We start from the raw sequence: 56,119 nt of genomic DNA, 5'->3' as shown, positions 1-56,119 counted from the left end.
CGGCTCCGGTGAGGTCCGGGGCCGGTGGCATCTGTCTGCCGACGGTCAGTTGGTGCGGTCGGACCAGCCGGCCGGGAGGTCCTCGGGGGCGACGGAGATGACGGAATCGTCGTCGGCGCCTACGTACTCGAAGAGGGTGATCTTCGCGAACTCGGGGACGACGTAGATCGGGTAGGTGGGCCCCTGGTCGCGGTAGCGGCGCATGGTGTCCAGGTGGTCGTTCTGGAAGCAGACGGTGCGTTCACCGTGTTCCTCGACCCAGTGCGGGAAGAAGATCACACCGTGCAGGCGCCGCTTGCGGGGCATGACGTTGACCGCGACGGAGGTGCCGGTGGGCTCGTTCCAGGAGACCTTGAAGTGGTCGTTGTCCAACTGGACGAGGTCGACCGGCTGGTCCTTGACCCAGCGGCCGCCGACCATTCCGGAGTGGATCCGATAGTCGATCGTGTGGTCGTTCTTCACGTACATCTCGTACTGCCAGCCGTTGGCGTAGGTGTAGATGAAGCGGTGGCCGACGATCTCGGACAGGTCCTGTGGTGGGACGGGCTGCTCGACGGTGGTCTGGAAGGCTCCGTTGCCGGTAGTGGCGGCGTCGTTTGTCATGTGCGACCTCCTTGGCGGTGCTTGTCGGCGTGGCGCGTCCGACCACCTCAGTTTGTCACAAAACTATTTTGCGTCAAAATTATCCGTGCGAGAGAATCAGCCCCATGGACACTGCCACCGAGTTCGGCCGCCTCATCGGCCCGCTGCGCCGGGCAATACTGCGCACACGGCGCACCGCCGGCCTCCCCGATCTGTCCGAAGCCCAGATCGAACTACTTCGGGCACTCGCCGAAGCCGGACCGTTGTCACCTCGCCAGGCAGCCGACCGACTGCGCCTGGCCCCCTCCACGGTCAGCAACCTCCTCCGCACCATGACCGCCGCCGGTCTCGTCGAGCGGGAACCCTCCACGACCGACTTGCGCACCGTCCGCCTCACCGCCTCGCCCACCGCACTGGAGATGCTCCACGCCTACGACCGCACCAGCACAGCCGCCCTGCACCGCGCCCTGGCCGATCTCGCCCCGAACAACCGCGAAGCGATCGAACGCGCCCTCCCCGCCCTCGCCGAGCTGCTCACCGTCCTCGAAACCGAATAGTGCTCCTGGTGCCGGAACTCCCGGGCCGTTAGCTCGATCGGGGCGTGAGCGCGGGCGGAAGGTGCCGGCCGGGCGGGGCGCCGGGATGCCGAACTGGCGGCAACGGCGGTCAGGGATGCCGGAGCAGGCCGGCCCGGTATTCGCCGCGACCGGTTCGAGAGGCGTGTGATCAGGACATCGCCGGGCCGGCACGTCGACCACGGAAAGAGTGCGGCCCAGGCCGCCCTGTGTGCATGCAGGGAGGAGAGCGGGCGCGCCAGGGGCGCCTGCTGCCACCGGCCGGGCTCCAGATCTTCACTGAGAGCCCCGCACGCGTGGCGAGTTCCCCGATCGACCAAGTGACGTCCATCTCATCCCCTTGAATCTCCCGTGCGGTGGAGGCCCTAGCGTATGAAGCATCGGCCCGACGCCACGAGGTACCGGGCCGGTTGCCCGGCTGCGGTGAACGGCCGGAGAGTCCACCGGAGCGGGGCAGGACCGGCCGTACCGGAAGGGCCGGCAGGACCGGGGAGCCGAAGCCCAGCCCCCGATCACGGCCTCTCCTCGCACCGAGCCTCACCCCATGGAGGACCAGCATGACGCTTCCCCCAGGTCAACGCGCCGTCGATGGATTCCCACGCTTCGGCAAGCATCTCCATCACCCGCCGCCACCCGTCCCTGCCGACCCGGTGATCGAGATCGGCGGAGCCCTGACCGAGGCCCTCACGCTGTCCGTGGCCGACCTCGCAGAGCTGCCACGACGAGAACTCGGAGCCGACTTCCATTGTGTCGCCGGATGGTCGGCGACCGGCCTGCTGTGGGAGGGAGCCCCGTTCCGGACCCTCTACCGCACGCGGGTCGAACCGCTGCTCGAGCCGGGCACGTCGATCAGCCATGTCGTCTTTGAAGGCCTCGACGGCTACCGTTCGATCGCGTTGCTGGAGGACGCCTTGGCGGACGACGTGCTGATCGCCGACCGTCTCGACGGGCGGCCGCTCGACAGCGACCATGGCGCTCCGTTGCGGCTGGTCAGCCCCGGCCAGTACGGCTTCGTCAGTACGAAGCACCTCTGCCGCGTCGAGTTCCACACATCCGAACCCCCCGATCCCGACCGGTGGTCGCCCATCGCGTCGCACCGCAGGGCGAGGGTCTGGCACGAGGAACGTCACCGCCACCTTCCCGGCCGTGTGGTGCGGCCGGTCTACCGGGCGCTGATCGGGCCGATCCGCGCACTGAGCGCCCGGGGCAGCCGCGGGGAGCCGCGGGGAGCCGCGGTGAGGGGCGCTGCTTGGACCGGAGCGGACCGGACCGGACCAGGAGCCGTCGGGACCGAGGCGGCCGGTACGGCGAATGGACGCAGCGCACTCCGCGGTCTGCGCGGTATGCGCCTGAATGTCAATGTTTGACGCTCCGTGGTCAGCACCAAGCCGCCACGGAAATCGACGACACCTCCCGAGCACAGCGGGCTGTCCGAACGACCGGAGATCTGAGTCCCGACAAGGCACACCGCAGGGCGGTACAGACACGCAGTCCCCATTCCCGTCGTAACCGCCCGGCTCGGAAGACGGGAGTGTGCGGGCTGCCACGCCGCCCGACGGTTCGGCTGTCCACCCGGAAAGTTCCGGGGAGCCAGTCCTGCGCATCCTGGCTACCGTGCGGATCGATCGGCTCGCCCAATCGTCCCAAGGAGGAGGCATGGCAAGCGAGTCCGGCCGCGCAGGACTGGCGGCCGCAGCACTCGGCGCGGCGTGCGCGGTGCTGGTCGTGCTCCCTTCGGCGGCGCAGACCGCGCCCGCGACCGCCCGATCCCCACGCCGGCATGCCGGCGGCCGTGAAGACGTTCCAGTCGGCGCAGGCCCGGGCGCAGCCGTCTATGCGGGTGACGCCATGAACTCCCGGAGCCTCTCCGTCGGCACCGGCCAGTGCGACGGTCACCTGAAGGCCCGTCGGCGCGACCGCCGGCACCGCTGCCGACCTGGCCGTATGCAGTTTTCAGGCGCATACGGTCCCCTCCACACCCCGCAACCCGCCCCGCACCAGAACACCGGCCCTATACAGGAGTCATCACATGTTACGAGCGATACGCGCCCTCGGCCTCGCCGTCCTCGCGGCGGCCATGTCCATCAGCGCGGTTCCGTCCGCGAGTGCGGATTCCCGTACGGACACGCGCACCCCCGTCGGCGGCGGCACCGGGATCGTCTTCCGGATGAGTCCAAGCCCGGAGACGCCCACGAGCCTGTTCATCTGCACCCTCACCGCGGTAGGCCGCGACAACGCCGGCAATCTGGTGGCGTTGACCAATGCACACTGCTTCATCGACGACAAGGGCAACAAGCTCGTCGGGGAAAAGGTCTACCGGGACGCCTCGCCCGCGGGAACAGCACAGGCCCCGGCGCCGATTCCCAACACCCGCCCCGATCTGGAGACCGGGCCCATCGGCACGGTGACGTACGTCAGCACGCCCAACAACCTTCTCAACAGCGGCCCTAAAGGCCTTGACTACGCGGTGATCCTGCTGGACGAGACCAGAGTCGCTCCCACCAGCACCGTCGGCGAGGTGACCATCTCATCGATCGGAGCCCCGCCCGCCAACGGGGTCCGCATGTGCAAGCAAGGCCACCGCACCGGCCTCACCTGTGGTATCAAACTGGGCACCCACAACATGTGGTTCACCCATCTCATCTGGACCAACGGCGGCGACTCCGGTTCCCCGGTCGTCGTCGGACAGACACTGGTCGGCAACGCTTGGGGCGCCCAGCACAGCTCGCCCATCCTGAGCATCATCGACGAGATGAACGCCAACGGTGGAGTCGGCGCCGGCTTCCACCTTGCGTACTGACCGACTGTCCGCCCCGCCGCCCGTGGGAGCCTCGGGCGGCGGTGTGCGCCGGGCGGATCGCCAGGCGCGGGTCGGTGTCCGGGAACCGCTTCCGGGGCCTGTTTGATGGGCCGGTGACCAGGCACGGAGCAACCTCCGGGCCCAGCTTGCGTCCCAGGCCCCCGGCATCAATCTTCACATGAGCATCTGCCCCGTCTTCCGGCGCAGCGCCAGCCCCTGACCGCTCCAGCGCCGCGACCGGACCCCGGGCTTCTTGGAGGCCCGGGGTCCGGTGCTGCCACGACATCCGGCAGCCGAGCCACGGCCACGGATGTGGCGCAGCCAGCCAGCCGTTGGCGCCGCTCTGCCGCGCGAGGGGTTTCAGGCGGTGGTGCGGTTGCTTTGGCGTGCGGCAAGCGCGGCGTCGGCGCTGGGAAAGGTGGGCAGGAAGGTGTCCATCCCGGTGACGCTGAGCAGGCGGCTCAGCCGGTCGGGGATGGCCGCCAGGGTCAGCGAGCCGTCGGCGTCCTTGGCGCAACGCCATATGCCGACGAGGGCGCCCAGCCCTGAGGAGTCGCAGAAGGTGACGCCCGACAGGTCGGCGACCAGGTCGGGGTGTCGGGCCGCGATGAGTTCCAGGGCGCGGGCCCGCACGGCGGGTGCGGTGGTGACGTCGAATTCGCCGGACAGTGCGATCACGGCCAGCGTGCCGTCGGTGTGCGGGACATCGATGTGGAATGCGTCGGTCATGGGCGTCGGTTCTCCTGCCCGACGGAGACGTCGGTGGTCGGGGCGGCGGCGCTGTGAACGGTGGTGGTGATACCGGCGGGAGCGTCATCGAGGGTGGGGACGGACAGGGCCAGCAGCGCCACGTCGTCGCGTTCACTGTCGGGGAGGGTGTCCAGGAGTGCGACGGTGTCGCCGATCAGGGAGCCGGCACTGACCGGCGCCGGCCGCCGGGCCAGGAAGTCGAGCAGGCCCGTGTCGGCGAGCATGTGGCCATCGGCAGTGCGTGCCTCGGTCAGACCGTCGGTGTACAGCAGTAGTCCCTCGCCGGGTGCCAAGTGCAGGGTGCGCGAGGCGAAGGAGGCCTCGGCGAACGCGCCGACCAGCATCCCGCCCTTGGCGTGGACCGCATCGACCTGCACACCGCCGTCCTCGGCGGGGCTGAGGTGGTAGGCGGGCGGGTGGCCGCCGGTGGCCAGTGTGACCGTGAAACCGCCGTCCTCGGCGGGATCGAGCAGGCCGAAGACGGCGGTGCAGAAGCGGGTACCAACCGCCGCGTCCAGCAGCAGCGCCGTGTTCAGCGCATTCAGCGCGGCCGTCGGGTCCGCGTCGACGAGGGCTGCGGCCCGCAGCGTGTAGCGGGTCAGTGAGGTGACCGAGGCGGCTTCGGCGCCCTTGCCGCACACATCGCCCAGGAAGAACGCCCACCGGTCCCCGCCGACAGGGAAGACGTCGTAGAAGTCGCCGCCCACTTCCTGCGGGGAGGCGGTCTTGTAGTGGCAGGCCAGTTCCAGTCCCGGTACCGCGGGCAACGCGGGAGGCACCAGGGTGCGCTGCAGGGTGGAGGCGAACGCGGCGATGGCCGCCTTGTCCCGCTCCGCGCGCTGCCGGGCCTCTTCCTCCGCCTGGCGCTTCTCCTGCTCGACCTTGCGGCGCTCCTGCTCGGCGCGCACCACGTGCAACGCCGACAGCCGCAGCTCAAGCTGGTCGCGCACCACCGCCGCCAGGTCCGCGAGCGTGGCCGAATCCGCCTCGCTGATCTCGCGGGGGCGGGTGTCGAGGACGTTGACCGTGCCCAGCCGGTACCCGTCGGCGGTGATGATCGGAGCAGCCGCGTAGAACCGCACCCCCATCGGGCCGGCGACCAGCGGGTTGGAACAGGCGACCGGGTCGAGCAGGGTGTCGGGGATGACGGTGGTGTCATCGGTCAGGACCGCCGAGGCGCACAGGCCCGGGTCGCGGCCGATCTCGGTGACGCCTTCCAGGCCGTGTGTGGCTTTGAACCAGATCCGGTCCTCGTCCACGATGGTCACCGTTGCCACCGGCACCTCGAACAGGCGCGCCGCCAGCGCTGCGACTCGGTCGTAGGCGCCGTCCGGAGGCGTGTCGAGAATGTCGTAACGGCGCACCGCCGCCAACCGTGCCGCCTCGGCCGACGCGGCCACAGACCCGCTCGGTGCTATCGCAGGCGGACTCGATTGCTTCGGCATAACCCTCGTCTCGCTCATCCCCGGGAGGCGCCGACCAGACAGTCAGCCCACAGGCACTGTACCGAAATGCCTCAGCGCACCCGACCCGACGATGAGCTGCGCGGAAACAGCCGCAACTCGGCGCGTGGTGCGCCAGCTCATCGACCGCTGCCTCCTGGTCGATCTGAGCGCCACTCCGGACGGAACGCTGCACCACCCTGGTCAGGTGGCGGAGGTCTGCCGGCGTGAGGACCTGGCGGGCCTGGTCGCCGCCGACACCCCACTCGGACCGGAGCAGGCCGCCGCCCGGCTCCGGATGCGACGTGCCGACTTCAACCACATGGTCCGGCTCAGATGGGTCCGCTCCCCGCAGTCGATCGAGGTCCGCTTCGGCACCAGCCGGGCCGGGGCCGTCGACGCCGCGCTCTACACCACGGCGTCCGTCGACACGGTCATCCCCGCCCACCCCGAGGTCGACTGGGAGCAGCTGCGCACGGTGGATAAGGGCTGGTGCTCTCCGCTCGCGGCGCTGCGCCCGGAGCCGGCGCCTGTACCGGCGTAAGCCTCCGAGCCCCTTCCGCCCGCCCGTGCCACGCGCCGTCCAGAAAGGCGGCCCGTGGCGCGGCGGTTTACTGAGCTTAAGGAGGAGCCAGACGGGTGCAGGAGGCGTCTTACTGCGGGATGACGGCCCGTGCCGGCTCGGGCCAGGGCGCGCCCGGCCCTCGGGCTAGATTCGCTGACGCAGAACGTCTCCGGGCCGAATCCCTGTCAAGGGGCTCCATTGGATGACAGAGGACAACAGGTGGCTTTGTCCATGAGAACGGGCTCTGGCTCAACTCCTGTGACACGGTCACGCTGAGCAACAGTCGGGTCCTTTCGTGCCGTACGCAAAGTCGCCCGAAAATGGTCCGTGGACAAGGTGGCTGGGCCGAGAGTTCGGGGCCGTGGAAGAGGTCGTGCTCTGGCTGAAGGAGCTGTTGTTCCCGTTGGTCGCGGACATCGAGGTGCTGTCGACCTGCTACCGGACAGGGAAGCATCCAGCCTGGCGGCCTGGCTCGCCGACCGGCCGGGCATCGAAGTCGTGTGCCGGGACCGGGCGCCGTTCTTCGCCGAGGGAGCCGCCGCCGGCGCCCCGCAGGCCGTCCAGGTCGCGGACAGGTGGCACCTCTTCGATGTCCGGTTCAGCGATGACGGCTGATTAACATCCTGAGCCATGCTCTCGACCTGGCCCCCCAGCCCCGCAGTTGATCCGACACACCGCACGGATGGTGTGATACAGATCCGCAAGACGAGCGTCACCGTATGCCCATAGCAGAACGGGTACGGATCCGTGGGACAGACGATGACGGCCCCGGAGTCCTATCCCTGACCCCGGCCGCAAGGTAGCGGTCAGGGCTTCGCAGGCGCGGTACCTTTGGGCTGCCGGGGCACGGTCTTCTCGCGGTCTAGGTGGCCGTAGACCGTGGAACGGGGTACCCCGAACAGGTCGGCGATCTGCTGAACGGTCTTCTCCCGCGCGTCGTAGAGCTGCTGGGCGAGCGCGGCACGGTCCTCGGTGAGCCTGGGGCACCGGCCGCCCTTGCGCCCGCGCGGCGGCGAGGCGGCGAGGCCGTCCAGCGTGTTCGCCACGATGAGCTCGCGCTGGAGCTCTGCCAGTACCGACAGCATTCCGCACATGGCCCGGCCCTCCACCGTGGAGGTCTCGATGCCCTGCTCAATCACGTACAGCCCGATGCCTCGCTCGCGCAGGTCGGCGCCGAGGGTGACGAGGTGGAGGACGGAGCGGGAGAGGCGGTCGAGCCGGGTGATCTTCAGGGGGCCGCCGGGCCGCAGCAACTGCAGCACGAGGTCGAGCTTCGGACGGGACGCCTTCGCGCCACTCGCAGTGTCGACATGGATATCGTTCCGCTCCACCCCGTGCCGCAGCGGTGCATTGATCACTTGAGGGTGCCTTCGTTTTCCGACACTGATCGCCATCTGCCTATCGTGGGACCGGGTACTCATCCCTGTCGGTGCAGGCGGTCGATCCGGGTGAGCACCTCGTCTATGAGCGGGCGAACCTGGGCCTTCACCCTGTCGCTCCAGACCTCGTCCTGGTAGTGGCAGGTGAGGTACAGCTTCCGTGCGTGTTCCAGGGCGGGGCGGTGTTCCGGAGGGAGGTGGGCAAGGGCCCAGCTGGCGGCTTCGTCCTTGGTCTTGATCTCGCCGGTGGCGAGGGTGGTCCAGATGCGGGCGAGGGTCAGCAGGACGTTGCGGGTGTCGTCGTCCAGTTCAACCAGGAGTTCGGGGATGCCTGCGACACTCGCCCGGACGAGGTCGGCATGCGGTACCGGGTCGAGGAGCTTGGCGGGAGGCGGCCCGGTCAGGGGATGGTTGCCTGACAGAGTTACGGTGAGGACCAGGGCCAGGTCCGGCATGGGGCCGGGCTGCGGCGGCTCGCCAGTCCGGAGTTCGTCGCGCAGCCATTCGCCGTAGAGGAAGTCTCCGGTCGGCGGGAACCGCCAGGGGCGGACCTGGGACTGGACGACGACGGTGAGTTCGATCGGCCGGACAGTGGGAGTGAGGCCGGAGATTGCAAGCAGGCCCTGGGTAAGCGCACGCCGCGTCGGCTCGTCGAGACTGCGCCGGGTGACGGCCAGGACGTCGAGGTCGCTGGCCGGGGCGAGGCCCCCGAGCACGGCGGAGCCGTGGAGGTACGTTCCCAGGAGCTCTGGTCCCACGACGTCGCGGACGAGTCCAACGGTCTGCTCAAGCTGATCCACCACACCAGTGTCGGATACGACCTCAGGCGGCACGGCCACTGCTCAGACCTGCTCGACGGGGGGTTCGGTCCTCGACGGTCGGTGTGCCTCCCGGCTGCGGAGCAGGGTACGGAGGACGGTGTCGGCGTGTGTCCACAGGAGGCTGCCCGCGGCGTCGGGGAGCAGGTGCAGGGTGGCGGTGGGGATGCGGTGGGCCAGGGTGGCGCCGTGGTCGGGTGAGTGGACCGGGCTGGTGTCCTGCTGCCCGTACCAGAGGCCGGCCGGGACGGTGATGCGCTCGACGTCGAAGGGCCAGCGGCCCATGGCCAGCACGGTGTCACGGGCGTAGCCGTCCGGTCCCTGGGCGAAGGCTTCCCGCATCGCGCGCTGCAAGGCGGGCTGGAAGACGGGATCGGTGTAGACGGCGCGGTCCGTCTCGCCGACCGTTGCCGTGATCAGTTCCCAAAGCCGGTCGGGGCTGCCGAACTCGGCGAAGGACGCGGCCGCATGCTCGGGGCCGGAGGCGACCGCGTCCACCATGGCCTTGACCTGCGGTTCCAACAATGAGCTGAGGCAGGGGTGGGCCAGTTCGTCGCTGCCGGAGACCACGGCCACGGCGCTCACGACGCCGTCCGCGGCCAGGGAGAGGGCGAACGGTGCGCCCTGGGAGAAACCCACCGCCATCGGCGCGTCGAGCTTTCGGACCTCCGCGAGGTGGCGGAGGTCGGTTGTCCAGCTCGACAGGGTCCGATCGGGGTCGGGGTCAGAGGCGCCCAGGCCGGGGCGGTCCACGCTGACAAGCCGGATCCCGAGCTCGTCGACCAGATCGCCCGCGAAACCGAGCGAGCGGCTGGTCGCAGCTCCCGGGCACAGCAACACCGCCGTGCCGTCCTCCGGCCCCCACTCGGCCCAGGCCAAGCGCCGGCCGCCGGGAAGCAGCGTCTGACCAATCCGGGCTGGGGCCGTCACACCGTAGTTCATGATCCTCATTTTCCACTCCGCATGACAGGCATGGAAGGACGGATGGGCATGGATGACGGTGTGGAGGCGGGGGCGCCGGATCCGATGTGTCTGCATCCGATGCCGGGCCATCCGCGGGCAGTGTTCCTCAGACCGCTGGTGACCTCGCCGTTCACCGAGGTGGGCGAGTACAGCTACTACGACGACCCGGGCGAGCGGAAGGCCTTCGAGCAGGAGAACGTGCTATACCACTACGGGCCGGAGCGCCTGCTGATCGGCCGGTACTGCGCGTTCGCCGCCGGGGTGCGGTTCATCATGAGCAAGGCCAACCACCGGATGAGCGGCGTGTCTACCTACCCGTTCCCGATCTTCGGCGGCGGGTGGGCCGGGGCGATGGACCTGATCACCGACATTCCCAGCCGTGGCGACACCGTGGTGGGCAACGACGTGTGGATCGGCTACGACAGCATCGTCTTGCCTGGCGTGACGATCGGCGACGGCGCGGTCATCGCCTCCGGTTCGGTCGTCGTCTCCGACATTCCTACCTATGCCATCGCCGGTGGCAACCCCGCCCGGCGTCCCTACCTTCGAGAGGATCACCGGCCGCGCCGTCCTTGGTGAGGAGCCCCTTCAGCAATTCATCTAGTACGACAAACCACCCACCAGCTACCTCGCCGGGCTCCACCTACGTGGATCGATCATCTGGCTTCGGAGCCTCCGCCCCACCACCTGTTCCGAACCTAGAACGTGCCTTAAGGCCAAATTTTGCTTAAAAGGCCTGTTTTGAGCTATTGGATCATTGGGTGCAATATTGGGGTGGTGTGTTGTGCGTAGGTTGTGGGTGTTGGCCGTGGAGCATCTGCGGCCGCGCACTTCGAGAGGTTCCCTCATGCGCTTCATGCGCACCACTGCTCTTCCCCGGACTCTCCTGGTCTCCATGATCGCTGTGGCCGGTATCACCGTCGCCCCTGCCCTGGCTTCGGCGTCGGCCGGTGCCTCCGCCCTCGCCTGCACCGCCGGCACCGCGGGCGTCGCCGGTGCCAACGGCAACTCCTCCCATCCCAACGGCTTTCCCGGCACCACGGGCGGACCCGCGACCGGAACCGGGGACTGCGCCGGCGGCGCCGGGGGTCCCGGCGGCAACGGTGTCCTCGGTGGGGTCGGCGGTGCGGGCGGTAACGGCGGTGCCGGCCTCGGCGGCGGTTCCGGCGGGGCGGGTGCTCTCGGCGGCAGCGCCGGCCCCAACGGCGCCGCGGGCGGCAACGGCGGCAACGGTGCGGTCGGCGGCCTGACCGGTGCCGGCGGCTCTGGCGGAGCAGGCGGGGTTGGCACCCACGGGGGTGCGGGTGGCGTTGGCGGCTCCGGCGGCACCTCCGGTGCCAACGCCGGCATAGGTGGCCGCGGCGGCATCGGCGGCACCGGGGGATCCGACGGTGGTGCGGGCGGTAACGCGGGCAACGGCGGCATCGGCCACGGCGGTGGCGCGGGCGGTAACGGTGGTGGCGGCGGCATCAACAGTTCCAGTAACGGCGGCCAGGGGGGGAGGGCCGGAAACGGCGGCAACGGCAGCTCCGGCGGCGCTTACCCGGGCGGCGCCGCAGGCATCGGCGGGGCGGGGGGCCTGAGCTCCGGAGGCATCATCAACTTCGGCGGCAATGGCGGCGCCGGGGGCAACGGCGGCGCCAAGTCGGGCGCCAGTGCCGATGGCGCTTGCGGTATCGGCGGCGCCGGCGGCAACGCCACCGGGGGCCTCCTCTTCCACGGCGGCGTTGGCGGGACCGGCGGGACCTTCGGCTCCGGCAGCCCTTGCGCGAACGGGGCCAACGGAACACCGTGACCTGCCGTAATCAGTGTCCCCCGCTATCACGCTGCAGCCCCACCTGGCTCACCGCCGCGACCAAAGCCGTCCTCATCTTGGAGAGATACCGCTGAAAATGCTCAGTAGTTCAGAGAAGTCGGAGGCCACGTCCAGGCGGCCGGTGTCCGTGTCGAACTTCACCGCCTGGACGTGACCGGCGAGCTCGGGCGCGGCCGCGGCGAGCATGTCGTCGAACTGGGCGAGGACGCTGCCGCCGACGACCGGGGCGACCAGGCCGCGCTCGGTCACCATCATGCCGATCGCCGCACCGAGCCCGAGCGGCTCGCGCCCGTCCCGCCGTACAACCTGCCGGTGCGCCGCTTCTGCTTCGCTGTACGGGCGCCGTTCTTCTTCGCCGCTTCCCGGGCAGCGACCAGGGCCCGGCGCGCGGTCGACACCACTCGGCTCGGTCATGCGATTACCGCCCGGGTGGCGTCGTCGTTCAGCGGGCGGGCGGCGAGCTCGTGACCTGGATCAAGGACCTCACACGAACCGCTTGATCACGACTCGATACCCGCCCTGGCTGGGTGCCGCCGTCCACGCACCTGCTGCCCAGGCGCGCAGACGTTCTGGGCGCTTCACCAGAGGGCGTCTTCGACGCGATGGGCCCGGGCGAGGTTCTCCGCCGTGTCAGTCGCGGAAGGCCAGTGCCGCGCCGAGGCTGACCAGGACTACCCCGGAGACCCCGGTGATGCCGCGCTCGACACGGCGGCGGCGCAGCAGGGTCTGGATGCGGCCGAGAACAGTGACGACCACGGCATACCAGAGCAGGGCGAGTGCCCAGAAGAGGCCGGCCAGGACGATGTGCTGGGTGAGGGCGGGCATGCCCGGCAGGGCGAACTGCGGGAAGAGGGAGAGGTAGAAGGCGGCCACCTTGGGGTTGAGCAGGTTGCTGACCAGGCCTTGGCGAAAGGCCTTGGCGGTGGGGTGGTTCTGGTGGTCGGCGGGCGCCGACGTCGGCTGTGCTGCCTGTGGTGACGGAAGAAGTCGATCAGGGCGCGTACACCGAGGTAAGCGAGGTAGACGGCGCCGGCGGCGCGGATGGTTGTGTAGAGCATCTGGGAGCTGGTGAGCAGGGCGGTCAGGCCGGCCACCGCGGCGGTTGCCAGGACGGCGTTGCCGAGCATGATGCCGGCGGCGGTGGCTCCCGCGCCGCGGCGGCCGGCTATCACGGCGTTGCGCAGCAGCAATACAAGGTCGGGGCCGGGGACCACGATGATGGCGAGTGATGCGGCTATGAAGCCCATGAGCTGAGTGGCCATAGCACTTCAGGATGCCACCGGTAAAGGCGAGTTACGCCTGCGGGATGTTCATACGCCCGTGGCGCGTATACGTGTTGAGGCATCGCCTGTGGCTGACCTTCGTGGGTTGCGCAGATCACATTCCGTTTCTCCGTGCCGCGATTGTCCTGGTTACCCAGAAGGTATCGGCAGTCGCGTTCGCGGCTATCCGGAAACCGGATACATGTCGGCTGATTTTCAGCACGCGATCAAGCCAAAGGGTCGGTGTAACAAAAATTTCATTGTTGACTCTTCAACAGTCGATCTGTGCATCTTCAAAGCGGTCGTATCCCGCAGGTGCCGCAGTGGAATGTCCTGTCCGCGAGCGTGAGGCGTGGGTTTTGCCATCCGCAGCCGGAACAGGTCTTGCTTGAGGGCCACCAGCGGCCCAGGACCGCCAGCTTCGCCCCATACCAGTAGGTCTTGTAGCCGAGCTGCCGCCGAAGCTCGCCCGGCGCGGCGTCCAAAACGGCGCGGTTGAGCCCCGTCTTCTGCCGCACGCGCTTGCCCGGTGCGTCCTTCGTGCCGCGGGCCGAGCGCGTCATCCCAGCGATGTTCAGGTCCTCCACGGCCACCACCGCGAACCGGGTGACGAGCCGTTTCGTCACCAGATGCAGAGCACTGTCGCGGCGCACCGCCACCTCGTGATGCAGCCGGCCGACCCGCCGCTTCGCCTTCCCCCGGCGGGCCGAACCCTTCTGGGTCCGCGAGAGGGCCCCCTGCGCTTTCACAAGCCGCTTCTCGGCCCGGCGCACGTGCCGTGGATTGGCGAGGTACTGGGATGCCGCGTCGTCGGGGTCGACACCACTCGCTTCCTGCGCGCCCCGGAAGGCCAGCAGACCAGCTCTTTGACCTGTGACTTCGATGTGTCGGAGGCTCAATCAAGGGTAGGGCCGGGTGAGGTATCGGCAGCGCTCACGCAGACCCACATGCCCGTTCGTGATCCGTCGCCGGGGATTTCCGGATCGACGCGATCTACTTCAACGGCCCGTGTGGTGGTGGCAGCTTCATGGGCGGCCCCGATGTCACCGCAGGCCGTACCGTGTACGGCTCCGGCGGCGAAGCGGACGGCAAGGACGACCCCCTGTATCACCACGCCGTGGCGTTCCTGCGGCCCCGGTTGGAACCGGGCCCGCGCCTCCTTCGCCATGGCAGTCCTCGCCCTGGCGGAGTCCGAAGAAGAGAAGAAACGCACGGTGCACTCATTTGAGGGCTGCCGGGCCTGGGGGTCGACGTGCGAACGGCTGCGCGGTACACCACCGGCCTCGTGCCGCGCGCACCTGCACCAGACTGGGCGTCCTGCGGGATGGCATCCGTGTAGTTCCTCTTGAAAGCGCCGGGTAGCGTGGGCGTGTGACGAACAGATGGACGGGGGTGCGCGAGCGCGTGCTCGCGCTGCGTACAGCCCCAAGAATGAGCGAGGTCTTCGGCGCTGTCTGGCTCGACGACCAGGGCCACCGTTTCGAACTCCAACCGCCGCTCACCCCCGGCGAGCTCGAGGAACTGGAGCACGAGATCGGTGTGCGGCTGCCCGAGGAGTACCGCACCTTCCTCGTGGAGGTGGGCGCCGGCGGCGCCGGCCCCGACTACGGCATCTTCCCCCTGCGACCCGGCACCGAGAGCACCAAGGCACGGGCGAAGGACCTGGCCGTGCCGTTCCGCCCCCAGGAGGTCGGCGCCCTCTTCGACGAGCACCAGTACAACGAGCCAGCCGGCGAGAACTTCACCAGTGCCGAGGAGTTCTCCGCCGCCTACCGCGCCTGGGACGCCCGCGACGACGAACTGCGCGAGGAACTTTTCGCCGGCACGCTCTACCTCAGCTGTCAGGGCTGTGGCTACTACACGGTGCTCGCCGTGACCGGCCCGGAGGCGGGCACCGTGTGGGACGACGTCCAGGCCCTGGGCGAAGGCGTGGCCCCCAAGCGTCACGAGGGCGCCGAGCGCTTGACGTTCGCCCAGTGGTATCTGGACTGGCTCGCTTACGCCGAACGCACAGCGTGGAAGGACCCTCAGCAGACGGCGTAATGGCAATCGGTCCGTGAAACCCCCGCAGGAGTATCGTCAACGCCCGGCATCGCACAGACGGCTGAGGCGCGACTGTGCCCAGAGATCGCCCGGGCAGCCGGACAATACATCCTCTCCCCTGAGTCGTACCACCGCCGCCATGACCGCTGCCACGACGCCGGTCGCCGACGAAGGGTGGCGGAGAAGCCCTGCTCGTGATCTGGCCCAGGGCCTGCGTGCCGTCGGCGCCGTCGGCCCGACCGCCGGGCTCGAATCGGCGTGCGTGTCCTGCCGCCCCGGGCCGTAACGAACCCCGTGCGGGACAGCCCGGAGTTTCACTTTCGTGGGCGACGTGGGCCGAGTCCGGCGCAGGCGGGGGGCCTGATTAGGGTGGCGGCTGTGAAATCGAAGATCGTGTCATTGTTCATAGCCGGTTCGGCGTGCCTGCTCGCTGCGGGGTGCGGGAGCGACGAGTCCAGCGGAGGAGGTGCCAGCGCCAAGCCCAAGCCCTCGGTCACCGTGCTGCCGCAGAGGCTGGAGAAACCGCCGGCCATGCCGGACGAGAAGCTGCAGCCGTCTCCGGCCGCTGATGCTCCGTTCAGCGAAAACCTGCAGTACGAGTTGCGCCGCAAGACCCAGGGGTTGGCCGGTGCACCGGGCAAGATCACTGCCGAGTGCCCGGCGGACATCTCCTCCAAGAGCGGAACGAAGGTGACCTGCAAGACCACCTACGAGGGCCTGGAGGTGAAGTGGGACGTGACCATCGGCGACAAGTCCGTCTTCAACACGGTGGAGTACAAGGCGACCCCACACCAGGGCATCCTCACCCGCGACGGCGTCGCCCGCCTGCTCTACGGCAACTACCGCGGCTACATCGACTACGCCCTCTGCAACAACATCCCCAAGGCTGTGCTGGCGCCCCTTGGTACCCAGTCCAAGTACGTCTGCGAGGTGGTCAACAAGGGGAAGAAGCCGTCCGGTTACGGGCAGCCCGTGCGGGCCACCGACTCCGGGCCTCGGTACTACTGACGAGCCGCAGGCCCGAACAACTTCCATTAGGTCACCGGCCAGCCCGACCGGTCCCGTGTCGGGCGCGTGGAATGACGCTGCCCTGCCCGTGCCGAGGCGCGGGCAGGGCAGCGGGCCGTGCGGTGAGGGTCAGTCGCCCCACCCTCCGGCCAGCCCTTCTGTATCCACGGCACCACGTGGCGGACCTCCTACTGCCCGGAAACACGGCTCTCGCCCCTGCCGCCCGGACCGCCGCCGTCAAAGACGCCGACCACCGCGGGGACGCTCAGCGCACGCTGCGTGAGGAACTCGGCTGGGGCACGGTGCGCTACGCCGAGGTGGAAGAGGCCGTTCTCGCGGTGCGGGGCATACCGGCCCCGAACGCTGCGCGACGTGCGCGAACAGATGACGTACGCGCGGCGCAGCGCTGGCCTGTCCACCTGAAGCGCTCAGTCACATCGCCAGCAGCCAGCCAGGCAGCGACTTCCTGTTTCAGGAGCCCAGGTCGATGTAATCGATGTCGTTGATGGCGACTTCCGAGAGTCCGGCAGCGCGGACTCCGCTGTCCTGGAAATATACTTCTTTGAATCCTTCGGCAATGATTTCGCGCAGCCTCTGATCGCTGGCGCCTTCACCGCGAGCGTCGAACAGGCGCTGCGCGAAGGCCGCGGGGAGATGGACGGTCAGGCGGCGGAAGCGGCCGTCGTCGGTGGTGCCGATGGGCGCGGTGTAGCCGAAGCGGGCCCGGGTCTCCACGGTGATGCCGGTGGTGGCGGCCTGCTTGCGCCAGCGTTGGCGGACCTGGGGCTGCCAGCGGGCCCGTACGGCGGTGTCGATCTTCGCGGCGATGTCCTTGGGCGGGTTCTTTCGCGCGCCGCGCCGGTAGCGGTTGACGGAGTCGGCGGTGACGCCGAGTTCTTCGGCGACGGCCTTCGCGGTCTTCATCTGCTTGAGCAGGAAGCCGATCTGGGCCTTGAGCGTCTTGGGTGGTTCCCGGGTGAACGCTTCCTGGTCGGCCCGCTCGATGGCGTCCTCGATCTCCCCCACCGGTCAGCTCCCGTCTGTGAGTGGGCTGTGGTCACGCTGAGGGAGGAGGCGGGCATCGACAGCCGGAGCGAGGTCGACGATCAGGCGCTCGCCCACGCCGGAGACCGTGGTGGCGTCGGGGGTGAGGTAGCCGAGCGCGCGCAGCTCGCCGACCACCTTGCGGAAGGCTTCGCGGCCCTCGGCGGCCAGGCGGTCGTGACGGGTGAGGGCGATCAATTCACTGATGGTGGGGGCCTGTCCGGGGGTGTAGCCGGTGGCGAGTTCGGCCAGGACGCCGCGGGCACGCCAGGTCAGGCGCATGTCCCGCATCGCCCGCGCGAACAGCGCCGGGTCGTGGGCGGGCGGGGCGCTGGGCACGGGCCACCGCGGGGCTGTGGCGTCGGGGGTGTTCATAGGTGTGACTCCTCGGATGCGGTTCGGGCCCGCGCCGGCCTTCCATCGGGACGGCGCTGGGGATCGGCGCTGTGCGGGTGTCGGGGTTTCGGCGTTACTCGCCCTCGTCCAGGACGGCGTCGCCGCCCTTGATGTGGCGGGCGGGGTTGAGGCCCTGCTCCATCAGGTCGACCGCCCACAGCATGGACTGCACGCCTTCCAGCTTCGCCAGGCCGGGCGTGGGTCCGAGGCGGAACCCGCCGGGCTGCGGCTTGCCGGACGCGGCGTAGGGCAGGAAGTCGATCGGGTTGTCGCCGGGGCTCGGGTAGACGACGCAGTCGGACAGCACGGCGAGCGGGAACAGGCCCGTCATCCGGGACATGTTCAGCAGCTTGCGGTGCATGTTGACCCGGGCCTTGCTGATGACGGCGGCGCGGATGTCGGGGCGCCAGGTCGGCCGCTCCAGCGCCGGCCACCTCTCCCCCTGCTGGTAGTGCCTGCCCTGTGGGCGCTCGCGCAGCTTGCCCACGCCGCCCTTCACCGTCGCTTTGACGGCCGAGAGCACGGCGGCCAGGGCCGGGTCGGCCTGCTTGTGGTGCTCCATCGCCGTGAGGAACTGCCGGTCGTCCAGGTCTTTGGTGACGCCGAGGTCGGCGAGGGTGTCGACGTACGCGGTCTTGAGCCGGTCGTGCCAGGGGTCCAGGTACGCGCCGGTCTCGCGACGCAGGTACGCCTCGATCGGGTGGACGTTGTAGCCGAGCTCCTGGGCGTAGGCGACGGTGTGCGTCTGATACCAGGAGGGGCCGTCCGGGCGGGTGCCGTCGGGGGTGAACGGGGACGGCAGACGCGGGTCCAGCTCGATGTGGGACAGGTCGACCAGCCAGGACCCGGGGATCTTGGGGTTGAACTTCGGGGCGTGGAAGTGGTCGGGGGCGGACAGGCCGACCACGAGGCGGGAGGCGGCCGCGAGGAAGGCGGTGTTGAGGTCCAGGCCGACCGCGAAGGGCAGGGTGCACTCCTCATCGGTGAGCGTCTCCACCTGCCGCACCCACTGGTACGCCTCCTCATTGAGGAAACCGCCGGTCCAGCCGGACTGGACGACGACGGGATGCTCCGGGGTGGCTTCCGGCGGCGCCGGGTCCATCGGCTCCGTGCCCAGCGAGCCGGGGTTGTGGCCGGATACCCAGTTCCCGGTGGCCGGGTCCTGCACGGCCTTTGTCGGCGGGCGCAGCGCCGTCATCAACTCCAGGCCCGATACGGCTGTCGATCCGCGCGGGGTGATGACCCGCTGGGCGTACACCCCGAGGACTCGGGCGATATCGGCCGGCTCCATTTCCGCCACGCCGGGCCAGGACCGCTCATCGAGGGCGTCCCACGACAGGATCGCCAGCTGCACGCATTGCCGCTCACGCCCCTGGGCCTTGCGGTAGATGCGGGCCCAGGGCCCGAACCCGCGCTGCGTGAGCTGCCACTTCGCCTTCGTCACCTGCTTGACCACCGGGTGGTCGTCCGGCAGGCGCAGGGAGCGGCGTTGCTCATGGCCCTCCAGGCGCTCCGGCAGCCCGAGTTTCACGGCGGCCGCGGCGGTGAGCACGAGCAGCGGGTCGCTGTCCTTGCCGTAGCGGTTGAGCTTCGGCGCGCCGAGACCGGACTGGCGCAGCGTCCACTCCACCAGCTCCGGGACGGTGGTGGCCGGGCAGTCGAGCACGAGGCCGTCGACGCCGTATGCGGAGCCGTCGCCGTCCAGCACGGCGAGGGGGCCGTGCGGGAAGCGCGGGTCGACGGCGGGCTGCGCGGCCTTCTTCGGGACCTTCTTTACCGCCGGGCGGCGAGACGATGTCGGCGGGGACGCGGGGCGCCGGTCCGGCGCGACTGCGGCAACAGGTGTCTGCACCGGCGCGGCGGTCTCCGTCTCGGACACGGACGGGCCGGTGAACGTCGGCGGCGGCGCCGGGGCCGGCTGCGGCACGGAGGCCGGGGTGGGCGCCAGGGCGGGGAGGCTGTTCGCGGGATACTTCGCCGCCCAGCCGTTCAGCAGCCGCTGGTACGCCTCCAGACGCGGCGACTTCGGCTCGGAGCGGCCGTTCTCGTAGTTCTTGATGCTCTGTGTCGACGTCTTCAAGGCGACCGCGAGGCGGGCCTGAGTGATGCCGGCTGCCTCGCGGAGCCGGGCGCGCTCCGCCGGGGGCGGGAGCTGCGGCTCCTCCTCCAGCAGAGCGTCGATGTTCGCGAACAGCTCTTCCTCGGTTGCCATATCCGTACTACCTCCACCCCGCACACTAGCAGTGCTTTATCTCGTTGTTTACCCCATTCCTTTAACCCGATCGGATGCGTTTGGAGGGGAAGAGAAGGGGTCCGCCTACGCCCCGGCCTTGGTTCGGTCAAAGAGCACCCGGGCGATGTCAGCAGACCGGTGGTCGGCCGGCGCGCGTCAGCCGGGCGACGGTGCGCCAGCTCATGGGCGACCGGCTACCCGGATCCTCGCGTAGGCCCTCGCGGAGGCCGGATAGCGTGGCACGCCAGGCGTCACGGCCGCGCACCCGCCAGGCGGCCAGCAGAGCCCAGGTGGCCAGGTTGAGGGGGATGAGCGCGGCGGGGAGATTACGGCGGGCGAGCCAGACCCGGTTCCGGGCGGTGAGCCGGTAGAACCCGGTGTGACGGGTCGGGTTGGTCGCCGGGTGGTGGACGACGATCTCCGGCCGGTACAGGCCCTTGGCGCCGAGGTTCCACAGCCGCCAGGCGAGATCGATGCCCTCATGAAAGAGGAAGAAGTCGCCCGGCCAGCCGCCGACGAGTTCGAATGCCGAGCGGCGCACCATGACGACGCCTTCGGCCATGACGGTCACGACACCGGGGCGGGCCGTGTCGGCGGCCCGCAGGCGGGGCACCCAGCGGCGCAGCGTGATCCCGGTGTCGGGGTCGGCGATGCGCGGCTGCACGTACGCCAGGGACGGGTCACGGTCCAGCTCGGCGGCGAGCCGGGCCAGCACATCGCGTTCAGGCAGGACAGCGTCGTTGTCGAAGAAGAAGATCAGTTGGCCTTCGACGTTCAGGGCGCCGACGTTGCGGCCCTCGGGGATGCCGAGGTTCTCCGGTAGCGCGACCGTCCGCACGCCGTCGGGAACCCGCTCGGGGACGACGCCGTTTCCGACCACCACCACGTCGAGGTCGACGCCTTCCTGGGCCAGAAGCGATGCCATGGCTTTGGTGAACTCGGCCGGCCGGTCGTTCATGGTCAGGACCACGGCTCCGACAGCGGGGCGGAAGGCTGCAGTGCTCACGAGTGCGGAGTCCTTCGGTAGCGGCAACGTCACCTTGCGGTTGCCTCACCGTAATGCACCTCGCGCGGCGGCTTTGTGCTTCGACGGGCGCTCACCTTGCGGCGGAGAGACGCACGGCATTCGGCCGGGGCCGGTGGGGGTGACGTCCACCTCCAGGGCCAAGCACCCATGGGTGGACCGGGGTTGCGGTAGCGCGGACGCCGGCAGAGGCCGCGCCGCCCCCGTCCGACCACCCGGCGAGCGCCGCGACTGGCCATCCAGGGTCTATAGCGGATCCAGGACTCACTTGTCCACGGTTTCGGCCTTCCCCTCTCCTCCTTGGTGATGCTTCGTCACGCTAGTGGCCCATCGAGTCACTGGACGAGAAGTTCCTGCCGACGACAGGCGGTCCCCCCGGAACGACCCTGCTGTGATCTGAATCACCAAGGAGTGCCTTACGGGGCGCGGCGGACGGATGTCGCGCGGACGCGAGGAGGGGAATTCCCGCCGGTCGGGGCCTTACCGGAAAGTAACTATCCGACTGCGGAGCGAATTGGTCTACGCCTTTAAGTGATGAGGTGATCACGTGTCGTGAAAAAATTGGGGAGCGCGGTACGCGTTCGGGCGTCCTCTTCCGAAATCCTGCGGGTGAGGGCGAACGTCCTCCGGCGCCCTTAGGGGGATGGGGAGTTGGGCGCCGCCCGCAGGACTTGAGGATGACTCGTGACTGTTAACGACGCGCTGCACGCGCTGGTAGTGGCCATCGCGGTGCGAGTTTTCGCTCCGGACGTACGCGCGCTCATACGGCGTGGGCTCGGCGCCGGAGTACGCGTCGGCACCGCCGAACTGCTGGAGGACGCCTCCCGCACCCCACGCACCTTGCCCCTGCCGTCGGCCTCCCGTGACGAGGAGGTCTGATCATGAGCATCCCGTCATCCGGCGAAGCCGACGGAGGCGACACCCAGTTCACCCTGTCCAGCGGCTTCCTCAGCGAACTCAACTCGCTCGAAGGCGTGCAGTACCAGATGCCGTCGGACCTGGAAGCCTTCTACGATCTCTACGCCAAAGCACACCTGCGCTACGCCCACACCATGCTCGGCGACAAGAAGGCCGCCAGATCGGTCGTCCGCCGCGTGTATTCCCACCTGGCGCTCAACTGGGTGGTCGTGCTGAAGGAAGAGAGCCCCGAAGCGTACGCCTTCGCCCTGCTCAAGCAGCGCGTCGAGACGCACCTGCGGTGCACGGGCAGCGTCTCGCAGATGGTGCAGACCGCCAGCTTCCAGCAGGCCGCCCGCGCCACTTTGGAGGCCATGCGAAGCCAGCTGCAGGTCATGGAGTCCTCTCTCGGCCTCTTCACCGCCATCGCCTCGCTCCCCGCGCGGCAGTATGACGTCATCGTGCTGCACTACGTGCTCGGTTACCCCTGCTCCCGCATCGCCAACATCATGGGGATCAAGCCCGACACCGTCCGCTCCCACCGCCGCCTGGCCCGGGAACGCATCGCCACCAAGCTCGGCCTGTCCATGAAGCCGACTGCCGACGAAGACAAGGAGTAACCCCGTGCCACGCAGGATTGACCGAGCCCTGGCCGGAGCCGGCTTGCCCGACCTCTTCAGCGAGGAGGACATGGACGACCTGAAGCAGGAGATCGTCCGCGACGTCACCTCCAGCATGATGTTCGGCGCCCAGCCCGCCCCCGTTGGGCACTTCCCCACCACACATGACCGGGCGAACAAGGAACTCCAGGCACTGGCCGCCCAGTTACTGCACCACGACGACGTCGGCCACCGGCTGACCAAGCTGTGCGACGAGGGCATCGACCCCGACGGCGCCCTGCACTTCGCCTGCCTGCTCAGCCTCGCCAGCGAACCGACGAGCGCCCAGTTCTGGTGGCAGTTCTCCGCCGGCGCCGGCAACGCTCTCGCCGCCTACTGCCTCTACCTGCTCCATCTCGGCCGGGGCGACCTGCGCGACGCCGATCACTGGGCCTACCAGGCCGTCGCCCTCATCGACCATTACCCCAGCCCCATCTTCGAGCGCGTCACCGGCCCGCTGCCGCACTTTCCCAGCGACGCCCTGCGCAAGGTCGTCGGCCGGCTGAAAGCCGACGACGTCGAGGAGTTCGGTTTCGGCCGGGTCCTGCACCCCGACCCCCGCCTCGCAGGCCAGATCGAAGAGCTGGCCGACGCGCTCTGACAGAGCCGCGCACACAGCCGGTTGCCTTGTGGGAGGCGACCGGCTGTCCGGCACCGTGACGAGGCCGACGACGCCTGGCTGCCTTTTGCGCTCCCGGCGCCGGAACCAGCTGCCATGCGTGAGGCGAATCAGGGCCGACTGGCGTTGAGCTGGTACAGGTCCCAGATTCCGTCGTCGAAGTACGGGGAAAGGATGATGTTCAGGTTCGATGTGGGCGCTCCGCTGAGGACTCCGTTGACGAAGCCGGTCTGCGTGCTGGTGCTGTAGCCGTCGAGCCACGGGCCGCCGCTCGACGACCGCTCGTACCTGCAGTCGATCCTGAGCCTGTTCTCCGGCGGCGGTGCGTAGACCCGCGTCTGCCCGAAGCACTCGGCCGGGGTGTCGTCGAACAGATACGACCACACGGTCCGCGAGGCGACCATAGGTTGGTTGACCTCGAAGCCGTTCTCCCCCACCGCGCTCCCGGCCTGCTTCCCCTCCGCGTTCGGCTCCAGAGTGAGGAATCCGAAGTCGTTGCGGTCGTCCCCGTCCCGGCCCCACGCCCGGTTGACCGATGGCTTCTTCCCTTTGAACTCACCGTACGGGGCGGGCCGGCCCTTTTGGTAGGCGGGGACGAAGCGGAAGTCCGTGTAGTAGGCCCCGCCGCCGCCCGGGCTCAGGCAGTGCCCGGAGGTGACGACGAGATTGTGGAACTGGCTCGGGACCGTCGCGGCGACGCATCGGGCGCCGGGCCCGGCCGGCGTCGTCACGTAGAGGCGTCCGATCGTACGGTTCGGTCCCGCCGACCAGTCGGCGAACCGGTGGGCCGGCGGTGCGTCCGACCGGCCCTTCGCGGGTGTGGATTTCGGCTGCCCGTCAGGCGGAACATGGGGAATCGGCGCCGCCGAACCGAACTCGTCCAGCCGGTCACCGGGGAGCGCGTGCTGGGCAGCGGATACGGGTGCCATGGACAATGCCGCGACGGCGACCACGCATGCGGCAACCTTGGTGATGAGTCGTCTCATACGGCCAGTGTGTTGACGGGTGTGGCTCCTGACGGGCTCATGCCGTCCGAAACCACCCTTTGCGGGCCGATGCCGACAAATGCACAGATCAGGCGTTCGATGTTACATACGGATGAGTGATCCCCTGCGGCATTTATCAAGAAAATCTTTGAATAGTCGGATCCTGGTGCCCCGAGGAGAGTCACACCTCGGTTGTCCGGCTAGACAGGGGGTCTCATGCACGTTCTTCAGCGCGCCCGGCGCACGGCCTTGACCGTGAGCGCGGCGCTCATCCTGTTCACAGGGCTGTCCACCAGCGCCCAGGCAGCGGCAGGCGAGTTGTCCTACCGGTCGACGGACGGGGAGGAATTCTCGCTCACCGACCCGGACAACGGCGAGTGCTTCCTTCTCCTGGGCGGGGCGGACCGTGTGTCCAACATGACGGATACCAGGGCGACCCTGTACACGGACCAGGGGTGTGAGGAGAACCCGACCTCACTGGCGTCCCATGCCTCCAGGGACTTCCAGCCCCCTGTCCCCCACAGCATCCGGTTCGGCTAGCTTCCGCGCACCGCATGGGCCTCGCCGTTGAGGGCCCGGTGTGGTCGGAAACAGATCTCGCGCGGGAAGGGGACGGATGGGGGCGGGGATGGAGCTGGAGCGCTGGCTCGAGCGGGGCGCCGTGGCGTTCCGGGAGTGGGCCCGGACGTACGAGGAATTTTCGGGCCACCCCGCGACGGCGGTGGACGAGGCGGCGTTCGAGGTGGCCTTCGAGGAGCTGGCCGCCCGGCTGCGCGGCAGCTACCCCTTCTTTCATCCCTGCTATGCCGGGCAGATGCTCAAGCCACCGCACCCCGTCGCGGTCGCCGGCTATGTGGCCGCCATGTTGGTCAACTCCAACAACCACGCCCTGGACGGCGGTCCGGCGACCTCCGCCATGGAGGAGGAGGTGCTCGGACAACTCGCGGCCATGGCCGGATTCGCCGACCATCTCGGGCATCTGACCAGCAGCGGTACACAGGCTAACCTCGAGGCGCTGTTCGTCGCCCGTGAGAGCCGGCCGGGCACGGGCGTGGCCGTCAGCAGTGACGCCCACTACACGCACACCCGGATGTGCCACCTCCTGGGCATCCCCGTGCACATAGTGCCGGTGGACGACCGGGGGCGCATGGACGTGGGCGAACTGGAACGACTGCTGTCCGCCGGGGACGTCGGGACGGTCGTCGCCACCACGGGGACGACGGCGCTCGGGGCCGTCGACCCGCTGCACCACATCGTCCCGCTGGCGCGCCGGTACGGGGCGCGCGTCCACGCCGACGCCGCTTACGGCGGGTTCTTCAGATTGCTCGCCGACGGTGACGCGCGGCCGTTGGCCGCGGAGACCGGTGCCGCCCTGCGGGCGCTCGCCCGGTGCGATTCGGTGGCGATCGACCCGCAAAAGCACGGCCTGCAGCCCTACGGCTGCGGGGCGGTACTGTTCCGGGATCCCGACGTCGCCCGGTTCTTCCGGCATGACTCGCCCTACACCTACTACACCTCCCACCGGCCGCATCTGGGGGAAATCAGCCTTGAGTGCTCCCGCTCGGGTGCGGCCGCCGCCGCCCTGTGGCTGACGCTCAGACTGCTGCCGCTCACCCGTGAGGGGCTCGGCGAAGTGCTCGTCGCGGGGCGGCGCGCGGCCGTTCGCTGGGCCCGGCTGATCGGCGCCTCCCCGTATCTGGAGCTGTACCAGCCTCCCGAACTCGACATCGTGACGTACCACCCGACGTCTTCGGCGGACGCGCCGCACCGGCTGTCCCACATCGCCGCGAGGAGCGACGAAGTGCTGCGCCGGGGGATGAACTCCAAGGAGGAGCCGGTCTTCCTCAGCGTCGCCCGGATTCCCGCGGCGGAGTTCACCGCGCGGCACGCGGATGCCGTCGTGGACAGCGACCACACCAAGGTCCTGCGCAGCGTGCTGATGAAACCGGAGAGCGAACCGTATCTGGAGCACCTGCATCACCGGGTGGAAAAGCTGGCCAGGGCGGCATGCGTCGGCGCGCGGGAGGACGGCCCGTGAGCGGGGAGCGGAGAGGCGGGACCCCGTCGGGGACAACGCCGTCGGCGCCGCTGTACTTGGCCTCGTCCCGGGACGCGACCGCAGTGCACACGCCCCCGGCCACGCGGTCACCCGGGGAGTGGCCGTGGGAGAGCTGAGCGCACACACGAGCGTCGCCGCCGACGCCGTGGGGGACATCGAAGGCATCGACGCGGACACCGGTCTGCGCCTGCTGGCCGAGCTGGTCGACGAGGCCGTATGGCTCGACCACTGCCCGTTCCTGAGCGCGTCGTTCCGGCCTGTGCCCGACTGGTTGCGGTTCGAACCGGTGTCCGCCTGGCAACCGCTGCCGCTCCCCCCGCCCGGCCACCGGCCGCCTCCATCCGGCCCGCGTCGCGTCTGTGTGTCCTTCGCCCCCGAGCACGGGGACAACGCTCGCACCTGGGCCCGGACGCACGGTTACCGGTTGCTCGCCCCGGAGCCCGCCATCACGGCCCGGGCGGCCGACAAGATCAGCGTCACCGGGCTGTTCGCCGAGGCCGGCGTCCCCGTGCCACCGTTCCTGGTGATCCCCGCCACGGGCCGGGCGCCGGCCGGGAGTTACTGGGACGGCCGGTGGTCCCGGGCGGTCGCCCAGCGCAGGGAGAACAACCTCATCGGTCGCGGTACGGTGCCCGTCGCCGGGTTGCCGGGGCTGCGGGCCCGTCTGGAGGCGTGGCCGGACGAACCCGTGAAGCTCAGCCGGTTCGCCCCCGGCGTCTCCTTGACGGTCAGTGCGTGCGCCGGCCCGGACCGGACCGTCGTCTCGGCGGTCTCCCACCAGCTGGTCGGGCTCCCCGAGACGGCTGCCTCCTGGGGTGCGCACTGCGGCAACCAACTCGTCGGCCCGGACGATCTCCCTGCCGGGATGTACGCACAGGCGCGCTCGGCCGCACGCCGCGTCGGTGACGTCCTGCGGGCGCGCGGCTTCCGCGGCGTCTTCGGGCTGGACCTCGTGGAAGACAACGGCCGACTGCTGGCCATTGAAGTCAACCCGCGCTTCCAGACGGTGGTCTCCCTCGTCCAGGCAGTCGAACGGGCGGCAGGGTTACTGCCCTCGCTGGGGCTGCACATCCTGTCCTTCCTCCTGCCCGCCCTGCCCCCTGTGGTGACCAGACCCTTCCCGCCGGTGCAACGTCCCAGCCAGCTCGTCGTGCACGCCGACATCACCGTGCACCGCGCGCCAGCCACCGGGCGTTATCGCCGGGACGGTGCGAAGGTGGCCGGGCCGCTCCCCGGCCCGGCCGACGTCACCGGGCTGGCCGCCGGCGAGGCGCTGTGGTGGCCCATCGCCCGCCCGGGGCCTGTCACCACCGGGCAGGAGGTCGCGCTCGTCCAGTTCCCCGGACCGGTCGCCGACCTGGAACCGCGCCCGCGCCCACGGCCCGGTGCCCTGGCCTGGATCGCCTTCTTCCGCCGGGAGACGGTGGGCGGTCCGCCGCCACTGCGGCTGGACGAACGGCTGATGCGCGAGGCCGGTCATCACGCCGTCGAACTCGTCATCGAGCGGATGACCTCGCCCGGCTCCCGGCCGCCTCTGCACGTTCCTTCGCCCGGCGCCCTCCGTGCCGTGCTCGACGAGCCGCTCCCCGAGCACGGCACGCACGACGTGCCCGCTCTCCTCGACCACGTGACCCGGCAGGCCCTCGCCCAGGCGACCCGTCTCGACCACCCCCGGTGTTTCGCCTTCGTACCGTCGACCGGCAATTTCCCGGCCGTCCTCGCCGACGCCCTCGCCTCCGCCCACCTGTCCGTGCCCGGGGCCTGGCTCGTGGGCGCGGGGCCCACTCAGCTCGAACTGACCACCCTCGGCTGGCTGAAGACCTTCCTCGGCCTGCCGGACGGCCATGGGGGTCTCTTCGTCAGCGGCGGGTCCGCGGCGAACCTCACCTGTCTGGCCGTCGCCCGCGACCACCACCTCGACGGACGGCTGCGCGACGCCCGCCTCTACTGCTCCTCCCAGGCCCACCCCTCCGTCGCGCAGGCGGTCCACCTGCTGGGGTTCACCCGCGAACAGCTCGTCGTCCTGCCCGTCGGCGACCGGCTGCGCCTGGAGGCCGACGCCGTGGCCGACCGCGTCCGCCACGACCGGCACGCCGGGCTGCGGCCCTTCGCCGTCGTCGCCACGCTCGGCACGACCGGTACCGGGACCGTCGATCCGCTCGACGACCTCGCGGACCTGTGCGAGGCCGAGGGCCTGTGGCTGCACATCGACGGTGCCCATGGCGCGGCCGCCGCGGGCACCCCCCGTGGGCATCATTTGCGAGGCGCACTCGGCAGGGCCGACTCCCTCACCGTCGACCCGCACAAGTGGCTCTTCCAGCCTTACGAGATCGGCTGTGCGCTGCTGCGGCGGCCGGAACTGCTTCCCGCCACCTTCGGCATGGCACGCCACGCACTGGACGACGGCTACCTCCAGCCGGCCCACGCGCCCCATCCCGACGGTGCCACGGACGGGGAGATCAACCTCTCCGACTATGGACCCCAGCAGAGCCGCGGCCTGCGCGCACTGAAACTCTGGCTGTCCCTGAAGACCTTCGGCGCCCAGGCGTTCCGGCAGGCCATCGAACAGGGCATGGAACTGGCCGAGTACGCCGCCGCGCTCATCGACGCCCACCCGGACCTGACGCTGGTCACACCACCGAGCCTCGCCGTCATGACGTTCCGCCACCACCCGCACGACACACCTGTGGGCTGGGATGCCGATGCCGCCCAGAGCCGCATCAGCCGGAAGGTGTGCACAGACGGCCGGGCGATGCTCCTCACGACCACCGTGCGCGGCGCCACCGTGCTGCGCATGTGCACCATCAACCCGCTCAGCACCCGCGCGGATGTGGCGCACGTCCTGGACCTGGTCGCCCGGTACGGCCGCGAGGATGCGCGGGCGTCAGACGATCAGCAGCGTTGACGGTCCGGTGATCCGCTCGACACCGCCCTTCGACGCGCATTCCAGCGGGTTCAGCACGGCCTGAATACCCGGCGAGGCCACCGTCCGGCCCTTGAACCTGCCCTCCACCACCCGGCCCACCACCAGGACGACCGCCTGGCCGGCGACCTGCTGGACGGTGCCCGCCTGGTACACGACCTTCGTCTTCTCCCCGGTGTTCCACGTGATGCGCTCCACCGTGGTCGCGTCGGAGAAGAAACAGCCGTTCCGTCCACCGCCGCTGATCGAGGATCTTCCCCACTTCAGCGCCGGATCCGTGGACAGACAGCTGTACTCGCCGCTTCCGTCGATCCGGGTGCGCCGCGCGGCCAACGACAGGCCGGGTGAGAACGAGACGGTGTTGCTTCCCGTGCAACTCACGACAGCGTCGGACGAATGCGCCGACGCCGCCGGTACGGCGGTCCCCAGCACGGTCAGCGTGACCGACGCGGCAACGCCTGCGAAGCGCCGGATCCTTGAAGGCTTCTCTGACATGGTCGCCCACCCCCTCCTTCTGCGTTCCCCTGCACCAACAGCCTCATCTTCCCGGCTCGGGGCCTGTGTGTTGGGCGGTGTGGGACAGAACGCGGGGGCCAATCGCAGCGCGACGTGCACGGCAGGCGCGAGTCGCCGTCGACGCGCCCCGCGGTCGGTCGTTCAACGCACGCGTAGGATCCGACCCATCAGGACCCGGCCCGTTCCAGCATCCGACCGACTTCGTTCCTGGAGACGACATGAGCAGCGCCCTTCTCGTGATGGACATCCAACAGGCCATCGTGGACATCGTCGACGCCGACTCCGGATATCTGCGGCGCCTGCGCAGGGCGATCGACGGGGCCCGGGAGGCGGACATCCCCGTGATCTATGTGGTCATCGCGTTACGCCCCGGATTCCCGGAAGTCGGCACGCGCAACAGGGCTCTCGCCGCCATCGCACGGGCCGGCCTCTTCGTCGAGGGCGCCCCGGGCACCGGGATCCACCCCGAGGTCGCGCCCCGGCCGGGCGACGTGGTGGTCACCAAGAGGCGGGCGAGCGCGTTCTCGGGCAGTGACCTCGACGTGGTGCTCAAAGCGCGCGGTATCGACAGCCTCGTTCTCACCGGCATCGCCACCAGCGCTGTGGTGCTGTCCACCCTGTGTCAGGCGAACGACCTGGACTTCGGCCTCACCGTCCTCTCCGACGCCTGCCTGGACACCGACCCGGAGCTGCACCGGGTCCTCGTCGAGCGGCTGTTCCCGCAGTGGGCGGACGTCGTCACCGTCGGCGACTGGCTCGAGACGACCGCATCGCGATAGCGGCAGACTGCAGAGTCGGCAACACACCGGCAGCCGGCTCCAGTGGGCCTGCCGGCCCTGGCCGGGGGGCCGTTCCTCCGGCCCGGGAGCCAGGTCCGATTGTCAGTGGTGGGTGAGACGGTAGGAGCATCACTTCGGAAGAGGGGGAGCTTTCATGTCCGGAAGCCAGAACTACATCAATCACGTTGCCCTTGTGCTGGACGCCAGTTCGTCCATGTCGCACCTGAATCGCAAGGTCGTCGAGGTCGCCGATCAGCAGATCGCCTACCTGGCCCGCCGGTCGCAGGAACTCGACCAGGAGACCCGGGTCACGGTCTACGTCTTCGCGAACGAGGTGGAATGCGTCATCTACGACAAGGACGTGCTGCGGATGCCGTCCCTGCAGCAGCTGTACCGGGTCGGTGGAATGACGGCTCTGCTGGCGGCCACCCTGAGGTCGCAGCGCGAACTGGCGCAGACGGCCCAGCTCTACGGTGACCACAGCTTCCTGACGTTCGTCCTGACCGACGGGCAGGAGAACGCGAGCCATCGCTGCCCGGATGCCCCTGACAGCGACCCGCGCGCACTGGTACGGGCCGTGTCCGAGATGATCGAGACGCAGCAGGACAACTGGACGCTGGCCGTCATGGTTCCGGACCAGATGGGCAAGCGCGAGGCCATGCAGTGCGGCTTCCCCAAGGACAACATCGCCATCTGGGACGCCACGAGCACGCAAGGGCTGGAGGAGGCGGGACACGTCATCCAGCAGGCCACCGAGAAGTTCATGGTGGGCCGCTCCCAGGGCATCCGAGGATCACGCGCGGTGTTCTCGACCGGTGCGGACACGGTCAACAAAGACACCATCGAGGCCGTCGGCCTGATCCCGGCGGATCCGTCCTCGTACCAGCTGATCCCGGTGACCCGCGCCGCAGCGATCCGGGACTGGGTCGTCGAATGCGGGCACACCTATCGGACCGGTGGCGCGTTCTACCAGCTGAGCAAGTCGGAGAAGATCCAGGCGCGGAAGCAGATCGCCGTGCTGGAGAAGAAGACGGACCGGGTGTACACCGGGCCCGAGGCCCGAGCGCTCCTCGGCCTGCCGGATGTGGAAGCCCGCGTCACACCGGACCACAACGACGACTTCACCATCTTCGTGCAGAGCACCAGTGTGAACCGCAAGCTCGTGCCCAACACACGGCTCCTGCTCATGGCGTGACCGTCCTGGCCGGCGCCTTATGGCGTTGTTCTCGCCCCCGCCGCTCGCGTGAGTGCGGCGACCGTCTCCCGCGCATCGTCGGCGTGAAACCGAAGCGTACGGGCGGATCCTCGCGCGCCAAGCGGTCGGACGAGCTTCACCGGATGCGTCAGTTCTACCGTCACCGTGGTCTGGCCGCCCACCGCGAGGTCGAGCACCCCGTCCGCGCTCAGTCGCACCAGCCCTCCGTCGGGGCAGCGTCGCTCGACCCGGGCGGTGGCGATGGCCGCGGCCGGCACCCCCAGGTCGAACAGCACGCCGTACCGGATGCGCAGCGAGCCGTCGGGTCCCACGAGGTGAGGCCGGACCACGCAGGCCGCGTGCAGGGCGAGGACCAGCACCACTGTGTACCCGTCCGCGACGAGCAGGATCGTATGAAGGAGCGGCCACGTGATCACCAGAGCCAGCACCACCGTTTCGATGACGGAGACGCAGAGCAGCGCGTACATCGTGGCCGTCTGGGGTGCGGTGTACGCGATGGCCAGATGGCCGTCGGGGACCTGGCGGCGGCGTAGCACCCACAGCCCGAGGCTGTGCAGGGCCCGCAGTTCGTGCGCGACGAGCCGGCGCGCGGCCACCGGGACCAGGTGGTGCAGTGCGGCCCGTGCCATGCGCGGACTCATGACGGCCTCTGGTTCGTCCTGGCGGTGAGGTGCTGTATCACCTGGCGTACGACCTCGGCCTGGGCGGGCGGGTAGTCGGCGAGCAGGGCCTGTCCGAAGCCCGGCACCACGGGGCCCGTGGCCGGGATCGCCGCCAGTACCTCGTCCGGTACGGCGGCGGCCAGGTCATCGGCCAGCGGCACGATGCGCGGATCGTCCGCTGCGGCTTTGTCCAGATCGTCGAGCCGTTCGTACAGGCGAAGCATCGCGGGGTCCTCGGTCAGCGGCCGCAGAGCCGCATACACCGCGTCCCCGTTGGTGGTCGCGTCCAGCAGCGTCAGGTGTTCGCGGTCCTTGGCGGCGGCGGGTGATGCGGTGGCGGGGGCGGCCTCCAGGAGTTCCACGAGCGTGCGGGAGAGCGGCGCGTCCGGCGTGAGCGGGCCCTTCAGCAGATCTGCCAGCACCCTGCGGCGCTGTCGGATCTCGTGCTCCTGGCGGGCGAGGTCGGCGTCCAGTTCGCCGAGCACTTCGGCCAGTTCGCGCCCGGCGTCGTCCGCGAGGACGTCCCGTACCTCGTCCAGGGTGAGCCCGAGTTCCGTGAGGCGCCGGATCCGGGCCAGTACCACCGCGTCCCGAAGGCTGTAGGCGCGGTATCCGTTGGCCTGCCGTGACGGCTCGGGCAGGAGACCGATGTGGTGGTAGTGCCGCACGGCTCGGGACGTGACTCCCACGAGCGCGGCGATCTCTCCTCTTCGCATGCGGCCAGTAGAAACCCTGCCGTCGCGGCAAGGTCAAGCGTGGCCGTTCTCTCGGCTCGGGCGGGGAGTCCACGAAGCGTGTCGCTGTCCCTCTGGCACCAGATCGAAGGAGGTCGGCGCGGGGGCCGGCGCCCAGATCCGGCTGGAGGCTTGTTCGGGGTAGGGCACGGTCGTCGATGTCGCGTCCAGGACGCGGGTGAGCTGCCGGCCGGGGTGATGGGCGGCCCAGCCGGGGTCGCCGGTGGTGGCGAATCGGAGCCAGGCCTGCTGGAGTTCGCCGGATACGGCGAGGGCTTCCGGGCTGGGCGGGTCGCCGAAGAGTTCCCTGCCGGTGGGGCTGTCGAGCGTGCCGAAGGCCAGGGGGACGTCGAGGCTGTGGCAGGCCCCCAGAATTCCTCCGGAGGCCGGTGACGGCAGTCGCAGTTCGAAGAGGAACGAGGTTCCGCCGGCCAGTGCGTTCGCCCGGGCCAGCTGCTGTGAGGGCATCCGGAACAGTGAGTCGGAGTACACCGTCTCCAGCAGCTCTTCCGGGCTTGCCTGCGGGTAGGCGGCGCGGTAGGCGGAAGCGCCGTGCGGTGCGGGGGCGAACAGGTCCAGGGCGGTGCGGGCCTCTCGTTCGGTGAACGTGCCCAGTCGGCCGGTCATGACGCTGAACAGGCGGAATTCATCGCGCGTGTGGCCGACGAGGAGGTCGATGCCGCTCGTACGGCCACTGGTCAGCGCGGGCCAAGGCGTCTCGGTGAGGACTTCGCCGTCGACGACGGGGCACAGGGCGACACCGGTCTGGGAGAGACGGCCCCACCTCGCGTGGTGGCGGGGAAGGTCGGCGCCGAGGGCGGCCACCTCTTCGGCCAGCCGCCATGGGTCGATGTCACGGAGGCCCTCGGCGGTGGGCGGTCTGCCGCAGCGGTCCGCGAGCGTGGCGGCGACGTCTTCGGCCAGTGCGCGGGTGCAGTGCCAGCCCGGCACCGAGTGCGTGATGGCCCGTCGGAACAGGTCGCGTGCCGGTTTCATCGTCAGCAGGGCGGCGACCGACCCGGCACCGGCGGACTGTCCGGCCAGGGTGATCCGGTCGGGGTCTCCGCCGAAGGCGGCGATGTGACGTCGCACCCAGCGCAGGGCCGCGATCTGGTCGAGGAATCCGCGGTTGGGCGGAGCGCCGTCGAGGAGGGCGAATCCCTCCGCGCCTACGCGGTAGTTGACGCTCACCACGACCAGTCCGCCCCCGGCCAACGCCGTCGGGTCGTACACCGGGTCACTGGAGGCGCCGGCGATGTAAGCGCCTCCGTGGATCCACACCAGGACCGGCAGCCCGGCCGCGCCCGGATCCGGAGTGCAGACGTTGAGCGTCAGCCAATTGGTGCCCTTGGCCGGACTCGCGAGAACGGGTACGGACTGCGGCGCCGGGGGACCGAACGTTGCCGCCTGCCTCGTTCCGTCCCATGGCCGGGGCGGGACGGGTGCGGCGAAGCGCAGTTCGCCTACGGGTGGTTGGGCGTAGGGGATGCCGCGGAACACCGCGTGCCCGTGCCACCAGCGGCCCTCGACCGCACCCACCGCGGTACGGACCCTTGGCTGTCGCAGCATGTCGCTTCCTTTCTCCCGTCGGACCCCCAGCGTTACCATCCACGTGTAATATGTCAATCGTAATGTCACACGTCCCCGGAGACCGACGATGCCCAAGCAGGTGGATCACCGCGAACGCCGGGAAGCCATCGCCCGTGCGCTCTGGCGGGTCGTCGAGCAGCGCGGTTTCACGCATGTGACCATGCGTGAGGTCGCACAGGAGGCGGGCGTCACGCACGGCGCCCTGCAGCACTACTTCACCTCCCGGCAGGCGATGCTGACCTTCGCCATGGACTTCGCCTCCGAGCAGGCTTCCCTGCGCGTCGGCCTCGGCCTCCGGAAACTGGGCGACCGGCCGCACCCGCGCGAGGTACTGCGGTTGATGCTCACCGAGATGCTTCCCTTGCACGCCGATGCCCGCGCGACCAGCCGGATGAGCGCCGCCTACGTGCTGGAGGCACTGCACGACGAGGAAATCCACGCGCGGGCGCACGGCGGCCTCGCCCAAGGGCGCGCTCTGGTCGAGCAGTTGGTCCGTCAGGCGATCGCCGACGGGTACATCGACCGCGACCGGGACCCGGTGATCGAGAGCAACCTGCTCCTCGCCCTCACCGGCTTCACCACCTTCATCGAGCTGAACGTCATCGAGGCTCAGGACGTGCTCAACGCCATCGATGCTTATCTGGACAGACTGTTCACCGCGAATGGTCAGAACGACTGAGAAGGGATAGGCCAGGGGTGGACGACAGGGGTATCGATCCCGGCAGTGCGACCGTCGGGTCACTCGCCGGGTTACCGAGCCCGGCCGCGGCCGGTGCCGGGGAGTTGTTACGCGAGCTGCGACGTCGACGGGGCATGACGCTGGCCGAGCTGGCTCGCCAGGCGTTCTACAGCAAGGGCTATCTGAGCAAGGTCGAGAACGGCGAGAAGCCGCTGACCATGGAGCTGGCCCGAGTCTGCGACCAGGTGCTGGCTGCCGAAGGCGCCTTGGAGCGGCTGGTGCCGTCGGCGACCTGGGGTCGCAAACGCACGACACGGGAGGAGGCCTGTCCGTATCCGGGCCTCTCGCCGTACGGGGCCGGGGACGCGCGGTGGTTCTTCGGGCGGAGCGAGGCCACCGCGGACCTGATCGCGCAACTGACCGAGCGCCTCGGATCACCGGGGCCCCTGCTGGTCATGGCCCCGTCGGGAGCGGGGAAATCCTCCCTGCTCAGAGCAGGGTTGATACCGGCTCTCGCGCACGGAGTGCTGCCTGTCCCCGGTTCACGGGACTGGCCGGTGGCGCTGTTCACCCCGGGCGACCATCCTCTCGACGAGCTTCTGACGCGTATCACGCTGGCCACCGGAACGTCCCGCCGCCTGCTGGACAAGGCGCAGGAGGAGGGCGCGGCCGCTCTCGCCGCAGCGGTGCGTGCCGCCATGGACGGCCTCCGGCGGCCCGCCGGCCACCCGGACGCGGAGGTCGACGGCGCCGCGGGCGGCCCGGGCGCCGGTGAGGCCGCTGCCGTGATCGTCGTGGTGGATCAGTTCGAAGAGACCTTCATGCTCTGTCAGGACGAGGACGAACAAGCAGCCTTCGTGGAGGCCTTGACGGCCCTGACGGTGCGGCCGGAGGGGGACGCGGACCGCATTCCTCCCGCGCTGGTCGTCCTCGGGGTCCGGGCCGACTTCTACGATCGTTGCCTGGCGTTCCCTGGACTGGCCGCGTCCCTGCGTCGCGGCCATGTCACCTTGGGGCCCTTGGGTGATACCCAATTGCGTGCCGCCATCACCGGGCCGGCCGGCAAGGCCGGCCTGAAAGTGGAACCGGGGCTGGTGGAAATTCTGCTGCGCGACGTCGGGCTCGTACCCGGTCGCGCGGCGCGAGGCGGTGCACCCCGCGACGGAGCGCTTCCCCTGCTGTCGCATGCCCTGCTCGGCACCTGGCAGCATCGTGAGAACGCCACCTTGACCGTCGAGGGCTACCGGCTGACCGGCGGCATCTGCGGTGCGGTGACCGCCACGGCCGAGCGCGTCTACGCTTCCCTCTCCACGCGGCGGCAAGTAGTGGCGCGGGAGCTGCTGTTGCGGCTGATCCAGGTCGGTGCGGACAGGGAGACGAGCCGGCCGGGAAGGCACAGCGATCTGCTGGAGGCCGGTGCCTTCGAGGCCGGCGATCCGGAGGCGGTCATCGAGGCGTTCACCCGGGCCCGCTTGCTTACCGTGGACGCCGACCACGTCGAACTGGCCCATGAAGCGTTGCTGCATGCCTGGCCCCGCCTACGCCAGTGGATCGATGACGACCGGACCAGTCTGTGCATCCGCCAGACCCTCACCGAGACCGCCGCCACGTGGGAGAACGAGGGGCATGACACGAGCCTGCTCTATCGTGGCACCCGTCTGGCCGCGGCCCTCGATGCGGTGACGAGCCTCGGCGAGAGAGCCGCTCTCCCCCCGGCGGCGCAGGCGTTCCTCAGCGCCAGCACCGGACTGGAGAGAGCCGAGAAGCTGAGAGAGAAGCGGCGTCTGCGGCGCCTGCGCATACTGACCTCCGGTCTGGCCGGTCTGCTCGTGCTGTCCCTCACGGCTGGTGCCATCGCCTTTCAGCAAAGTGGCGCGGCGCAGGAGCAACGCCGTATCGCCGTTTCCCGGGAACTCGCCGCCCGGGCCGACGTGATGCTGCGCGACCGGCCGGAGACCGCGATGCTCCTCGCGCTCGGTGCCTACCGGCGTTCCCCCACGGTGGAGGCCCGCAGCAGTCTGCTCAGCACCTACGCCCAATTTCCCGGCAGTCAGCTCACCAGTCATACGGATGACGCGTGGGGCCTGGCGTTCAGCCCCGACGGCCGCCGCGTGGCCACGGTGAGCGACGACCACACGGCGAAAATCTGGGACACCGCCTCACGCCGGCTTCTCGCGACCCTGACCGGGCACACCGACAGAGTCGCCGGCGTTGCCTTCTCGCCCCATGGGCGCACGCTCGCCACTGCCGGCAAGGACGGAACGGTCAAGCTGTGGGACGTGGACACCCACCGTCTCATCACCACGCTTACCCGTCACTCCAGCAGTGTCAACAATCTGGTTTTCAGCCCTGACGGGCGAAACCTGGCGGCGGTGAGCGATGACGGCACCGTGCGGGTGTGGGACGTCGACACCCACCGGCAGACGGCCCTGCTCACCGACGGCACCAGCTCCGTCTCGGGCATCGCCTACGCACCGGACGGGCGCACGCTGGCAGCCACTTACCGCGACCGGAAGATCCGGCTCTGGGACATGGTGTCCCATCAGGAAAGCGCCGTCCTCGAAGGTCACACCGAATCGGTGGTATCGGTGGCCTTTTCCCCCGACGGGCGCACCCTCGCCTCCGGAAGCCAGGACAGAACCGCACGGCTGTGGGACGTACGGTCCCACCGCTCGATCGCCACCTTCACCGGATATGGCGATGTGGTCATGTCGGTGGCCTTCTCTCCCGATGGCCGCACGGTCGCGGCCGCCAGTCATGACGGCACCGCACGCCTGTGGGAAACGTCCACGCACCGGCCCGTCAGCACGCTCAGTGGGGCAGGCATGCTGACCGGAGTGGCCTTCAGCCCCGACGGGCAGACCATAGCCACCACGGCGATGTCGGGTGAACGCGGCACTCCCCCGCCCTTGCAGCTGTGGGATGCGGCCACCTTCAAGAAATCGGGCACGCTCACAGGCAGCGAGGGAAACGCGACCGCCGTGGCGCTCTCCCCCGACCGGCGCACTCTGGCCTCCGGCGATTCCCACGGCGGGATCATCATTTGGGACACCGTTGCCCGGAGTGTCGTCACCCGCCTCACCGGCCATTCCGACGCCATCACCAGCCTGGTCTTCTCACCCGACGGCCGCACCCTCGCCTCCGCGAGCAATGACCGGAGCGCCCGCCTCTGGGATATGAGGAACCATCGGGAAACGGCCGTCCTCACCGGCCATACCCGAGAACTTCGCGCCGCCGCTTTCAGCCCAGACGGCCGCATGCTGGCAACTGCCGGCAGCGACCGCAGCACCCGCCTGTGGGATGTGCGTTCGCATCGTGCGATCGCCGTTCTCGGCGGTGAACCCTACGGCGTGGCCTCGGTGGCGTTCTCACCGGACGGACGCACCCTCGCCACCGGCAATTATGACGCGACCGTCCGGCTCTGGGATCTCCGCTCCCGCACGGTGACGAGCACTCTGCCCCGCAACGGTCAGTCCTGCAGGGCTTACTCTCTCGCGTTCAGCCCTGACGGCCGCACACTGGCTGCCGCGATGTGCGACATCATTCTGTGGGATACCCAGACCAAGCGGCGCATCACCCGACTTACCGGCCACACGGAAAACGTGAGTCAACTGACGTACGCTCCCGACGGGCACACTCTGGCCACCGCGGGATATGACCGCACCATTCGCTTGTGGGACACCCGAAGCCACCGGGCCGTGGCCACGCTGACGGGAACGGGCGGTTACGTCACCGGACTGGCCTTCTCGCCGGCAGGCCATACCCTCGCCAGCGTCAATACGGACCGCACCGTCCGGTTATGGGAACTCGATCCGGAAACCATCGCGGACCACATCTGCACTCTCAGCACGACGCACCAATGGAAACGGACCATCCCCCGTCTGCCCACGGGAACTCCCTGCCCCTGACATTCCTTCGCTACCCCTTTGGCCTCCGGGGAGCCCTTGCGCCCGCGAGTCTGAGGCAGTTGCTCACTACGACGCGTTGGTGAAGGAACGGCGGTAGGTACGGGGCGGCACGCCGCGGCGGCGCACGAACTGTTCGCGGAGAACGGCCGCGCTTCCGTAGCCGACCCGGTGGGCGATCTCCTCGATCGGCAAATCCGTGGTTTCCAGGAGTTCCTCGGCACTGCTCAAGCGCAGTGCCCGGAGCCAGGCATGCGGGGTGGTGCCGGTCGCGGCGGCGAAGCGGCGGGCGAAGGACCGTTTGCTCATCACGGCGCGTCGGGCCAGTTCCGCGACGGGAAGCGCTTCGTGGAGATGCTCGCGGGCCCAGGCGAGTACCTCGGCGAGTCGCTCGTCCTGGCAGTCCTCGGGGACGGGGGAGGTCAGGTACTGGGCCTGACCGCCGTCCCGGTGGGACGGCAGCACCATGTCGCGGGCCACGGCGTTGGCCATCGCGGCCCCGTACTCCCGCCGCAACAGGTGCAGACACAGGTCAAAACCCGCGGCGGCTCCCGCACCGGTGACGATCCGCCCTTCGTCGATGTAGAGGGCGTCGGGGTCCACGACGACGTCCGGGTAGCGGCGGGCCAGCAGCTCCGCGAACCGCCAGTGGGTGGTGGCCCGTCGGCCGGCGAGCAGCCCGGCGGCGGCGAGTGCGAACGTACCGACGCAGTGGGCCGCGACCAATGAGCCGCCCTCATGCGCGGCCGCCAGCGCCTCCAGCACGGCGGGGCCCGGCGGTGTACGGAAGCCGGCCCATGGCAGCGCGATCACCAAATCGGCGGCAGCCAACCGGTCCAGGCCGTGCTCGACCATGAGCGGCACACCGAGGTCGGTGGGAACCGGCCCGGGCCGGTCGGTACAGAGCGCGAAGTCGAAGCCGGGCAGACCCTCCCCGTGCGGACCGAACACCTCGGCGACGATGCCGACGGCGAGCATGCCGGCACCCGGGGGAACGTACGCGGCGACGGTCACGAAGGGTGGCATCGCAGCAGTGTCGCACGGGTGGCACGAATCCTGCGATGAGAGGCAGTAGCGCCACTCGTCGGCGGTCGCGTCGGCACGGAACGATGGGGGCATGACAGACGCACCGCTCGGCCGCAGCGCCAAGTACACGATCCTCACCACCGGTTACGTCGGCTCCACCGGTCCCGGAGTCGCCGCCACCGTCTCCTACGTCACCGATGGCGACCGGCACGTGATCTTCGACCCCGGCATGGTGGCGAGCCGCGACCACATCCTCGGCCCCCTCGCGGAGTTGGGGCTCGGCCCCGACGACATCACCGACGTGGTGCTCAGCCACCACCATCCGGACAACACCATGAACGTGGGCCTGTTCGGACGGGCCAGGGTCCACGACCACAAGGTGGAATACCTGGGCGACCAGTGGAGGAACCGGGACGCGGAGGGTTACGCCCTCACCCCGTCGCTTCGGCTGATCCGCACCCCGGGACACAGCCTCGAGGACATCACGTTGCTGGCCGGCACGGACACGGGTGTGGTGGCGTTCGCCGGTGACCTGTGGTGGCACTCGGACGGCCCCGCGGACGACCCCGTGGCCCCGGATCGCGAGAGACTGCGCGCCTCCCGGCTCCGCGTCCTGGCCGCCGCGGACCTGATCGTTCCCGGACATGGCGGCCCCTTCGAGGCGGATGCCACCGTGCCACGCTGATGGACACTTCGGGATGATGTGACTTGTCAGGTCGAAGCCACGTGCGGCCGGTGTTCGGCCAGCCAGATTTCGGCGTATGCGACGGCGTCGGCCAGGGGGAACAACCGGGCCTCGGCCGCGCCCACTGTGGCCCGCACCACTGGGCGTTCCTTCTCGAAAGCCGCTCCCAGGTCGTCGAAGCGGTCTGAGGTGATGGCGGTGTCGCGGACGGTCGTCCAGCGGCGGCCCTGCGGGGTCGTGACCGCGAAGGAGTTGTCGACCTGCGGCGCGGCAATCCGGTACTCGGCCAGGTGGAACGCCGTGCAGGACTCGAAGCCCGCGCCCAGGAGAAGGACCCTCGCTCCGGCTTCCTCCAGCCGGGCGAGCGGGCTGCGCTCGCCGAGTCGGCAGTCCAGCGCGTGGCCGTCCGTGATCGCGGCGGCGCGCGGGCCGACGGCTGCGAAGGAGGTCTGCGGATGAGAACTGCGTACGGCTCCGGGCCAGTTGCGGACGGTCTCCGGAATGGTCCCGACGCCGTAGGTGGGTGTGGTGCGGGAGTCGTAAGGTGGGAGGGACGCGCGGATGTCCGCCCACCACGACTCGGGCACGGGTGGGTTGTTCCACTCGGCGGGGTCCGAGTTGTCTCCGGAGTGCGCGGGCACCACCAGCGTGCCGTTCTCGCCAAGGGCATCGAGCAGTGCCAGGACGACGGCGCCGGGGCCACCGCAGACCCAGCCGAGGGAGCTGAGAGAAGAGTGCACGAGGAGGGTCTCACCAGCGCGTAGGCCGATGTCTCGCAGTTCGGAGGCGAGCGAATCGCGCGTGCACATCGGGCCGGTAGGGGGCGTCATCGACATAACCGTCGAGTGTGCACGGGCTGAGCGTCGCGTACCAGTGGTTTTCACCGCGCCGGACAGTGGAGTCCGGCGGTCGAGTCGCCGGGTTCTCGTCACGGAACTGGGCGAATGATGGCTACCTCTTCCGGAGATCACCGTCATCCGGTGACAAGTCCCGTTCCACGGCAGCGGTCCGGCCCTTGAGCCGGTAGCTGTGCCGTTAAGGCGTGGGCGGAGACGCCGGTACCCGCGGTGACGGCAGGGCTCCGCTGAGGACGCGTCGGATGAGCCTCAGCCGAACTTGACGTACGTCGGGAACGGGGCCGCGTACTCGTCGGATTGCCGGGAACCGAGGAACCTGCTGGAGGATGTGCAGCTGCTGTTCGTGTACAGGTGGGCATCCGTGTCGGTGTCGTTGGTCGCCTGGCGGACGCCACCCGGGGTGGCAAGGCACGGGCCGGTCGGCGTCGAGCCGAGGAAGGTCTCGGCTCCCGTGTCGGCACGAGTGTGAAGAACGTCCCTTCCGCCGCCCGGGCGGATGTGGCCGTACCGGTCACCGCCATCAGCGCCGCCGCGGCGGTGAGCGCGGCAACCCTTACCGAACGCCTCAGTGCGTGCATGGTCGGATCCCCTTCCCCCAAAGGGCCGCTGGCCCGGAGAAAGCCGCCACCAGCCGAACAAGCGTCTCCCGTTACCCCCTGAAGGGGAATCACCCACAAGAGGGGCGTTGCCTCTGGCTGGATCTGCGCGACGGACTCTTCGCCAGCGCGGCGGCGGAGCGCATGTGGAGCAGCCGCGTAGCCGAGGCGGATGACCGCACCGCGCTCGGCGAGCCCGGGTCCGTCGGCGCCGGGGGCGGCGCGCCGGGCCGGGCCGCGCGGCACACTTCGGACAGGCGTGCCGCCCGACACCGTCACCGTCCGATCCGTCGGCCGGGTGCCACTGAATCATGGACCCGACCGGTGCGCGGCGGAGTGGGCCACACCCCTGTTCCGAGAGGTCAGGGGCGGACGGAAGCCACCAGCTCACCGGTCGTCACCACTCGGGCGAAACCCCCGCCGTGCAGGGAGACGGCGCTCGCCCGGGCCAGTTCGTCGGCTGTCAGGCGCCAGCCGTTCGGGCCGGTCAGATCGAAAGTGTGGGTGGCGTCGAGGGCGACCACCATGTCGTAGCCGAGGTTTCCGCCCATGCGGGCGGTGGTCTCCACGCACATGTTGGTCTGGATGCCGGTCAGGACGACCTGGGTGATGCCCGCCGCCTTGAACCAGTCGTCAAGGTCGGGGGTGCCGTAGAACGCCGAGTTCACGGACTTGGTGACCAGCAGCTCCGGCCCGCCGCCCTTGCCACGCCGTTCCTCGACGTACTCCTTGAAGCCGTTGCCCTCATACCCGGTCCGCAGGGGCGAGCCGGGCTTGCTGGAATCGTGGCGTACGAAGACGACCGGCCGGTCCGTGTCCTGCCAGGCCGCGATCAGCGCAGCGATGTTCTCGTCGGCGGCCGGGTTGTTGCGCGGGCCCCAGAACTCCGAGTCGTCGAAGCCCTTCTGCACGTCCACCACTACCAGCGCCGCGTTCTGTGTGATCTCCATGCCCACGATCCTGCCGCCGGGCCGAGCCGGTTCACAGCAGGCAGAAAGACAGCGTTCGATGGTTTACTGCCATCGTGACGCAACCAGCCCCCACCCACCGCATCGCCCTGCTCGCCTTCCCCGGCATCCGGGCCTTCGACGTCTCGGTGATCACCGAGGTATGGGGAGCGGACCGCACTGACCGCGGGGTGCCCGCCTTCGAGCTGCGCCGGGTGGCCGCGGGCCCCGAGCCGGTACCGATGCGCGGCGGGCTCGCGCTCACACCGGACCGCACTCTCGCCTGGCTGCCCCGTGCCGAGCTGATCCTGGTGCCGGGTCTGGACGACCACGACACCCCGGCACCCGATCCGGTCCTCGCGGCACTGCGCCGCGCCCACGCCCGGGGCACCACCATCGCCGCGCTGTGCGGCGGGGCGTTCACTCTCGCCCAGGCGGGCCTGCTGGACGGCCGCCGGGCACTGACCCACTGGGCCCTGGCCGACCTGCTGCGGACCCGGCACCCACGGGTGCGGGTCGAGCCGGACGCCCTGTTCGTCGAGGACAGCAACCTGTGGACGGCCGCCGGCACCGCTGCCGGTATCGACCTGTGTCTGCACCTGGTGCGCACCACGCACGGCGCGGAAGTGGCCGCGACCATCGCCCGGTCCATGGTCACCGCACCGTTCCGGACCGGCACCCAGGCCCAGTTCATCGAACAACCGACGCCGCACGCCGCACGCGACGCGGACGCACTGGCCCAGGTCCGCGCCTTCGCCCTGGCCCATCTCCACGAACCGCTCACCGTATCCGCGCTCGCCGCCCGCGCCGGGATGTCACCGCGCTCCTTCGCCCGGCACTTCACGGCCGCCACCGGAACCACCCCACTGCGCTGGCTTGTGGACCACCGCATCGCGAAAGCCCAGAAACTCCTCGAACGCACCGACCTGCCCATGCCCGAGATCGCCCGTCGGTCGGGCTTCGGCAGCGAGGTCACCATGCGTCAGCACTTCGCAGCCCGCCTGGCGACCAGCCCACGCGCCTACCGCACCTCGTTCGCCGAACAACCGCCCTCCGGACAAAGACGTTCATCGCGGGCCGGCCATGACGCCCACCCTTCGGCAGCCGATCGTTGATCCGGCTCGCGCGAGGGACCGTTGGTGAGGGGCGCGTGACATCGGAAACGCAACTCTCCTCGGCAGCGACGGCGCCCATGCCGCTCCCCCGCCCCGCCCTACCGTGCCCGGGATCGCTGGGCATGTCTGTCGGCGCCCGGCTTTTAATGTCAGTGCCTGCTGGCAGGATCATCGGCATGACACCGTTGCTTCTCACCGACATCGAACGAGCCGTTCGCGGCAGTTGGAGTGCCGAGACATGCACGCCTGAGTTCCGGTCGCGCTGGACCGAGAACAATCCGGCCCGGGACCAGTGCGGGGTGACCGCCATGGTGCTCAACGACCTGCTGGGGGGCGAGTTGATCCGGGGAGAAGTCCACGTCGGCGGTGAGCGGGTGGACTACCACTGGTGGAACCGTCTGGGCATGGGCATCGAGATCGACCTCACCCGCGAGCAGTTCGGGCCGGAGGAGATCGTCACCGGGGGCATCGTGATTCCTCGCCCGCCCGTGACCGAGTGGTGCAGGCTCCGTGAGGAGTATGAACTTCTCCGTGAGCGTGTGTTGGACAAGCTCAATGGCCGGCACGCTACCCGACCGATGCCCGTCGGCTGCCGCCGGTCGGAAAACCGGTGGCACGTCCGGTCGCCCCGTGGTGAAGATCGCGGCATGACCAGCTTCCTGGAAACCGACCGGCTCATCCTGCGTGCGTTGACAGCGGCCGACACCGACTACCTGCTCGCCCTGGACAACGACCCCGAGGTCATGCGCTTCATCAACGGTGGCCGTCCCACCACACGCGAGGCGATCGAGACGCGGACCCTGCCGCGACTCCAGCACGACTACCCGTGCTGGGGAACCCGCGGATACTGGGCCGCGCAGGAGAAGACCACCGACGCCTTCCTGGGCTGGTTCGAGTTCCGGCCGCTGGAGGAGCACAGTCCCGCCGTGGTGGAACTCGGCTACCGGTTGAACCAGGCGGCCTGGGGAAACGGCTACGCCACCGAAGGCTCCCGGGCCCTGATCCACAAGGGGTTCACGGACCTGGAGGTCGAGCGGGTCACGGCGAACACGATGGCCGTCAACACTCGTTCCCGCCGCGTGATGGAGAAGTCGGGCCTGTCCTTCGTCCAGCACTTCACCGGGGACTGGCCGGAGGCCATCGAAGGCTCCGAGCACGGTGAGGTCGAATACGAACTCAACCGGACCGAGTGGGAACAGCGACGCTAGACGTCAACCACCTTTCTCCCGGCAGTGCCGTCGCCTCCTGGCTGCCCCCGCTCACCCGATTACCCGATGTAGTGGTGTGCTACGGGGGCCGTACCGCCTCTGCCGCCCTGGCCGCCGTACCCACCGATGCCGCCGTTCCCTCCAATTGCTGACCCTCCGGCACATTCCTCCTTTGCTTCACTCTTTACGCCTCGTTCTGGGCTTCTACTTCTCTCCCGGAGAGCGTCGGAGGGTCAGATAGAGGCCGAGCCGTCCGTGGCGCCGCGGCTGAGCAGGTGGTGCACCATCTGTGCCTGCCCGAACCTGGCCGCGGCGGACGACATCGAAGTGTCCTCGCCACGCCGCCATATCCAGCGCCGTACGCCCTCCGGCGTCCGGCGCATCCACCACAGCACCCTGCTGCAGAAGTCGCGTTACCGAGTTCACGCCGCCAGCAGCCGCGGAGGTTTGGTACTCTCCCCGAATGTTCATCGTGATGTTCATCTGACGGTCCTGGGTCACTCCCGCCCAGGTTCTGATCCGTTGAGGGTGCGGTCCCGCACGCCTCCGGACTTCGGCAACTGTCAGCCTTCGGCGGCCGCGCCATAACGCCGGTCGCACATCACCGGAGACCCTTCGTGCTCGCGATACTTCTGCTTCCTGGTGCGCTTCGCACCTTCCTCCCCGCCCTGATCGGGCGGTCCGCTCTGGCAATGGGGGGTCTCGCGCTCCTTCTCGCCGTCCGGCAAAGTACGGGGTCGTACACACAAGCCGGCTTCGCCACAGCGGTGTTCGGAATCGCGAACGTCATCGCCGCCCCCTGGCGTGCCCGGGCCGTCGACCGGTTCGGGCAGCGCCTCGCGCTCACCGTCATGGCGGCGGCCCAAGCTGCGGGTTACATCACTCTCGCACTCCTTACGGACGCGGCCAAGGCCACGGCCACGGGCACGGGCACGGGCACGGGCACGGGCACGGGCATCTGGATTTTCGTGCTCAGTGCGTTGGCTGGCCTGACATCACCACCCCTGGGCGCGGCGATGCGCACGATCTGGGCATCACTCACGACGGCCGGCGACCAGCGGACGAAGGCATTCAGCCTCGACGCCGTGTGTGAGGAACTCCTCTTCGTCGGCGGCCCTGTGGTCATAACGGCGATCATCACGGTCACTTCTCCCAGTACCGGGCTCTGGGTCACCGCGGCAGCGGTCATGCTCGGCACGGCGGCCATGGCGTCCAGCGCGTTGTCGGGTGCCCTGCGCGGTACGCGCGAGAGCGTCGCACGAGCGGATCGTCCGCTCGGCCAGCCGGGTTTCGCACGGGTGTTGTTCGTCCTCTTGGGCGTCGGCGGCATACTCGGCGTCGCCGAGATCGCCGCGCCGGCAGCAGCCGCGCAACGCGATGCCGCCGCGCTTTCGGGCTGGCTCCTGGCGGCCTTCGCCGGGGGAAGTGCTCTTGGAGGATTCGTCTACGGCCAGCTGAAGCTCACGTCGGGGCTCGGGCCGCGGCTGTTCGCCCTGTGCGTCGCGATGGCGCTGGCCGCGGTTCTCGTGTCCCAGCTGCACACACTCGGGCTCTTCGCCGCCGGTCTCGTCGTCGTCGGTCTTTTCGTCTCTCCGTCCCTCATCACCGGGTACCTCATCGCCGACACCATCGTTCCGGAATCGAGCCGGACGGAAGGGTCGACATGGATCAACACTTCCGTCAACCTCGGCGCATCCCTGGCGTCCGCGGCAGCGGGAATCGTCATCGACCATTCCGGTGCGTGGTTCGCTCTCCTCCTGGGAGGAGTGGTCGCTCTCTCGCTCGTCCCGGCCGTGCCCTTCGCGCGGCTACGCGAGGCCGAGGCACCGACGCTCCCCGGCCCCACAGGCGAGCCGACCTCGCCGTCACCCTCTGCCGACCCTCAGGGCGACCTAAGGGAAACCGCCTAGGTGTATTGATCAGCAGCCCTTTCCGGCTGCCTCGCTCTCCCTTTCAGCCCCGGGCGCGCAAGTCCTGAAACACGTCTACGGTGTGCGCCCGCGCACCTCCGTGACCCGCGTGTGTTCCTGTGCGCTTCTTGCTCCTGACCGTCAAAACGGCCTTGATGGGATACGCCCAGCGTCTTTCCCTCAGAACGTCCCGCATCTCTCGGAGGTCAGATGACGGCGTCAGCAGCCGCAGAGGTCGCCCAGCAGCAACGTGCCCGGGAACGCAACCTGGTCGACCTGGTGGACGCCGCGGGCACCTCGATCGGGCAGACGACGGTCGAGGATGCCCACGCGAGGCCCGGCCGGCTCCACCGGGCCTTCTCCATCTTCCTGGTCGACTCCTCAGGCGGCATCCTCCTGCAGCGCCGCGCCACGACGAAGATCCGCTTCCCGGGCATCTGGGGACCGTCGTGCTGCGGGCACGCCCTGCCGGGCGAGGACGTCGTGCTGACTGCGCGGCGCCGTGTCCGCGAGGAACTCGGCGTCCACCCGGAGGAGGCGGACCATGCGGGGCCTTGCACCTATTGGGTTCCCGACCCCGCGTCCGCTCAGGTCGACACCGAGTTCAACCACGTTCTGGTCGGCCGCATCCCCACCGACCCGGTGCCCGATCCCGGCGAGATCGGCGCATGGCGCTGGGTCACTCCGGGCGAGCTGGACCGTCTCACCGCGGTCCCGGGCGAGGGCTACGGTGCCTGGCTCGGTCCGACCTGGGCCGTGGCCCGTACCCACCCGCGGTTCGCGGAGCTGATCTGACCCAGATGCCGCCCGCTGCCCCTGCCTGCCGGAGGAGGTCTTCACCACCGGCGACGACCGCGGCGTCCTGACGACCGAGCACGGCAGGCGGGACGCCGCCATCCTCGCCGGGCTCCACCGCATCGGGAATGAGCAGGTCGCTCTCTTCCTCGACTAGGCCGTGTCCGGCGGATCATGTGGGCGGACGCTGCGGCCCGTGGCGTCCGCACCACCGCTGCGCGGCGGTGTCCTCAATCGCCGGACGGGCTGGTATTTAGCCCGCTGGGGGAGCTTGACGACGCGCCCGCAGGGCGCTCGCCGCCGCAGGCGGCAAAGACGGCCGGTAGCCGAAGATCCGCCGGACACGCCCTAGGCCGATGCGCCCCGCATCCACCTTCATGCACCGTGTGTACCCCCGGAAGACACTCATCACCGTGCGCCCGTCGGGGGCCTTGCCGGTCACAGTCTGGTCGCGGTGACGTGTCGTGGGGTCTGTGTGAGTGAGACTGCCTCTTCGGACCTACGACCGCTGAGTTGTCTGCTCATCGCGTCGTTCGCACGTGGGGAACGTCCCCCCCTCCGTGCCTGCGGGAGGCCGGAGACGAGATGGCAAGGAGCGTGCACACCGTGGACCAGGAGAACGTGAGCGCCACACTGACGGTCGCCGTGCCCGCCGCCAAGGTGTTCGCGGTGCTGGCGGACCCGACGGCCCATTCCGCGATCGACGGCACCGGCTGGGTCCAGGAAGCTGTCGACCGGGCGCCCCTGACCGAGGTGGGGCAGATTTTCCGGATGGACATGTATCACGCCGACCATCCGAACGGTGACTACCAGGTGGCCAACAAGGTCCAGGTACTGGACCCGCCGCACGCCATCGGCTGGCTGACAGGGCAGGAGAAGAGCGACGGCCGGTTGGAGTTCGGCGGCTGGTTCTGGCGTTACGACCTCACGCCACTCGGGCCGTCCGAGACTGAGGTGACGCTCACCTACGACTGGTCGGCGGTGCCGCAGTCCATCCGTGAGTATCTCCGGTTCCCGCCGTTCGGTCCCGGGCATCTCGGCGACTCGCTGCACCACTTGGCCGGGCTCGTCGCCGGTAGGTAATGTCGTCCGACCTGGATGACCATCAGTACCGGAGCCACCGGTTGCGGGCGGTACCGGTCGACGCCCGCTTCGCCCTGAGCAACGCCCAGTGAGCCCCCGGCCGAACCGCTGCCGTCGGTCCGCGACGTGAAAGGCCTGACCCCGGTGGACGATGGACAGCAACACCGAGGAGCAGATGTGACGTCCGTCAACGAGGTCGACTTCCTGGCCGACCGCGCGCACGCCGGTCAGGTCGACAAGATCGGCGTGCCGTACATCGAGCATGTCCGCGCCGTGGCCGCCGGGCTCGAACCCTTCGGTGACGAACTCGTCATGGCTGGTCTCCTGCACGACATCATCGAGGACACCGACTGGACCGCGGAGCAGTTGCGGGCCGTCGGTATCCCCGTACGGGTCGTGGAGATCGTGGAGACGGTGACCAATCAGCCGGGCACCTCCTACGCGGAGAAGATGCGACGCATCACGGGCGACGCCCAGGCGACGCTCGTGAAGATCGCCGACAACGCTCACAACTCCCACCCCGACAGGTCTGCCCAGCTGCCGCCCGTCCGACAGCGAGACCTCGCCGACAAGTACCGAGCCGCGCGCGCCGTGCTCTGGCCCGCCGCGCGTAAGGCGGACATCGAAGCCATCGTCCGCATCGTCAACCCCTCGCTGCTTTCAGAGCTGGACGCATGCCCATGACCGGAGGATTGGCTCAGCCGGTTCCCACTGGTCGTCGGCCGCCGACGGGACTCCCCCGGACACCCGTTAGCTCACAATAAAGCCTGATATCCGATTTTCCACCTTATTCATCCGTTCGAGTAATTACGCATCAAATCGCTTCTGAATTAACCCTCAAATGGGGGACTCTTCGCTGGGGTGCCGGAACTTCGAGAGTCGGCGCCACGCGGGGAAAGGGGACCTCTCCCATGTTCACACTCGCACGCTCGGGCAAGCTCGGCATGGCGGTCGGCATGGCAGTCGTGCTGGTCACGGGCCTGTCCACCAACGCGCAGGCCGCCACAGGAGCGATCCGGTACTTCCGCGACAGCCAGGAGTTCCGGATCAACAACCCGCAGGACAACGTCTGTTTCAACCTGCAGGTCCGGCCGGATTTGATCGCCAACGAAACGAACAAGACGGTGAGCGTCTACTTCGAAGCGAACTGCGTCAACTTGATCACGAACCTGGCCCCTGGCCGCGCGGTGTCTCATGTGGGAGGCCCTCGCTCGGTGCGGGTCATCGGCTGAGCGAGCGACAAGAGACCGTTTCCCGGCGCACCGCCGACCAGTAGCCGTCCAGCGGGTGCGGTGGCCGGGGACCGGCGGGCACCTTGATGCGGGGATTCACGCCTGCGCGTGGCCTCTGCCGGGAAGCATGACACTGCCCGGCGAAGAGGGAAGGCCATCATGGTGATGCTCACGGTACGGACCGGACTCGCCGCGATAGTGGCGGCAGTCACGATGACCGCGGCGATCGGGCTGACAGTGCCGGCGAAGGCGGACGATGCGCCCGCCGCGCCTGCGGGTCACAGACTCACCCAGGCCGCCTTGGACTCCGCCGTCAAGGGCGGCGTTCCGGGCGCGTTCGGACAGGCGCATGACGCGCACGGCATCTGGTACGGATCCAGCGGAGTCGCCGACCTCACCACACGACGCCGTCCCCTGCCCCCGGACCGATTCCGGGCCGGCAGCATCTCCAAGACACTCATCGCCACCGTGGTCCTCCAGTTGGAGGCCGAGGGCAAGCTCGACATCGACGACACAGTGGAGAAGTGGCTGCCGGGCGTGGTCCGGGGTCACGGTCACGACGGTGGCAAGATCACCCTCCGTCGGCTGCTCAACCACACCAGCGGCGTGTACGACTACACCGAGGATCCGGCGCTGCACCTGCTCGGGAAGGACTTCCTGGCGCACCGCTACGACACCTGGGCCCCCGAGCAGTTGGTGGGTGTCGCCATGAAGCACCGGCCCAACTTCGAGCCGGGTGCCGGCTGGAGTTACGGGACCACCGCCTTCACCCTCGCCGCGATGATCATCGAGCGGGTCACGGGGCGTTCCTACGCCTCCGAGGCCAAGCGGCGGATCTTCACACCACTCGGACTGCACGCGAGCACTTTCCCCGGTACGTACCCCAGGATCCCGGCCCCCAGTGGGCGGATGTACACCGTCTTCCCGGACGACCCGGGGCAACGAGTGCATGACATCACCGAGTTCAACCCTTCCTGGGCCTGGTCCGCGGGCGAACTCATCTCCAGCCCCTCCGACCTCAACCGCTTCTTCACCGCGCTCCTGGGCGGGAAGTTGCTCCCCCGGGCCCAGCTCGAGGAGATGACCGCCTCGGTTCCTGCGCCGAACTTCCCGGCGGGCCAGGAAGCCGGCCTGGGCATTTTCCGCCTCACCCTGCCCTGCGGCACGGAACTCTGGGGCCATACGGGGTTCCTCCCCGGTTCACAGAGCGTCGTCTACACCACACGGGACGGACGGCACGGCCTGGCGTACAACTTCAACACCGACTGGGCGGGCGAGACGGACGCCGCCGCGTATGTACTACTCGCGGAGTACTGCGGCACGACACCGCCATCGGTGCCGGCAGCGCCACGAGCGAACAGCCCCAGCCCGTCATAAGTTCACGGCGCCTGCCCGCGCGGGGGAAGACCCGCGCGGCAGTGCAGTCCCTGGAACTTCGGCGGGACGTCGATCATTCTCAACGGCGGTGCGTGCGAGAGCGGCAACGGCCGTGATTATGTCGGTGAGTTCACCGATTGGGGGTTGCCATGAACGACCGGGCGAGTTCGTACGTCCTGCTGTAGCCGTACGCCCAGCTCGGTACGCTGGAGAAGGACCGGTTCGCGATGACGTTGCCGTGTGAAGCGTCCGGTGCGGCCCCTCAGGCCCCTCAGCCCGCGCCCAGGCGGCGGGCGGTCAGGAGGAGTCGGGCGACGACACTCTCGTAGGTGGCTTGTGGCATGAAGGCAGGGGCCCGCAGGGGGACGAGGCGTTGTGCGGCGATCGTCTGCGCTTCGGTGTAGGCGAGGATTCCGTCCCGCCCGTGCCGGCGGCCCACGCCTGATTCGCCCATGCCGCCCATGGGGGCGTCCACGGAGGAGTAGGCCGCCGCGTACGGTTCGTTGATGTTGACCGTTCCGGCCCGGATCCGCGTGCCGAGGCAGCGGGCGCGGGCGGTGTCGCGGGTCCAGATGCCGGCGTTGAGCCCGAAGCTCCCGGTGTTGGCCTGCCGCACGGCGTCCTCGTCGTCGTGGAACGGGTGTACGGCCGCCACGGGGCCGAAGATCTCATGCGTGTGGAGCGTCATGGCGGCGGTCACGCCGGTCAGGACGGTGGGTTCGTAGAAGTACGGGCCCAGGTCCGGGCGGGGGCGGCCGCCGGTGTGGAGGCGGGCGCCCTTGGCGACGGCGTCGCGGACGTGACGGTCGACGGCCCGGAGCCGGGTGCGGGACACCAGGGAGCCCATGTCCGCCCGGTGGTCGAAGGACGCTCCCAGTCGCAGGGCGCGCACTCTGCTCGTGAACACGCGCAGGAACGCGTCGTGGAGGCTGTGGTGGACGAGCACGCGCTCGGCCGACATGCACAGCTGCCCCGCGCTGGTGAAGCAGCCCCGGACCGCGCCGTCGGCGGCCGCGCGGAGGTCCGCGTCGTCCAGCACGATGAGGGAGTTCTTCCCGCCGAGTTCCAGGGTGCAGCCGATGAGGTGGCGGCCCGCGAGGGACGCGACGGACCGGCCGACCGTGGGGGAGCCGGTGAAGCACACGTGGTCGCTGCGGGTGACGACCATCGGCCCGACCCGCTCGCCGGGGCCGCTGACGAGCTGGAAGAGACCGGAGGGCAGGCCCGCCCGTTCCATCAGGTCGCGTGCCCACACGGCGGTGAACGCACCGAGGAAGTCCGGCTTGCAGACGACGGCGTTACCGGCCAGCAGGGCGGGCACGGCGTCACAGACGGCGAAGGTGAGCGGGTAGTTCCAGGGGCTGATGATGCCGATGACGCCGCGGGGATGGCGGTATTCGACCGCGTGGGTGAGGCCGGGGAGCGCGCCGCGGCGGCGGCGCGGCTTCAGCAGGGCGGGGGCGTGCCGGCCGTAGTGGCGTGCGGTCAGGGCGACGTCGACGACCTCCTCGAAGGCGTCACGCCGTGCCTTGCCTGTTTCCCGCTGGATGAGGTCCATGGCCTCGTGTCTGTGGTGCAGGACGAGGTCGTGCAGCCGCAGGAAGACCTTGGCCCGCTCGTGCACGGGCCGTTGTGACCATACGCGCTGGGCGGCGTGGGCCCGGTCGAAGACGCGGGTCACGTCGCCGGGACCGCAGTGGGGCACCTGGCCCAGGGGGCGGCCGGTGAAGGGGGCGATCGTGGTCGTGTGCTCGTCCGGGCTGCCCTCGATATCCGCCCGGCCCAGAGGCACGGGGGACTCGGAGCACCGGCCCCCGCCCCCCGAGTGGTGTGTTGGCACGGCTGGGGCGGGTCAGTGTGTGTGCCGCGGGCGTCCGTCGTGGTGTTCCACGATGACGCAGTGGGTGTGGGACAGGATCTCGATGGTGCTGCCGCAGGCGTTGCTGTGGTCGCTGGCGTTGGTAGAGCCGATGTTGGACAGCAGACCGCCGAAGCCGCCCCCGCCACCGGAGTGGGAGTGGTGTGTGTCGCCCCCGGCGCAGGTGCGGGAACTCAGCAGCTGCAGCCTGCCGGAGCAGCTGTTCGCGTGGGAGGTGGCGGACCGTGAACCGATGTTGGACAGGAGACCGCCCAGGGGCAGTCCACCGCCGTCCGGGCCGGTGCCGGCGGTCGCCGGGCCGGCCATGGCGAATGTGGCCGCCACCACGGCGGCGGCCACGGATGCCGCCTTGCCGAACCTACGCATCTTCTCTCCTTCGCCTGGTCCGCCATCGGTGCAAAGCGGAAGCTCTCATGAGGTGATAGCACCAACGGACGATCGGCTGAGCGGATGTGGCGGATCAGGGAAGAGCACCCGAACCGGTTGCCCGGTGGGAACGGCCGCCGCATCGACCCCTCGTGTGGGTGACCGCGCCCTTCCCGGCAGGCACCCGGGACACGATCATGCGACGGTATGGACATCAGCCCCGGCTTCCCCGCCCGCTACGCCCGTGCCCGGCACCTCGCCACGCTCGACGGCGCCCGAGACCACGCGGTGATCTACCGGATCAGCACGGGGCTGGAGTTCCCCTGGGACTACCAGCGGTCACTCGAACTCGCGCTGGTGCGCATGTTCGCCGTGCCGGAGGTCGCCGGGCTCATCGACGCCACCGGGCACTTCGCCCGTGACGGACAGCGGCGCTACGACGACACGCTCGCTCTGCTGGCCGCCCTCGCCAAGTTCGGGTACGACTCCCCCGAGGGGAAGGTCGCGCTGCGCACGATCAACCGGGCCCACCGTTGGTACGCCATCCGCAACGACCACATGATCTACACGCTGTCGGCTCTCGTCTGCGAACCGGTCAGATGGATCGGCCGCTACGGCTGGCGTCCGCTCCTCGAACAGGAGAAGACCGCCGCTTTCTGCTTCTACCGCGAGATCGGCAAGCGCATGAACGTCAAGGACATCCCCGAGGACTACGCGGCTCTGGAGCGCTACAACCGGGAGTACGAGCGGTCCCGCTTCACCTGCACGGAGACCGGCCGCAAGGTTGCCGACTACGTGCTGGGCATCGCTTCCTCCTGGGTGCCCGCGCCGATGCGGCCGATCGCCCGGAAGGGCGTCGTCAGCCTCATGGACGAGCCACTGCGCGAAGCCTTCGCCTGCCCCGAGCCGACGTTCCTGCGGCCCCTCGTCGAGCGGGTGTTGCGCCTGCGGGCCATGTGCCTGCGGCTGTGCCCGCCCCGGCGTGATTCGTACTACGACGCCCCTCCCCGGCTGCGGAGTTATCCCGGTACCCACCACCAGTACACCGTCGCCGACTTCGGCGTCACCGAGCCCAGCGCCGTGGAGGAGCGATGGCTCAGGAAGCGGTGACCGGTCAGGCGACGCGTGCCCTGTTCACCGTGTAGCGGGCGACGGCCCGGATGAAGAGGGCCGCCCGGGTGCGGGGCATGTCCCGGCGCAGGGCGGCCCAGGCGGCGTCGAGGAGCTGCTCGGATTCCTCGACGCACGCCTCCAGCGCACCGCACCGCCGGAGCACGGCGACGTCGTCCCGCAGTGCTTCCTCCGTCGGCCGGCCCGTGCGCAGGCGCTGCCACATCGCCTCCATCCGCTCGCGGGGCAGCAGGGAGACGGCGTGGGCCAGTGGCATGGTGACCTTGCCGTTGCGGAGGTCCTCGGCGACCGCCTTGGTGGGGGCTCCCCCGTGCGTCACCCCTCGGAGGTCCAGCACGTCGTCGGTGATCTGGTAGGCGGTGCCGATCGCCTCGCCGAAGCGGCCCAGGGCCTGGTGCAGGCCGGCGGGTGCGCGCGTGAGGAGGGCTCCCACCTCGAACGCGGCGCGCACGGGAATACCGGACTTGAGCCGGTGTGCCAGCCGGACCCGTTCCAGGAGGAGGCCCGCGTCACCGGTCGCGACGGCGGCGCCCATCTCCGCGTCCAGCCCGGCGATGTCGAGCCCCTGCCCGGCGTGCGCCGAGCGCAGGGCCCGCAGATAGGCGTCCTGGACGGCGGTCCGCAGGGGTGGGTCGTCGGGCAGCACGGTGTGCAGGGCGCGATGGAAGGCGAAGTAGGCGGCGGTGCCGGCGTTGAGGGCGACCGGCATGCCGAACGCCAGATGCGCGGCCTGACTGCCCCGGCGGAGCGCCGCGTCGTCCTCGATGTCGTCGACGATCAGAGAGCCGGTGTGCATGAGTTCACCCGCCGCCAGCAGCGGGCCGAAGCGCCGGCTGTCACCGCCCAGGGCGTCGATCACCTTGGCGAGCAGGTAGGGGCGCCATCGCTGCCCGCCGCCGTCGACGAGGTGGCGTACGGGCCGCACGAGTGCCGCGTGCAACCGGGGAGCGACGTGGTCGAGGAGGGCGGGGGCGAGGAGGAGGTCTTC

General features: G+C 69.5%; 52 protein-coding genes and 4 pseudogenes (1 of these 56 running past the window's edge). 30 read left to right on the top strand and 26 right to left on the bottom strand.

Annotation, left to right across the window (positions count from 1 at the left end; genetic code table 11):
• Window positions 1–45: 45 nt before the first annotated feature.
• Entirely contained in the window at window positions 46–603 is a 558-nt protein-coding gene (locus ACZ6MA_RS28220; protein WP_469437026.1) for a phenolic acid decarboxylase, read from the bottom strand.
• Window positions 604–707: 104 nt separating this feature from the next.
• Here ACZ6MA_RS28220 and ACZ6MA_RS28215 point away from each other — a divergent pair, with 104 nt between their 5' ends.
• From ACZ6MA_RS28215 to ACZ6MA_RS28205, 3 genes are all read left to right on the top strand, one after another.
• Entirely contained in the window at window positions 708–1,139 is a 432-nt protein-coding gene (locus ACZ6MA_RS28215; RefSeq protein ID WP_469437024.1) for a MarR family winged helix-turn-helix transcriptional regulator, read from the top strand.
• A 575-nt stretch (window positions 1,140–1,714) separates the two neighbouring features.
• Window positions 1,715–2,524 carry a molybdopterin-dependent oxidoreductase gene (locus ACZ6MA_RS28210; protein WP_469437023.1) on the top strand — a complete coding sequence of 270 codons (810 nt, stop codon included), beginning with the start codon at window positions 1,715–1,717 and terminating at the stop codon, window positions 2,522–2,524.
• A 662-nt stretch (window positions 2,525–3,186) separates the two neighbouring features.
• Window positions 3,187–3,957 (top strand): chymotrypsin family serine protease, encoded by a 771-nt coding sequence (locus ACZ6MA_RS28205; RefSeq protein ID WP_469437021.1) that lies wholly within the window; start codon window positions 3,187–3,189, stop codon window positions 3,955–3,957.
• A 360-nt stretch (window positions 3,958–4,317) separates the two neighbouring features.
• Here ACZ6MA_RS28205 and ACZ6MA_RS28200 read toward each other — a convergent pair whose 3' ends face one another.
• Both ACZ6MA_RS28200 and ACZ6MA_RS28195 read right to left on the bottom strand, forming a co-directional pair.
• Window positions 4,318–4,686, bottom strand: a complete 369-nt coding sequence (locus tag ACZ6MA_RS28200; RefSeq protein WP_469437019.1) for an STAS domain-containing protein — start codon at window positions 4,684–4,686, stop codon at window positions 4,318–4,320.
• Complete coding sequence (locus ACZ6MA_RS28195) at window positions 4,683–6,071, bottom strand: PP2C family protein-serine/threonine phosphatase (RefSeq protein WP_469437017.1); 1,389 nt, start codon at window positions 6,069–6,071, stop codon at window positions 4,683–4,685. Before ACZ6MA_RS28195 ends, ACZ6MA_RS28200 begins: the two co-directional genes overlap by 4 nt.
• Before the next feature lie 205 nt (window positions 6,072–6,276).
• Here ACZ6MA_RS28195 and ACZ6MA_RS28190 point away from each other — a divergent pair, with 205 nt between their 5' ends.
• Both ACZ6MA_RS28190 and ACZ6MA_RS28185 read left to right on the top strand, forming a co-directional pair.
• Window positions 6,277–6,693: a hypothetical protein gene (locus tag ACZ6MA_RS28190; RefSeq protein WP_469437016.1), complete on the top strand. Its 417-nt coding sequence runs from the start codon at window positions 6,277–6,279 to the stop codon at window positions 6,691–6,693.
• Between the two features lie 438 nt (window positions 6,694–7,131).
• Window positions 7,132–7,299: pseudogene (locus ACZ6MA_RS28185) on the top strand (transposase); the annotation flags it as partial.
• Window positions 7,300–7,520: 221 nt separating this feature from the next.
• Here ACZ6MA_RS28185 and ACZ6MA_RS28180 read toward each other — a convergent pair.
• From ACZ6MA_RS28180 to ACZ6MA_RS28170, 3 genes are read right to left on the bottom strand one after another with little or no spacing between them, the layout of a single operon-like run.
• Complete coding sequence (locus ACZ6MA_RS28180) at window positions 7,521–8,072, bottom strand: recombinase family protein (RefSeq protein WP_469437014.1); 552 nt, start codon at window positions 8,070–8,072, stop codon at window positions 7,521–7,523.
• Between the two features lie 59 nt (window positions 8,073–8,131).
• Window positions 8,132–8,893, bottom strand: a complete 762-nt coding sequence (locus ACZ6MA_RS28175) for an aminoglycoside adenylyltransferase family protein (RefSeq protein WP_469437012.1) — start codon at window positions 8,891–8,893, stop codon at window positions 8,132–8,134.
• 42 nt (window positions 8,894–8,935) lie between these two features.
• Window positions 8,936–9,853 (bottom strand): alpha/beta fold hydrolase, encoded by a 918-nt coding sequence (locus ACZ6MA_RS28170; protein ID WP_469437011.1) that lies wholly within the window; start codon window positions 9,851–9,853, stop codon window positions 8,936–8,938.
• Window positions 9,854–9,901: 48 nt separating this feature from the next.
• Between ACZ6MA_RS28170 and ACZ6MA_RS28165 the strand changes: the two genes are divergently transcribed.
• Both ACZ6MA_RS28165 and ACZ6MA_RS28160 read left to right on the top strand, forming a co-directional pair.
• Window positions 9,902–10,453, top strand: coding sequence for a CatB-related O-acetyltransferase (locus ACZ6MA_RS28165; RefSeq protein ID WP_469437010.1), 552 nt, complete (start codon window positions 9,902–9,904; stop codon window positions 10,451–10,453).
• Between the two features lie 325 nt (window positions 10,454–10,778).
• A complete protein-coding gene (locus tag ACZ6MA_RS28160) occupies window positions 10,779–11,669 on the top strand; it encodes a hypothetical protein (RefSeq protein ID WP_469437009.1) in 891 nt (296 codons plus the stop codon).
• A gap of 72 nt (window positions 11,670–11,741) precedes the next feature.
• On the opposite strand, the gene ACZ6MA_RS28155 is transcribed toward ACZ6MA_RS28160, so the two are convergent.
• From ACZ6MA_RS28155 to ACZ6MA_RS28140, 4 genes and pseudogenes are all read right to left on the bottom strand, one after another.
• Window positions 11,742–12,104: a hypothetical protein gene (locus tag ACZ6MA_RS28155; protein ID WP_469437008.1), complete on the bottom strand. Its 363-nt coding sequence runs from the start codon at window positions 12,102–12,104 to the stop codon at window positions 11,742–11,744.
• A gap of 216 nt (window positions 12,105–12,320) precedes the next feature.
• Window positions 12,321–12,635, bottom strand: a pseudogene (locus ACZ6MA_RS28150) (LysE family translocator); the annotation flags it as partial.
• Between the two features lie 89 nt (window positions 12,636–12,724).
• Window positions 12,725–12,937 (bottom strand): annotated as a pseudogene (locus tag ACZ6MA_RS28145) (LysE family transporter); the annotation flags it as partial.
• 308 nt (window positions 12,938–13,245) lie between these two features.
• The gene (locus ACZ6MA_RS28140) at window positions 13,246–13,851 is read right to left on the bottom strand and encodes an RNA-guided endonuclease InsQ/TnpB family protein (RefSeq protein ID WP_469437006.1); all 606 of its coding nucleotides are present in this window, start codon (window positions 13,849–13,851) and stop codon (window positions 13,246–13,248) included.
• Between the two features lie 472 nt (window positions 13,852–14,323).
• Between ACZ6MA_RS28140 and ACZ6MA_RS28135 the strand changes: the two genes are divergently transcribed.
• Window positions 14,324–14,995, top strand: coding sequence for an SMI1/KNR4 family protein (locus tag ACZ6MA_RS28135; protein WP_469437005.1), 672 nt, complete (start codon window positions 14,324–14,326; stop codon window positions 14,993–14,995).
• A gap of 378 nt (window positions 14,996–15,373) precedes the next feature.
• On the top strand, window positions 15,374–16,003 hold the full coding sequence (locus ACZ6MA_RS28130; protein ID WP_469437003.1) for a hypothetical protein: 630 nt from the start codon (window positions 15,374–15,376) through the stop codon (window positions 16,001–16,003).
• 471 nt (window positions 16,004–16,474) lie between these two features.
• On the opposite strand, the gene tpg is transcribed toward ACZ6MA_RS28130, so the two are convergent.
• The 4 genes from tpg to ACZ6MA_RS28110 all read right to left on the bottom strand — a co-directional run bounded on the left by tpg (window position 16,475) and on the right by ACZ6MA_RS28110 (window position 20,682).
• The gene (gene tpg, locus ACZ6MA_RS28125) at window positions 16,475–17,029 is read right to left on the bottom strand and encodes a telomere-protecting terminal protein Tpg (protein WP_469437001.1); all 555 of its coding nucleotides are present in this window, start codon (window positions 17,027–17,029) and stop codon (window positions 16,475–16,477) included.
• A 3-nt stretch (window positions 17,030–17,032) separates the two neighbouring features.
• The gene (locus ACZ6MA_RS28120; protein WP_469437000.1) at window positions 17,033–17,422 is read right to left on the bottom strand and encodes a hypothetical protein; all 390 of its coding nucleotides are present in this window, start codon (window positions 17,420–17,422) and stop codon (window positions 17,033–17,035) included.
• Window positions 17,423–17,516: 94 nt separating this feature from the next.
• On the bottom strand, window positions 17,517–19,655 hold the full coding sequence (tap, locus tag ACZ6MA_RS28115; protein WP_469436999.1) for a telomere-associated protein Tap: 2,139 nt from the start codon (window positions 19,653–19,655) through the stop codon (window positions 17,517–17,519).
• Between the two features lie 148 nt (window positions 19,656–19,803).
• Window positions 19,804–20,682 carry a glycosyltransferase family 2 protein gene (locus ACZ6MA_RS28110; protein WP_469436998.1) on the bottom strand — a complete coding sequence of 293 codons (879 nt, stop codon included), beginning with the start codon at window positions 20,680–20,682 and terminating at the stop codon, window positions 19,804–19,806.
• Window positions 20,683–21,384: 702 nt separating this feature from the next.
• On the opposite strand from ACZ6MA_RS28110, the gene ACZ6MA_RS28105 reads away from it, so the two are divergent.
• From ACZ6MA_RS28105 to ACZ6MA_RS28095, 3 genes are read left to right on the top strand one after another with little or no spacing between them, the layout of a single operon-like run.
• Window positions 21,385–21,579, top strand: coding sequence for a hypothetical protein (locus ACZ6MA_RS28105; RefSeq protein ID WP_469436996.1), 195 nt, complete (start codon window positions 21,385–21,387; stop codon window positions 21,577–21,579).
• Between the two features lie 2 nt (window positions 21,580–21,581).
• The gene (locus ACZ6MA_RS28100; RefSeq protein ID WP_469436994.1) at window positions 21,582–22,217 is read left to right on the top strand and encodes an RNA polymerase sigma factor; all 636 of its coding nucleotides are present in this window, start codon (window positions 21,582–21,584) and stop codon (window positions 22,215–22,217) included.
• 4 nt (window positions 22,218–22,221) lie between these two features.
• Window positions 22,222–22,857 (top strand): hypothetical protein, encoded by a 636-nt coding sequence (locus tag ACZ6MA_RS28095; protein WP_469436993.1) that lies wholly within the window; start codon window positions 22,222–22,224, stop codon window positions 22,855–22,857.
• A gap of 128 nt (window positions 22,858–22,985) precedes the next feature.
• Here ACZ6MA_RS28095 and ACZ6MA_RS28090 read toward each other — a convergent pair whose 3' ends face one another.
• Complete coding sequence (locus tag ACZ6MA_RS28090; RefSeq protein WP_469436992.1) at window positions 22,986–23,861, bottom strand: trypsin-like serine peptidase; 876 nt, start codon at window positions 23,859–23,861, stop codon at window positions 22,986–22,988.
• A gap of 216 nt (window positions 23,862–24,077) precedes the next feature.
• Here ACZ6MA_RS28090 and ACZ6MA_RS28085 point away from each other — a divergent pair, with 216 nt between their 5' ends.
• From ACZ6MA_RS28085 to ACZ6MA_RS28075, 3 genes are all read left to right on the top strand, one after another.
• Complete coding sequence (locus ACZ6MA_RS28085) at window positions 24,078–24,401, top strand: hypothetical protein (protein WP_469436990.1); 324 nt, start codon at window positions 24,078–24,080, stop codon at window positions 24,399–24,401.
• A 76-nt stretch (window positions 24,402–24,477) separates the two neighbouring features.
• Entirely contained in the window at window positions 24,478–25,899 is a 1,422-nt protein-coding gene (locus tag ACZ6MA_RS28080; protein ID WP_469436988.1) for a pyridoxal phosphate-dependent decarboxylase family protein, read from the top strand.
• Between the two features lie 124 nt (window positions 25,900–26,023).
• Window positions 26,024–28,825, top strand: a complete 2,802-nt coding sequence (locus tag ACZ6MA_RS28075; RefSeq protein ID WP_469436986.1) for a pyridoxal-dependent decarboxylase — start codon at window positions 26,024–26,026, stop codon at window positions 28,823–28,825.
• Here the strand turns inward: ACZ6MA_RS28075 and ACZ6MA_RS28070 are convergent.
• Entirely contained in the window at window positions 28,805–29,224 is a 420-nt protein-coding gene (locus ACZ6MA_RS28070; protein WP_469436984.1) for a hypothetical protein, read from the bottom strand. The two genes, ACZ6MA_RS28075 and ACZ6MA_RS28070, sit on opposite strands and share 21 nt — an antisense overlap.
• A gap of 353 nt (window positions 29,225–29,577) precedes the next feature.
• On the opposite strand from ACZ6MA_RS28070, the gene ACZ6MA_RS28065 reads away from it, so the two are divergent.
• The gene (locus ACZ6MA_RS28065; protein WP_469436983.1) at window positions 29,578–30,138 is read left to right on the top strand and encodes a cysteine hydrolase family protein; all 561 of its coding nucleotides are present in this window, start codon (window positions 29,578–29,580) and stop codon (window positions 30,136–30,138) included.
• 154 nt (window positions 30,139–30,292) lie between these two features.
• A complete protein-coding gene (locus ACZ6MA_RS28060; protein WP_469436981.1) occupies window positions 30,293–31,333 on the top strand; it encodes a vWA domain-containing protein in 1,041 nt (346 codons plus the stop codon).
• Window positions 31,334–31,350: 17 nt separating this feature from the next.
• Here the strand turns inward: ACZ6MA_RS28060 and ACZ6MA_RS28055 are convergent, their stop codons facing one another.
• Genes ACZ6MA_RS28055 through ACZ6MA_RS28045 form a run of 3 tightly spaced genes read right to left on the bottom strand, consistent with a single transcriptional unit; the run spans window position 31,351 to window position 34,319 of the window.
• Window positions 31,351–31,983, bottom strand: a complete 633-nt coding sequence (locus ACZ6MA_RS28055; RefSeq protein ID WP_469436979.1) for a hypothetical protein — start codon at window positions 31,981–31,983, stop codon at window positions 31,351–31,353.
• 8 nt (window positions 31,984–31,991) lie between these two features.
• Window positions 31,992–32,732: a MerR family transcriptional regulator gene (locus ACZ6MA_RS28050; protein ID WP_469436977.1), complete on the bottom strand. Its 741-nt coding sequence runs from the start codon at window positions 32,730–32,732 to the stop codon at window positions 31,992–31,994.
• Window positions 32,733–32,765: 33 nt separating this feature from the next.
• Window positions 32,766–34,319 carry a carboxylesterase/lipase family protein gene (locus ACZ6MA_RS28045; protein WP_469436975.1) on the bottom strand — a complete coding sequence of 518 codons (1,554 nt, stop codon included), beginning with the start codon at window positions 34,317–34,319 and terminating at the stop codon, window positions 32,766–32,768.
• 88 nt (window positions 34,320–34,407) lie between these two features.
• Between ACZ6MA_RS28045 and ACZ6MA_RS28040 the strand changes: the two genes are divergently transcribed.
• Both ACZ6MA_RS28040 and ACZ6MA_RS28035 read left to right on the top strand, forming a co-directional pair.
• Window positions 34,408–35,019: a TetR/AcrR family transcriptional regulator gene (locus ACZ6MA_RS28040; protein ID WP_469436973.1), complete on the top strand. Its 612-nt coding sequence runs from the start codon at window positions 34,408–34,410 to the stop codon at window positions 35,017–35,019.
• A gap of 17 nt (window positions 35,020–35,036) precedes the next feature.
• Complete coding sequence (locus ACZ6MA_RS28035; RefSeq protein WP_469436972.1) at window positions 35,037–38,927, top strand: nSTAND1 domain-containing NTPase; 3,891 nt, start codon at window positions 35,037–35,039, stop codon at window positions 38,925–38,927.
• Window positions 38,928–38,993: 66 nt separating this feature from the next.
• Here ACZ6MA_RS28035 and ACZ6MA_RS28030 read toward each other — a convergent pair whose 3' ends face one another.
• A complete protein-coding gene (locus ACZ6MA_RS28030; protein ID WP_469436970.1) occupies window positions 38,994–39,950 on the bottom strand; it encodes a GlxA family transcriptional regulator in 957 nt (318 codons plus the stop codon).
• A gap of 91 nt (window positions 39,951–40,041) precedes the next feature.
• On the opposite strand from ACZ6MA_RS28030, the gene ACZ6MA_RS28025 reads away from it, so the two are divergent.
• A complete protein-coding gene (locus tag ACZ6MA_RS28025) occupies window positions 40,042–40,635 on the top strand; it encodes an MBL fold metallo-hydrolase (RefSeq protein WP_469436968.1) in 594 nt (197 codons plus the stop codon).
• 26 nt (window positions 40,636–40,661) lie between these two features.
• Here the strand turns inward: ACZ6MA_RS28025 and ACZ6MA_RS28020 are convergent, their stop codons facing one another.
• Together ACZ6MA_RS28020 and ACZ6MA_RS28015 are read right to left on the bottom strand one after the other, a co-directional pair.
• Complete coding sequence (locus tag ACZ6MA_RS28020; protein ID WP_469436966.1) at window positions 40,662–41,471, bottom strand: AAC(3) family N-acetyltransferase; 810 nt, start codon at window positions 41,469–41,471, stop codon at window positions 40,662–40,664.
• A 979-nt stretch (window positions 41,472–42,450) separates the two neighbouring features.
• Window positions 42,451–43,038, bottom strand: coding sequence for a cysteine hydrolase family protein (locus tag ACZ6MA_RS28015; RefSeq protein ID WP_469436965.1), 588 nt, complete (start codon window positions 43,036–43,038; stop codon window positions 42,451–42,453).
• 74 nt (window positions 43,039–43,112) lie between these two features.
• On the opposite strand from ACZ6MA_RS28015, the gene ACZ6MA_RS28010 reads away from it, so the two are divergent.
• The 3 genes and pseudogenes from ACZ6MA_RS28010 to ACZ6MA_RS28000 all read left to right on the top strand — a co-directional run bounded on the left by ACZ6MA_RS28010 (window position 43,113) and on the right by ACZ6MA_RS28000 (window position 45,358).
• Window positions 43,113–44,150, top strand: a complete 1,038-nt coding sequence (locus tag ACZ6MA_RS28010; protein ID WP_469436963.1) for a GlxA family transcriptional regulator — start codon at window positions 43,113–43,115, stop codon at window positions 44,148–44,150.
• Between the two features lie 176 nt (window positions 44,151–44,326).
• Window positions 44,327–44,704, top strand: a pseudogene (locus ACZ6MA_RS28005) (YunG family protein); the annotation flags it as partial.
• A gap of 93 nt (window positions 44,705–44,797) precedes the next feature.
• A complete protein-coding gene (locus tag ACZ6MA_RS28000) occupies window positions 44,798–45,358 on the top strand; it encodes a GNAT family N-acetyltransferase (protein ID WP_469437077.1) in 561 nt (186 codons plus the stop codon).
• A 204-nt stretch (window positions 45,359–45,562) separates the two neighbouring features.
• On the opposite strand, the gene ACZ6MA_RS27995 is transcribed toward ACZ6MA_RS28000, so the two are convergent.
• Window positions 45,563–45,829: an ankyrin repeat domain-containing protein gene (locus tag ACZ6MA_RS27995; protein ID WP_469437076.1), complete on the bottom strand. Its 267-nt coding sequence runs from the start codon at window positions 45,827–45,829 to the stop codon at window positions 45,563–45,565.
• A 146-nt stretch (window positions 45,830–45,975) separates the two neighbouring features.
• Here ACZ6MA_RS27995 and ACZ6MA_RS27990 point away from each other — a divergent pair, with 146 nt between their 5' ends.
• The 6 genes from ACZ6MA_RS27990 (at window position 45,976) to ACZ6MA_RS27965 (ending at window position 51,755) form a co-directional block, all read left to right on the top strand.
• A complete protein-coding gene (locus ACZ6MA_RS27990) occupies window positions 45,976–47,268 on the top strand; it encodes an MFS transporter (RefSeq protein WP_469436961.1) in 1,293 nt (430 codons plus the stop codon).
• 210 nt (window positions 47,269–47,478) lie between these two features.
• Entirely contained in the window at window positions 47,479–48,063 is a 585-nt protein-coding gene (gene idi / locus ACZ6MA_RS27985) for an isopentenyl-diphosphate Delta-isomerase (RefSeq protein ID WP_469436959.1), read from the top strand.
• Between the two features lie 606 nt (window positions 48,064–48,669).
• On the top strand, window positions 48,670–49,146 hold the full coding sequence (locus ACZ6MA_RS27980) for an SRPBCC family protein (RefSeq protein WP_469436957.1): 477 nt from the start codon (window positions 48,670–48,672) through the stop codon (window positions 49,144–49,146).
• Between the two features lie 177 nt (window positions 49,147–49,323).
• The gene (locus ACZ6MA_RS27975) at window positions 49,324–49,830 is read left to right on the top strand and encodes an HD domain-containing protein (protein WP_469436955.1); all 507 of its coding nucleotides are present in this window, start codon (window positions 49,324–49,326) and stop codon (window positions 49,828–49,830) included.
• Between the two features lie 227 nt (window positions 49,831–50,057).
• Window positions 50,058–50,378 carry a hypothetical protein gene (locus tag ACZ6MA_RS27970; RefSeq protein ID WP_469436953.1) on the top strand — a complete coding sequence of 107 codons (321 nt, stop codon included), beginning with the start codon at window positions 50,058–50,060 and terminating at the stop codon, window positions 50,376–50,378.
• Between the two features lie 159 nt (window positions 50,379–50,537).
• Entirely contained in the window at window positions 50,538–51,755 is a 1,218-nt protein-coding gene (locus ACZ6MA_RS27965) for a serine hydrolase domain-containing protein (RefSeq protein WP_469436951.1), read from the top strand.
• A gap of 271 nt (window positions 51,756–52,026) precedes the next feature.
• Here ACZ6MA_RS27965 and ACZ6MA_RS27960 read toward each other — a convergent pair whose 3' ends face one another.
• Together ACZ6MA_RS27960 and ACZ6MA_RS27955 are read right to left on the bottom strand one after the other, a co-directional pair.
• Window positions 52,027–53,547 carry a succinic semialdehyde dehydrogenase gene (locus ACZ6MA_RS27960; protein WP_469436949.1) on the bottom strand — a complete coding sequence of 507 codons (1,521 nt, stop codon included), beginning with the start codon at window positions 53,545–53,547 and terminating at the stop codon, window positions 52,027–52,029.
• A gap of 60 nt (window positions 53,548–53,607) precedes the next feature.
• Entirely contained in the window at window positions 53,608–54,000 is a 393-nt protein-coding gene (locus ACZ6MA_RS27955; RefSeq protein ID WP_469436948.1) for a hypothetical protein, read from the bottom strand.
• A 207-nt stretch (window positions 54,001–54,207) separates the two neighbouring features.
• On the opposite strand from ACZ6MA_RS27955, the gene ACZ6MA_RS27950 reads away from it, so the two are divergent.
• Window positions 54,208–55,110, top strand: coding sequence for an oxygenase MpaB family protein (locus ACZ6MA_RS27950; RefSeq protein ID WP_469436946.1), 903 nt, complete (start codon window positions 54,208–54,210; stop codon window positions 55,108–55,110).
• Window positions 55,111–55,114: 4 nt separating this feature from the next.
• On the opposite strand, the gene ACZ6MA_RS27945 is transcribed toward ACZ6MA_RS27950, so the two are convergent.
• Window positions 55,115–56,119, bottom strand: partial view of a polyprenyl synthetase family protein gene (locus ACZ6MA_RS27945; protein ID WP_469436944.1) — the 3' portion only. 231 nt of this gene lie beyond the right edge of the window; 1,005 of the gene's 1,236 nt are visible here — the last part of the coding sequence; the start codon falls outside the window, past its right edge; its stop codon occupies window positions 55,115–55,117.

It is taken from the genome of Streptomyces sp. NPDC042259 (assembly GCF_055582085.1).
Note: the sequence above shows the minus strand (reverse complement) of the source record. Positions and strands in the feature narration are given on the sequence as shown.

Coding starts and splice junctions, on each gene's coding strand:
- ACZ6MA_RS28215 (WP_469437024.1), top strand. CDS start 708: ATGGACACTGCCACCGAGTTCGGCCGCCTCATCGGCCCGCTGCGCCGG.
- ACZ6MA_RS28165 (WP_469437010.1), top strand. CDS start 9,902: ATGGATGACGGTGTGGAGGCGGGGGCGCCGGATCCGATGTGTCTGCAT.
- ACZ6MA_RS28220 (WP_469437026.1), bottom strand. CDS start 603: ATGACAAACGACGCCGCCACTACCGGCAACGGAGCCTTCCAGACCACC.
- ACZ6MA_RS28085 (WP_469436990.1), top strand. CDS start 24,078: ATGCACGTTCTTCAGCGCGCCCGGCGCACGGCCTTGACCGTGAGCGCG.
- ACZ6MA_RS28170 (WP_469437011.1), bottom strand. CDS start 9,853: ATGAACTACGGTGTGACGGCCCCAGCCCGGATTGGTCAGACGCTGCTT.
- ACZ6MA_RS28020 (WP_469436966.1), bottom strand. CDS start 41,471: ATGTCGATGACGCCCCCTACCGGCCCGATGTGCACGCGCGATTCGCTC.
- ACZ6MA_RS28205 (WP_469437021.1), top strand. CDS start 3,187: ATGTTACGAGCGATACGCGCCCTCGGCCTCGCCGTCCTCGCGGCGGCC.
- ACZ6MA_RS28155 (WP_469437008.1), bottom strand. CDS start 12,104: ATGACCGAGCCGAGTGGTGTCGACCGCGCGCCGGGCCCTGGTCGCTGC.
- idi (WP_469436959.1), top strand. CDS start 47,479: ATGACGGCGTCAGCAGCCGCAGAGGTCGCCCAGCAGCAACGTGCCCGG.
- ACZ6MA_RS28100 (WP_469436994.1), top strand. CDS start 21,582: ATGAGCATCCCGTCATCCGGCGAAGCCGACGGAGGCGACACCCAGTTC.
- ACZ6MA_RS28050 (WP_469436977.1), bottom strand. CDS start 32,732: ATGCGAAGAGGAGAGATCGCCGCGCTCGTGGGAGTCACGTCCCGAGCC.
- ACZ6MA_RS28065 (WP_469436983.1), top strand. CDS start 29,578: ATGAGCAGCGCCCTTCTCGTGATGGACATCCAACAGGCCATCGTGGAC.
- ACZ6MA_RS28055 (WP_469436979.1), bottom strand. CDS start 31,983: ATGGCACGGGCCGCACTGCACCACCTGGTCCCGGTGGCCGCGCGCCGG.
- ACZ6MA_RS28080 (WP_469436988.1), top strand. CDS start 24,478: ATGGGGGCGGGGATGGAGCTGGAGCGCTGGCTCGAGCGGGGCGCCGTG.
- ACZ6MA_RS28200 (WP_469437019.1), bottom strand. CDS start 4,686: ATGACCGACGCATTCCACATCGATGTCCCGCACACCGACGGCACGCTG.
- ACZ6MA_RS27995 (WP_469437076.1), bottom strand. CDS start 45,829: ATGAACATTCGGGGAGAGTACCAAACCTCCGCGGCTGCTGGCGGCGTG.
- ACZ6MA_RS28000 (WP_469437077.1), top strand. CDS start 44,798: ATGACCAGCTTCCTGGAAACCGACCGGCTCATCCTGCGTGCGTTGACA.
- ACZ6MA_RS28060 (WP_469436981.1), top strand. CDS start 30,293: ATGTCCGGAAGCCAGAACTACATCAATCACGTTGCCCTTGTGCTGGAC.
- ACZ6MA_RS28030 (WP_469436970.1), bottom strand. CDS start 39,950: ATGCCACCCTTCGTGACCGTCGCCGCGTACGTTCCCCCGGGTGCCGGC.
- ACZ6MA_RS27955 (WP_469436948.1), bottom strand. CDS start 54,000: ATGCGTAGGTTCGGCAAGGCGGCATCCGTGGCCGCCGCCGTGGTGGCG.
- ACZ6MA_RS28040 (WP_469436973.1), top strand. CDS start 34,408: ATGCCCAAGCAGGTGGATCACCGCGAACGCCGGGAAGCCATCGCCCGT.
- ACZ6MA_RS28120 (WP_469437000.1), bottom strand. CDS start 17,422: ATGAACACCCCCGACGCCACAGCCCCGCGGTGGCCCGTGCCCAGCGCC.
- ACZ6MA_RS28090 (WP_469436992.1), bottom strand. CDS start 23,861: ATGAGACGACTCATCACCAAGGTTGCCGCATGCGTGGTCGCCGTCGCG.
- ACZ6MA_RS27950 (WP_469436946.1), top strand. CDS start 54,208: ATGGACATCAGCCCCGGCTTCCCCGCCCGCTACGCCCGTGCCCGGCAC.
- ACZ6MA_RS28045 (WP_469436975.1), bottom strand. CDS start 34,319: ATGCTGCGACAGCCAAGGGTCCGTACCGCGGTGGGTGCGGTCGAGGGC.
- ACZ6MA_RS27965 (WP_469436951.1), top strand. CDS start 50,538: ATGGTGATGCTCACGGTACGGACCGGACTCGCCGCGATAGTGGCGGCA.
- ACZ6MA_RS28025 (WP_469436968.1), top strand. CDS start 40,042: ATGACAGACGCACCGCTCGGCCGCAGCGCCAAGTACACGATCCTCACC.
- ACZ6MA_RS27970 (WP_469436953.1), top strand. CDS start 50,058: ATGTTCACACTCGCACGCTCGGGCAAGCTCGGCATGGCGGTCGGCATG.
- ACZ6MA_RS28210 (WP_469437023.1), top strand. CDS start 1,715: ATGACGCTTCCCCCAGGTCAACGCGCCGTCGATGGATTCCCACGCTTC.
- ACZ6MA_RS28015 (WP_469436965.1), bottom strand. CDS start 43,038: ATGGAGATCACACAGAACGCGGCGCTGGTAGTGGTGGACGTGCAGAAG.
- tap (WP_469436999.1), bottom strand. CDS start 19,655: ATGGCAACCGAGGAAGAGCTGTTCGCGAACATCGACGCTCTGCTGGAG.